At 64.3% G+C, this 57,098-nt stretch carries 50 protein-coding genes, 1 tRNA gene, 1 other RNA gene and 1 riboswitch (2 of these 53 only partly in view); of the genes, 24 read left to right on the top strand and 28 right to left on the bottom strand.

The window, feature by feature from the left end; genetic code table 11:
• The 4 genes from E7813_RS13015 to E7813_RS13000 form a co-directional block, all read left to right on the top strand.
• Positions 1-423 carry the 3' portion of an invasion associated locus B family protein gene (locus E7813_RS13015; protein ID WP_291574483.1) on the top strand. 111 nt of this gene lie to the left of the window's left edge, so the window shows 423 of its 534 coding nt (coding positions 112-534); its start codon lies beyond the left edge, outside the window; it ends in the stop codon at positions 421-423.
• A gap of 236 nt (positions 424-659) precedes the next feature.
• Complete coding sequence (gene tldD, locus E7813_RS13010; RefSeq protein WP_291574481.1) at positions 660-2,087, top strand: metalloprotease TldD; 1,428 nt, start codon at positions 660-662, stop codon at positions 2,085-2,087.
• Entirely contained in the window at positions 2,084-2,857 is a 774-nt protein-coding gene (gene lepB / locus E7813_RS13005) for a signal peptidase I (RefSeq protein WP_291574479.1), read from the top strand. Before tldD ends, lepB begins: the two co-directional genes overlap by 4 nt.
• A complete protein-coding gene (locus tag E7813_RS13000; protein WP_291574477.1) occupies positions 2,803-3,453 on the top strand; it encodes a nucleotidyltransferase family protein in 651 nt (216 codons plus the stop codon). Before lepB ends, E7813_RS13000 begins: the two co-directional genes overlap by 55 nt.
• On the opposite strand, the gene E7813_RS12995 is transcribed toward E7813_RS13000, so the two are convergent.
• The 3 genes from E7813_RS12995 to E7813_RS12985 form a co-directional block, all read right to left on the bottom strand.
• Positions 3,431-3,925: a PAN domain-containing protein gene (locus E7813_RS12995; RefSeq protein ID WP_291574476.1), complete on the bottom strand. Its 495-nt coding sequence runs from the start codon at positions 3,923-3,925 to the stop codon at positions 3,431-3,433. The genes E7813_RS13000 and E7813_RS12995 overlap by 23 nt on opposite strands.
• 196 nt (positions 3,926-4,121) lie before the next feature.
• Positions 4,122-5,492 (bottom strand): glutamate--cysteine ligase, encoded by a 1,371-nt coding sequence (locus E7813_RS12990; protein ID WP_291574474.1) that lies wholly within the window; start codon positions 5,490-5,492, stop codon positions 4,122-4,124.
• Between the two features lie 96 nt (positions 5,493-5,588).
• On the bottom strand, positions 5,589-6,077 hold the full coding sequence (locus tag E7813_RS12985) for a MarR family winged helix-turn-helix transcriptional regulator (RefSeq protein ID WP_291574472.1): 489 nt from the start codon (positions 6,075-6,077) through the stop codon (positions 5,589-5,591).
• 129 nt (positions 6,078-6,206) lie between these two features.
• On the opposite strand from E7813_RS12985, the gene gstA reads away from it, so the two are divergent.
• Entirely contained in the window at positions 6,207-6,821 is a 615-nt protein-coding gene (gstA, locus tag E7813_RS12980) for a glutathione transferase GstA (protein ID WP_291574470.1), read from the top strand.
• Positions 6,822-6,933: 112 nt separating this feature from the next.
• Here the strand turns inward: gstA and E7813_RS12975 are convergent, their stop codons facing one another.
• From E7813_RS12975 to E7813_RS12965, 3 genes are all read right to left on the bottom strand, one after another.
• Complete coding sequence (locus E7813_RS12975) at positions 6,934-9,150, bottom strand: 3-hydroxyacyl-CoA dehydrogenase NAD-binding domain-containing protein (protein WP_291574468.1); 2,217 nt, start codon at positions 9,148-9,150, stop codon at positions 6,934-6,936.
• 12 nt (positions 9,151-9,162) lie between these two features.
• Entirely contained in the window at positions 9,163-10,371 is a 1,209-nt protein-coding gene (locus tag E7813_RS12970) for an acetyl-CoA C-acetyltransferase (RefSeq protein WP_291574465.1), read from the bottom strand.
• Between the two features lie 64 nt (positions 10,372-10,435).
• Complete coding sequence (locus E7813_RS12965) at positions 10,436-12,226, bottom strand: acyl-CoA dehydrogenase C-terminal domain-containing protein (protein WP_291574463.1); 1,791 nt, start codon at positions 12,224-12,226, stop codon at positions 10,436-10,438.
• Positions 12,227-12,603: 377 nt separating this feature from the next.
• Here E7813_RS12965 and E7813_RS12960 point away from each other — a divergent pair, with 377 nt between their 5' ends.
• From E7813_RS12960 to E7813_RS12950, 3 genes are all read left to right on the top strand, one after another.
• Positions 12,604-15,864 carry a hypothetical protein gene (locus E7813_RS12960; RefSeq protein WP_291574461.1) on the top strand — a complete coding sequence of 1,087 codons (3,261 nt, stop codon included), beginning with the start codon at positions 12,604-12,606 and terminating at the stop codon, positions 15,862-15,864.
• Between the two features lie 209 nt (positions 15,865-16,073).
• Positions 16,074-17,000, top strand: a complete 927-nt coding sequence (locus tag E7813_RS12955; protein WP_291574459.1) for a sulfite exporter TauE/SafE family protein — start codon at positions 16,074-16,076, stop codon at positions 16,998-17,000.
• Positions 16,997-17,788 (top strand): TIGR02186 family protein, encoded by a 792-nt coding sequence (locus E7813_RS12950; RefSeq protein WP_291574457.1) that lies wholly within the window; start codon positions 16,997-16,999, stop codon positions 17,786-17,788. Before E7813_RS12955 ends, E7813_RS12950 begins: the two co-directional genes overlap by 4 nt.
• Positions 17,789-17,943: 155 nt before the next feature.
• Here E7813_RS12950 and E7813_RS12945 read toward each other — a convergent pair whose 3' ends face one another.
• The 4 genes from E7813_RS12945 to E7813_RS12930 form a co-directional block, all read right to left on the bottom strand.
• The gene (locus E7813_RS12945) at positions 17,944-19,311 is read right to left on the bottom strand and encodes a divalent metal cation transporter (RefSeq protein ID WP_291574455.1); all 1,368 of its coding nucleotides are present in this window, start codon (positions 19,309-19,311) and stop codon (positions 17,944-17,946) included.
• Between the two features lie 75 nt (positions 19,312-19,386).
• Positions 19,387-20,046, bottom strand: a complete 660-nt coding sequence (pdeM, locus tag E7813_RS12940; protein WP_291574530.1) for a ligase-associated DNA damage response endonuclease PdeM — start codon at positions 20,044-20,046, stop codon at positions 19,387-19,389.
• Between the two features lie 50 nt (positions 20,047-20,096).
• Positions 20,097-22,667, bottom strand: coding sequence for a ligase-associated DNA damage response DEXH box helicase (locus tag E7813_RS12935; RefSeq protein ID WP_291574453.1), 2,571 nt, complete (start codon positions 22,665-22,667; stop codon positions 20,097-20,099).
• A gap of 60 nt (positions 22,668-22,727) precedes the next feature.
• Entirely contained in the window at positions 22,728-23,654 is a 927-nt protein-coding gene (locus tag E7813_RS12930) for a methyltransferase domain-containing protein (RefSeq protein WP_291574451.1), read from the bottom strand.
• Between the two features lie 50 nt (positions 23,655-23,704).
• Between E7813_RS12930 and E7813_RS12925 the strand changes: the two genes are divergently transcribed.
• The 5 genes from E7813_RS12925 to E7813_RS12905 all read left to right on the top strand — a co-directional run bounded on the left by E7813_RS12925 (position 23,705) and on the right by E7813_RS12905 (position 29,148).
• Entirely contained in the window at positions 23,705-24,745 is a 1,041-nt protein-coding gene (locus tag E7813_RS12925) for a ligase-associated DNA damage response exonuclease (protein ID WP_291574449.1), read from the top strand.
• On the top strand, positions 24,742-26,601 hold the full coding sequence (locus E7813_RS12920; RefSeq protein ID WP_291574447.1) for an ATP-dependent DNA ligase: 1,860 nt from the start codon (positions 24,742-24,744) through the stop codon (positions 26,599-26,601). Before E7813_RS12925 ends, E7813_RS12920 begins: the two co-directional genes overlap by 4 nt.
• Positions 26,602-26,755: 154 nt before the next feature.
• Positions 26,756-27,058 (top strand): DUF6460 domain-containing protein, encoded by a 303-nt coding sequence (locus tag E7813_RS12915; protein ID WP_291574445.1) that lies wholly within the window; start codon positions 26,756-26,758, stop codon positions 27,056-27,058.
• 81 nt (positions 27,059-27,139) lie between these two features.
• Positions 27,140-28,396: an MATE family efflux transporter gene (locus tag E7813_RS12910; protein ID WP_291574443.1), complete on the top strand. Its 1,257-nt coding sequence runs from the start codon at positions 27,140-27,142 to the stop codon at positions 28,394-28,396.
• Positions 28,397-28,413: 17 nt separating this feature from the next.
• Positions 28,414-29,148 (top strand): MBL fold metallo-hydrolase, encoded by a 735-nt coding sequence (locus E7813_RS12905; RefSeq protein WP_291574441.1) that lies wholly within the window; start codon positions 28,414-28,416, stop codon positions 29,146-29,148.
• 63 nt (positions 29,149-29,211) lie between these two features.
• Here the strand turns inward: E7813_RS12905 and E7813_RS12900 are convergent, their stop codons facing one another.
• The 8 genes from E7813_RS12900 to E7813_RS12865 all read right to left on the bottom strand — a co-directional run bounded on the left by E7813_RS12900 (position 29,212) and on the right by E7813_RS12865 (position 36,164).
• A complete protein-coding gene (locus E7813_RS12900; protein ID WP_291574439.1) occupies positions 29,212-30,306 on the bottom strand; it encodes a quinone-dependent dihydroorotate dehydrogenase in 1,095 nt (364 codons plus the stop codon).
• Positions 30,303-30,647 carry a DUF952 domain-containing protein gene (locus tag E7813_RS12895; protein WP_291574437.1) on the bottom strand — a complete coding sequence of 115 codons (345 nt, stop codon included), beginning with the start codon at positions 30,645-30,647 and terminating at the stop codon, positions 30,303-30,305. The genes E7813_RS12900 and E7813_RS12895 overlap by 4 nt, the downstream gene beginning before the upstream one ends.
• A 309-nt stretch (positions 30,648-30,956) precedes the next feature.
• Positions 30,957-31,739 carry a class II aldolase/adducin family protein gene (locus E7813_RS12890; RefSeq protein ID WP_291574434.1) on the bottom strand — a complete coding sequence of 261 codons (783 nt, stop codon included), beginning with the start codon at positions 31,737-31,739 and terminating at the stop codon, positions 30,957-30,959.
• A gap of 295 nt (positions 31,740-32,034) precedes the next feature.
• The gene (locus E7813_RS12885) at positions 32,035-33,672 is read right to left on the bottom strand and encodes a lysine--tRNA ligase (RefSeq protein WP_291574431.1); all 1,638 of its coding nucleotides are present in this window, start codon (positions 33,670-33,672) and stop codon (positions 32,035-32,037) included.
• A gap of 85 nt (positions 33,673-33,757) precedes the next feature.
• Positions 33,758-34,687 (bottom strand): transporter substrate-binding domain-containing protein, encoded by a 930-nt coding sequence (locus E7813_RS12880; protein WP_291574429.1) that lies wholly within the window; start codon positions 34,685-34,687, stop codon positions 33,758-33,760.
• A gap of 109 nt (positions 34,688-34,796) precedes the next feature.
• A complete protein-coding gene (locus E7813_RS12875; RefSeq protein ID WP_291574427.1) occupies positions 34,797-35,387 on the bottom strand; it encodes an SCO family protein in 591 nt (196 codons plus the stop codon).
• A gap of 22 nt (positions 35,388-35,409) precedes the next feature.
• Positions 35,410-35,604 (bottom strand): hypothetical protein, encoded by a 195-nt coding sequence (locus tag E7813_RS12870; RefSeq protein ID WP_291574538.1) that lies wholly within the window; start codon positions 35,602-35,604, stop codon positions 35,410-35,412.
• An 86-nt stretch (positions 35,605-35,690) separates the two neighbouring features.
• Entirely contained in the window at positions 35,691-36,164 is a 474-nt protein-coding gene (locus tag E7813_RS12865; RefSeq protein ID WP_291574425.1) for a hypothetical protein, read from the bottom strand.
• 290 nt (positions 36,165-36,454) lie between these two features.
• Here E7813_RS12865 and E7813_RS12860 point away from each other — a divergent pair, with 290 nt between their 5' ends.
• Both E7813_RS12860 and E7813_RS12855 read left to right on the top strand, forming a co-directional pair.
• Positions 36,455-38,113: an FAD-binding dehydrogenase gene (locus tag E7813_RS12860; RefSeq protein WP_291574423.1), complete on the top strand. Its 1,659-nt coding sequence runs from the start codon at positions 36,455-36,457 to the stop codon at positions 38,111-38,113.
• A gap of 11 nt (positions 38,114-38,124) precedes the next feature.
• Positions 38,125-39,051 (top strand): PHB depolymerase family esterase, encoded by a 927-nt coding sequence (locus E7813_RS12855; RefSeq protein WP_291574420.1) that lies wholly within the window; start codon positions 38,125-38,127, stop codon positions 39,049-39,051.
• 4 nt (positions 39,052-39,055) lie between these two features.
• On the opposite strand, the gene E7813_RS12850 is transcribed toward E7813_RS12855, so the two are convergent.
• From E7813_RS12850 to E7813_RS12840, 3 genes are all read right to left on the bottom strand, one after another.
• Entirely contained in the window at positions 39,056-39,616 is a 561-nt protein-coding gene (locus E7813_RS12850) for a hypothetical protein (protein WP_291574419.1), read from the bottom strand.
• 118 nt (positions 39,617-39,734) lie between these two features.
• Positions 39,735-40,092, bottom strand: a transfer-messenger RNA (tmRNA) gene (gene ssrA, locus E7813_RS12845).
• 40 nt (positions 40,093-40,132) lie between these two features.
• Positions 40,133-40,206, bottom strand: a tRNA-Gly gene (locus E7813_RS12840).
• Between the two features lie 159 nt (positions 40,207-40,365).
• Here E7813_RS12840 and E7813_RS12835 point away from each other — a divergent pair.
• The 6 genes from E7813_RS12835 (at position 40,366) to E7813_RS12810 (ending at position 45,407) form a co-directional block, all read left to right on the top strand.
• Positions 40,366-42,306 (top strand): pyrroloquinoline quinone-dependent dehydrogenase, encoded by a 1,941-nt coding sequence (locus E7813_RS12835; RefSeq protein WP_291574416.1) that lies wholly within the window; start codon positions 40,366-40,368, stop codon positions 42,304-42,306.
• Between the two features lie 132 nt (positions 42,307-42,438).
• The gene (locus E7813_RS12830) at positions 42,439-43,014 is read left to right on the top strand and encodes a methylated-DNA--[protein]-cysteine S-methyltransferase (RefSeq protein WP_291574413.1); all 576 of its coding nucleotides are present in this window, start codon (positions 42,439-42,441) and stop codon (positions 43,012-43,014) included.
• 9 nt (positions 43,015-43,023) lie between these two features.
• Positions 43,024-43,863: an AraC family transcriptional regulator gene (locus E7813_RS12825; RefSeq protein WP_291574411.1), complete on the top strand. Its 840-nt coding sequence runs from the start codon at positions 43,024-43,026 to the stop codon at positions 43,861-43,863.
• Positions 43,864-43,919: 56 nt separating this feature from the next.
• Complete coding sequence (locus E7813_RS12820) at positions 43,920-44,279, top strand: VOC family protein (RefSeq protein WP_291574410.1); 360 nt, start codon at positions 43,920-43,922, stop codon at positions 44,277-44,279.
• A gap of 161 nt (positions 44,280-44,440) precedes the next feature.
• A complete protein-coding gene (locus E7813_RS12815; protein WP_291574408.1) occupies positions 44,441-44,851 on the top strand; it encodes an SRPBCC family protein in 411 nt (136 codons plus the stop codon).
• 97 nt (positions 44,852-44,948) lie between these two features.
• Positions 44,949-45,407, top strand: a complete 459-nt coding sequence (locus E7813_RS12810) for a hypothetical protein (RefSeq protein ID WP_291574406.1) — start codon at positions 44,949-44,951, stop codon at positions 45,405-45,407.
• 7 nt (positions 45,408-45,414) lie between these two features.
• Here the strand turns inward: E7813_RS12810 and E7813_RS12805 are convergent, their stop codons facing one another.
• The 3 genes from E7813_RS12805 to E7813_RS12795 all read right to left on the bottom strand — a co-directional run bounded on the left by E7813_RS12805 (position 45,415) and on the right by E7813_RS12795 (position 49,176).
• Positions 45,415-46,857 carry an MATE family efflux transporter gene (locus E7813_RS12805; RefSeq protein ID WP_291574404.1) on the bottom strand — a complete coding sequence of 481 codons (1,443 nt, stop codon included), beginning with the start codon at positions 46,855-46,857 and terminating at the stop codon, positions 45,415-45,417.
• A 130-nt stretch (positions 46,858-46,987) separates the two neighbouring features.
• The gene (locus E7813_RS12800) at positions 46,988-48,037 is read right to left on the bottom strand and encodes a hypothetical protein (protein WP_291574402.1); all 1,050 of its coding nucleotides are present in this window, start codon (positions 48,035-48,037) and stop codon (positions 46,988-46,990) included.
• A gap of 32 nt (positions 48,038-48,069) precedes the next feature.
• A complete protein-coding gene (locus tag E7813_RS12795) occupies positions 48,070-49,176 on the bottom strand; it encodes a 2'-deoxycytidine 5'-triphosphate deaminase (protein WP_291574399.1) in 1,107 nt (368 codons plus the stop codon).
• A gap of 107 nt (positions 49,177-49,283) precedes the next feature.
• Positions 49,284-49,363, top strand: a riboswitch (SAM riboswitch).
• 70 nt (positions 49,364-49,433) lie between these two features.
• Here E7813_RS12795 and E7813_RS12790 point away from each other — a divergent pair.
• Entirely contained in the window at positions 49,434-50,639 is a 1,206-nt protein-coding gene (locus E7813_RS12790; protein ID WP_291574395.1) for an O-succinylhomoserine sulfhydrylase, read from the top strand.
• A 55-nt stretch (positions 50,640-50,694) separates the two neighbouring features.
• On the opposite strand, the gene E7813_RS12785 is transcribed toward E7813_RS12790, so the two are convergent.
• From E7813_RS12785 to E7813_RS12775, 3 genes are read right to left on the bottom strand one after another with little or no spacing between them, the layout of a single operon-like run.
• On the bottom strand, positions 50,695-51,711 hold the full coding sequence (locus tag E7813_RS12785) for a GDSL-type esterase/lipase family protein (RefSeq protein ID WP_291574392.1): 1,017 nt from the start codon (positions 51,709-51,711) through the stop codon (positions 50,695-50,697).
• 14 nt (positions 51,712-51,725) lie between these two features.
• Positions 51,726-52,484: an SGNH/GDSL hydrolase family protein gene (locus E7813_RS12780; protein WP_291574390.1), complete on the bottom strand. Its 759-nt coding sequence runs from the start codon at positions 52,482-52,484 to the stop codon at positions 51,726-51,728.
• Positions 52,481-53,746: an OpgC domain-containing protein gene (locus tag E7813_RS12775; protein WP_291574388.1), complete on the bottom strand. Its 1,266-nt coding sequence runs from the start codon at positions 53,744-53,746 to the stop codon at positions 52,481-52,483. Before E7813_RS12775 ends, E7813_RS12780 begins: the two co-directional genes overlap by 4 nt.
• Before the next feature lie 229 nt (positions 53,747-53,975).
• Between E7813_RS12775 and apaG the strand changes: the two genes are divergently transcribed.
• Positions 53,976-54,368, top strand: coding sequence for a Co2+/Mg2+ efflux protein ApaG (gene apaG, locus E7813_RS12770; protein WP_291574387.1), 393 nt, complete (start codon positions 53,976-53,978; stop codon positions 54,366-54,368).
• Between the two features lie 467 nt (positions 54,369-54,835).
• Positions 54,836-56,860: a caspase family protein gene (locus E7813_RS12765; RefSeq protein WP_291574386.1), complete on the top strand. Its 2,025-nt coding sequence runs from the start codon at positions 54,836-54,838 to the stop codon at positions 56,858-56,860.
• Between the two features lie 38 nt (positions 56,861-56,898).
• On the opposite strand, the gene E7813_RS12760 is transcribed toward E7813_RS12765, so the two are convergent.
• Positions 56,899-57,098 carry the 3' portion of an Hsp33 family molecular chaperone gene (locus E7813_RS12760; protein ID WP_291574385.1) on the bottom strand. It continues 805 nt past the right edge of the window, so the window shows 200 of its 1,005 coding nt (coding positions 806-1,005); its start codon lies beyond the right edge, outside the window; the stop codon is at positions 56,899-56,901.

The following is a 57,098-nucleotide window of genomic DNA, read 5'->3' as shown; positions in this document are numbered from 1 at the left end:
GCGGTGCGCTCGGTCCATGGCGACTGGCAGATCCGCTGCGACACCCCGCCCGGCGCGCAGGCCGAGCAATGCGCCCTGATCCAGAGCGTGGTGGCGGAAGACCGCTCCAACGCCGGCCTTACCGTGATCGTGCTGAAAACCGCCGACCAGAAGAGTAAGCTGATGCGGGTGGTGGCGCCGCTCGGCGTGCTGCTGCCGTCCGGCCTCGGCCTGAAGCTCGACAACGTCGATGTCGGCCGCGCCGGCTTTGTGCGCTGCCTGCCCAACGGCTGCGTTGCCGAAGTCGTGATGGACGACAAGCTGCTCGGCCAGCTCCGCACCGCCAAGACCGCTACCTTCATCATCTTCGAGACCCCCGAAGAGGGCATCGGTTTCCCGCTCAGCCTGAACGGGCTCGGCGAAGGCTATGACAAGTTGCCGTGAGGCGCGCCTTTTCGTCCTCTCCCTTTTTGCCGCGACAGTGCCTATCTTTTGATATCGTTGCCCCGGCCGGGCGCGCACTTCGCGCGAGGTCGGCCCCATAACCACAGGTTACCGCATTGTAAGAAGACGTTTCCGCGAGTCTTTCTTAAAATGCGAGACCTGTGGCCATGGGTTCCCGCGTTGGCGGGGACGACGAGAACATCCGCCCAGAACGTTTGCATTGCATCGGAGCCTGCATGACCAATCCCGCCACAACTTCCCTGCTCGATCGCGCCAGCCTCGACCGCGATTCGGTGCGCCATCAGGTGGCGCGCGGCCTTGAAGGCGCCGACGACGGCGAGTTGTTCCTGGAATACAGCCAGACCGAGGCGCTGATGTTCGATAACGGCCGGCTCAAGCAGGCCACCTATGACACCTCGCAAGGTTTCGGCCTGCGCGCGGTCAAGGACGACGCGGTCGGCTATGCGCATTCGTCCGATGTCTCGCTGCCGGCGCTGATCCGCGCCGCGGACGCGGTGCATGCGGTTCGCGGCGGCTATAGCGGCAATTTCGCAGGCGCACCGGCGCACACCAACGTGCGGCTCTATGGCGACGACAATCCGCTGGACGCGCCGGGCTTCGAAGCCAAGATAAAGCTGCTGGCCGAAATCGACGCCTACGTTCGCGACAAGGATCCGCGGGTGCGGCAGGTGACGGTGAGCCTGGGGGCGACCTGGCAAGTCGTCGAAATCCTGCGGCCCGATGGCGAGAGCTATCGCGATATTCGCCCCCTGGTGCGCGTCAATATCTCGGTGGTCGCGGGCCAGGGCGATCGCCAGGAAAGCGGCAGCAAGGGCTATGGCGGCCGCGAAGGCTATGCGCGCTTCATCGAGACCAAGTCCTGGCGCGAGGCCGCCGATGGCGCGATCCGCGAAGCCATGGTCAATCTCGAATCGGTCCCGGCGCCGGCCGGCGAAATGGACGTGGTGCTCGGGGCCGGCTGGCCCGGCGTGATGCTGCATGAAGCGGTCGGCCACGGCCTCGAAGGCGATTTCAACCGAAAGCAGACCTCGGCGTTCGCCGGCTTGATGGGCCAGCAGGTCGCGGCCAAGGGCGTCACCGTGGTCGATGACGGCACCATGGCGTCGCGTCGCGGTTCCCTGTCCATCGACGATGAGGGCACGCCGACCAGCCGCACGGTCTTGATCGAGGACGGCATTCTGGTCGGCTACATGCAGGATCGCCAGAATGCGCGATTGATGAACATGAAGCCGACCGGCAACGGCCGCCGCCAGGGTTATGCGCATGTGCCGATGCCGCGCATGACCAACACCTACATGCTGGCGGGCAGCCGCGATCCGGCGGAGATTCTTGCTTCGGTCAAAAACGGAGTCTACGCCGCCAATTTCGGCGGCGGCCAGGTCGACATCACCTCGGGCAAATATGTGTTCCAGTGCACCGAGGCGTATAAAATCGAGAACGGCAAGATCGGCGCACCGCTGAAGGGCGCGATGCTGATCGGCAACGGGCCGACCGACCTGCATCGCATCACCATGATCGGCAACGATCTCGCGCTCGATACCGGCATCGGCACCTGCGGCAAGCACGGCCAGGGCGTGCCGGTCGGCGTCGGCCAGCCGACGCTTCGGATGGAACGCATCACGGTCGGAGGCACCGGCTCATGAGCATCAAGAAGCAAGCCACAGCCGTCCCGGCGACCAGCAGCTGGCGTGCGCTGTTCGTTCAGTTCGCGGCAGTCGTGCTGGCGGTTTTTATCGCCAAGGGCGCGCTCGCCGAACCGTTCTATGTGCCGTCGGGCTCGATGGAGCCGACGCTGTTGATCGGTGATGCCTTGCTGGCGTCGAAATATCCCTACGGCTACGGCACCGCCTCGCTGCCGATCCAGATCAGCCTGCCCGAGACCGGCCGCGTGTTCGGCGAAACGCCGAAGCGTGGCGATGTCGTGGTGTTCCGCTGGCCCGGTGACCGGTCGCAAGCCTGGGTCAAGCGCGTCGTCGGCCTGCCCGGCGACCGCATCCAGATGCGGCAGGGCCAGCTCTTCATCAACGACCGTGCCGCGTCGCTGAAGCCCGATGGCATCGGCGAAGCCGAAGACGACAATGGTGGCAGCGAAACCGCCTCTCGCTACATCGAGACCTTGCCGGGCGGCGTCAGCCACGAGATCTACAAGATGCGCGACAATGGCCCGCTCGACAACACGCCCGAAGTGACGGTGCCGCCGGGCCGGCTGTTCGTGATGGGCGACAATCGCGACAACTCCGCCGACAGCCGCGTTCCGCTCCGTGAAGGCGGGGTCGGATTGCTGCCGACGGACAATCTGATCGGCCGCGCCGACGCCGTCGTCGGCTCATGGGACCTTGGCATACGCAGCCGGCCGGTATGGACCTGGCTGTCCGGTTTCCGCGGCTCGCGGTTTTTCACGGCGGTGCGTTGAACGCCTCCGGTTTCCTCGCCACGGCATTTCGCAATCCGGTCAATGAAGCGATTGCCGATGAACTATCCCGCCTGGCGCTACCGGATGCCTGGATCGTCTCCGGATGCCTGGTGCAAACCGCCTGGAATGTGCTGACAACGCGCGCCGTCGATCATGGCATCAGCGATTACGATATCTTCTATTTCGATTCCGACACTTCATGGCAGGCCGAGGACGCGGTGATCCGGCAATTGCAGGGCCGGCTTGCCAAAACCGGCGCCAGGATCGAGGTCCGCAACCAGGCGCGGGTCCATCTCTGGTATCCGGAAAAGCATGGACTGCCCTACCCTGCGCTGCATTCCTCCACGCAAGGCATCGACCGCTTCCTGACCAAGAATACCCAGGTCGGAATCCGCCCCGCCCTGGACGGCCACGATGTTTACGCGCCGAACGGATTTGACGATATCGCCGGCATGATCGTGCGGCCGAATCCCGGACCGAATTTTTCGGCTGACAATTACAATGCGAAGGCAGCGCGCTGGAAAAAACTATGGCCGGAACTCACGGTGCTGCCCGCGGAGACCGCGATACCCGCTAGCGCACCACGCCCGAGATAAAACCGGGCTTGCGCCGCGGCGGCTTGATTTCCTTTTTCAGGAAACAATGCGCTTCTTTCCCGACATATCCCGGCCGGGCATAGGTCCAGGCCCGGCATTTGTTGTCGCCGGTGCAGGCCGCCTTGCAGGCTTCGTCGCCCTCGCTTTTTTTCAGTTCGAAACTGCGGTAGTCGCCGCCGGACCGGTCGATCGAGGTCTCGATCGCCCCGTTGCGCAGTTCGACCACGCCGGCGCCGCGCACGCCGGAAACACAGCAGCTGTCCTCGGTGCGCGGCGGCACGTTGCTCTTCAGCCAGCACACCGCGCCGCCAGCGGCGTCGGTCGGGTAGTTGAAGCTCCAGGCACGGCAGCGCTTGTCGCGCTCGCACACCAATGCGCAATCCGCCGGATCGCCCGAAGCGACCGGCGAACTCTGATAATCGCCCCCCGGACGATCGAAATTGGCCTGCGCCAACACCGGTTGCGTGGCCATAACGGCCGCCGAAAAAGCGAATAGCACCAAACACGCCCTGAGCAGGCGGCCTCTCCACATACGCGATTGCTTTCAACAATTGGCCGCGCCGCTGCGCGCGGGCTGCCATTTGATCGCCATCTACCTGTACGGCGGATGAACGGCGCAAGATCCGGCCGGCAAAAGCCCCGCCGGCAAGGACCTGCAACAGATTGATCTAAAATGCATATTCATCATAGGCCGGTTCCACCGAGCCGTGCCACGGGCCGTGGAATTTCTCCAGCATCTCCTCGGCGGGCACGCGCCCGGTGTCGATAATCCGCTCCAGCGGTTCAAGATGACGGCTCTCGTCACGGCCGGCATGATCGACGCGGGCGCGCCGCCTCAGGCCCGAATGCGCCAGCGCCACGCACTCCTTGGCGATTTCAAACAAATAGCGGTCCTTGATCCTGGCCTTGAAGCCCAGGCGCGGCACGTCGTCGCGCAACGCCTGACGCTCGTGCGCGCTCCAGTGCCTGGCGATGTCCCAGGCGGCGTCCAGGCTGGCGTCGTCGTAGAGCAATCCGACCCAGAACGCCGGCAGCGCCGGCAGCCGTCCCCACGGCACGCCGTCGGCGCCGCGCATTTCCAGATAGCGCTTCAGCCGCACCTCGGGGAAAATCGTCGAGAGGTGGTTGGCCCAGTCCGACAGCGTCGGGCGCTGGCCGGGAAGCGAGTTGTTCCGGCCCTCGAAGAAAGCCCGGAACGACGATCCGGCGACGTCGATATATTGATCGCCGCGCTTGACGAAGTACATGGGAACGTCGAGCGCGTAATCGACCCAGCGCTCGAACCCCATGCCGTCCTCGAACGCCCAGGGGATCATCCCCGCGCGGGCGTTGTCGGTGTCGCGCCAGATCTCGGAGCGAAATGACAGGAAGCCGTTGGGCTTGCCTTCGGTGAACGGCGAATTGGCGAACAAAGCGGTGGCCACCGGCTGCAGCGCCACCGATACCCGCAGCTTCTTGACCATGTCGGCTTCCGACGAGAAGTCGAGGTTGGTCTGCACCGTGCAGGTCCGGTACATCATGTCGAGGCCGTAGCGGCCGACCTTCGGCATGTAGTTGGTCATGATCTGGTAGCGGCCCTTGGGCATCATCGGAATCTGCGCCCGCGACCACGACGGCGTCATGCCGAGCCCGAGAAAACCGATTCCTAAGGGAGTCGCGATCTCGCGCACCTGCGCCAGATGCGCCATCAGTTCAGATTGGGTTTGATGCACGGTTTCCACCGGCGCACCGGACAGTTCGAACTGGCCGCCGGGCTCCAGCGAGATCGCGCCGCCGCCGGTGACGTCATAAAGGCCGATGATACTGCCGCGCTCCATGATCGGCTCCCAGCCGAGCAGGAGCTTCATGCCTTCCAGCAGCGCGCCGATGCCGCGCGCACCCTGGTAAGGCACGGGATGATGGTCTTGCAGCGTGAACGGCGTCTTCTCGTGTTCGGTCCCGATCCGGAATTCGGACCTTGGTTTCACGCCCGCTTCGAGCCACGCCACCAATTCGTCGCGCGACTGCAGCGGCGTCATATCGATCTGGTCACGCGCCATACTAGTTCCGGATCAAGAGCGCTTCGACCGAACGCGCGCGGTGTCGGGGATGTCCGCGGACCGACCGGCCCGAAGACGCTGAAGGGGACAACGGGTTCATCGCGCGGACGCGCCGTCCGCCATGGCGGGCGCCTGGACCTCGTCGCAGGAGCAGCCCAGCCGGTCGAGCAGGCCGCAAAGCTTCAACGCATCCGCATCGGACAGTTTCGAGCCGACATGCTTTTCGATCGCCGCGGAATACGCGCTCCACATCTTCTTCTGCAGTTCGCGTCCGGTTTCGGTGATCTCGACGAACTGGCCCCGCTTGTCGATCTTGCACTCGCGGCGCGCCGCCAGCCCTTCGTCCACCAGCCGGTCGATTAGGCGCGAGGTCGAATATTGCGGAATCAGCATCTGCTTTTCCAGTTCGACCGGACGCATTTCGCCGGACGGCGCGCGCGACAGTTCCAGCAGCGCGTCATACCAGGCGAGCGGCGGAAAGCCGGCCTTTTTCAAGTCCTGCTCGACGGCGTCAAGCACCCGGCTCTGCAGCCGCATCAGGCGGATCCAGGCGGCGGTGACCTCGGTCGATGGTTTGCGTTTCATGGCAGAGTCCATATGTCAGGCAGCAGTGTAGCTCACTAAATGCACCTGCATCAATCTTGACTATTGCATGCAGATGCATTTAGTCATCCGGCCGCCCATCGCCAATAATTCACAGGAAGGAAAATTCCGATGAAACTGTATTATTCGCCCGGAGCCTGTTCGCTTTCCCCCCACATCGCGCTGCTGGAAGCCGGTTTGCCCTACGACCTGGTCAAGGTCGACCTGCGAGCCAAGAAGCTGGAAAACGGCGACGACTTCCTGAAAGTAAATCCCAAGGGCCAGGTGCCCGCACTCGCCCTCGACAGCGGCGAGTTGGTGACCGAAGGGCCGGTCATCGTGCAGATGATCGCCGACAAGGCTGCCGACAAGCACCTTGCGCCGGCCCGCGACAGCGCCGAGCGCTACAAGCTGCAGGAGTGGCTCACCTACATAAACAGCGAATTGCACAAGAACATTGGCCCGATGTTCAGCCCGGTGCTGTCGGATGATGCCAAGGCCTTCTTCAAGGATCGGGCGATGGGCAAGTTCAAATATCTCGACGGCCAGCTGGCCGGCCGCAACTATCTGATGGGCAAGCAGTTCACCGTCGCCGACGGCTATCTGTTCACGATGCTGTCCTGGGCCGAGCGGATGAAATTCGATATGTCGGCACTACCGACCCTGCTCGCCTACCAGGCCCGCGTCGCCGCGCGCCCGAAGGTCAGGGAAGCGCTGGTCAAGGAAGGCCTGATAAAGGCGGCGTGAGTTGCTACGAATGACGCGATAAAGCAAAGGGCCGGATCGACGATCCGGCCCTTTTCAATTTATCGTCATGCCCGGCCTTGTGCCGGGCATGACGCAAAGAGAGAGTGGTTTCTTACGCCGCCGCCAGCTTCTTCGGCGGGAAGCGGCCGTAGAAGGTCTCTCCCTTGGCGGCCATGTCGATCAGGAGCTTCGGCGGCGTGAAGCGCGAGCCGTATTTGGCTTCCAGCTTGCGGCAAAGCTCGACGAAATTCTTGGTGCCCATGAAATCGATATAGGACAGCGTGCCGCCGGTGAACGGCGCGAAGCCAAAACCGAGGATCGAGCCGACGTCGGCCTCGCGCGGATCGGTGATGACGTGATCCTCCACGGTACGCGCGGCTTCCACCGCCTGCACCACCAGGAAGCGCTGCTTCATTTCCTCGATGTCGAGGGTATCCGGATCGAGATGCTTCGGCTGCAGCCCGGCCAGCGCCGGCCACAGGCTCTTCTGGCCCTTGCCTTTCTCGGGATAATCGTAAAAGCCCTTGCCGTTCTTGCGGCCGAAGCGGCCCTGCTTCTCGACCATCTCGACCAGGAGCTTCTTCTGGCTCTGGTCGATGGCGTTGGCGCCGAGATCGGCCTCGGTCGCCTTCATGATCTTGAGCACCAGGTCGAGCGCCACTTCGTCCGACAGCGACAGCGGCCCGACCGGCATGCCCGCCATCTTGGCGGTGTTCTCGATCATCGCCGGCGGCACGCCCTCCATCAGCATTTCGAGGCCTTCGGCGGTAAACCGCAACACGCAGCGATTGGCGAAGAAGCCCCTTGAGTCATTGACCACGATCGGGGTCTTGCCGATCACGCGCACGTAGTCGAGCGCGGTGGCGAGTGCGACATCGCCGGTGTTCTTGCCGACGATGATTTCGACCAGCATCATCTTCTCGACCGGCGAGAAGAAATGGATGCCGATGAACCTGCTTTGGTCCTTGAATTCTTCCGCCAAGGAGTTGATCGGCAGGGTCGAGGTGTTGGAGGCAAAGATCGCATCGGGCTTCAACAGCGGCTGCGCCTTGGCATAGGTTTCCGCTTTCACCTTGCGGTCCTCGAACACCGCCTCGATGACGAGATCGCAATCCTTCAACACGCTGTAGTCGGCGGTGGCGCTGATGCGCGACAGGACGGTATCGCGGTCGCTTTCCCTGGCCCGGCCCTTGGCGATCAAATCGTCGAACACGGATTTGGCGTGACCGTTGCCCTTGTCGGCGCTCTCCTGGTCGCGGTCGATCAGCACCACGTCGATGCCGGCGCGCGCCGAAACGTAGCCGACGCTGGCGCCCATGAAGCCGGCGCCGATAATCGCCAGCTTCCTGACCTTGGTCGGCGGCACGTTTTGCGGCCGCCGCGCGCCCTTGTTCAATTCCTGCATCGACAGGAACAAGCTGCGGATCATCGCGGCGGCTTCCTTGCTGCGCAGGACCTGGGTGAAGTAGCGCGATTCGACCCGCAATGCGGCGTCGATCGGCAACTGCAATCCTTCGTAGACGCACTGCATGATGGCGCGCGCGGCCGGATAATTGTCGTAGGTCTCGCGGCGGAAGATCGCGTTGCCCGCCGGAAACATCATCATGCCGGCCTTGGAATAGACCGGCCCGCCCGGCAGCTTGAACGCCTTGTCATCCCAGGGCGCGACCGCCTTGCCGCCGCCCTTGATCCAGTCTTTGGCCGACTTGATGAGATCGGCAGCCGGCACGACGGCGTCGATCAGCTTGAGCGACAAGGCCTTGGCCAGATTGATCGCCTCGCCCTTGAGCAGCAACTGCATCGCATCCTGCGGCGGCACGATGCGTGGCACGCGCTGGGTGCCCCCGGCGCCGGGAAACAGCCCGACCTTGACTTCGGGCAATCCAAGACGGGTCTTGGGATTGTCGGCGGCGACGCGGTAATGGCACGACAGCGTCAGTTCGAAGCCGCCACCGAGCGCCAGCCCGTTGATCGCGGCGGCCCACGGCTTGCCCGAGGTCTCGATGCCGCGAAACACCTGCGAGAATCGCCGACTCTGGTCGAACAGCATCTGGTTGGCGGCGACATCGCCCTTGGTTTTCAGCATCTCGGCATATTGCCGGCTCATGCCTTCGAGCATCGACAGATCGGCGCCGGCGCACAGGGCTTCCTTGCCCGAGGTGATGACGACGCCCTTTACCGCGCCGTCGGCGGAGGTCTGCTTCACGATCTCCTCGAGTTCGTTGATCGAGGTCTCGTCCAGCACGTTCATCGAACGGCCCGGTGTGTCCCATGTCACCAGCGCAATGCCGTCGGCGTCGGTCTCGAGCTTGAAATTCTTGAAGGCCATTGTCGTCGCTCCCTAAACCCGCTCGATGATGGTCGCAGTGCCCATGCCGCCGCCGATGCACAGCGTGACCAGCGCGGTCGATTTGTTGCTGCGCTCGAGTTCATCGAGCACGGTGCCGAGAATCATCGCACCGGTGGCACCGAGCGGATGACCGAGCGCGATGGCGCCGCCGTTGACGTTGATCTTGGCGTTGTCGATGTCGAAAGCCTGGATGTAGCGCAGCACCACCGAGGCGAAGGCCTCGTTCAATTCAAACAGGTCGATGTCCGACAGTTTCATGCCGGAGCGCTCCAGCACTTTCCTGGTCACGTCGACCGGCCCGGTCAGCATCATCGCCGGCTCCGAACCGATATTGGCGAAGGCGCGAATCTTCGCACGTGGCTTCAGGCCGGCCGCAGCACCCGCCTCCTTGTTGCCGACCAGCACCGCGGCGGCGCCATCGACGATGCCGGAGGAATTGCCGGCGTGGTGCACGTAGTTGATGCGCTCGATCTCGGGGTGCGACTGGATCGCCACCGCGTCGAAACCGCCCATCTGTCCGATGGTCGCAAACGACGGCTGCAACTGGCCGAGCGACTGCATCGTCGTGGTGGGCCGCATGTGCTCGTCCCTGGCCAGGATGGTGAGCCCGTTGACGTCCTTGACCGGGACCACCGAATTCTTGAAGCGGCCCTCGTCCCAGGCTTTGGCCGCGCGCTGCTGGCTCTGCACCGCATAGGCGTCGACATCGTCGCGCGAAAACCCGTACTTGGTGGCGATCAGGTCGGCCGACACGCCCTGCGGCATGAAATAGGCCGGCACCGCGATCGACGGATCCATCGGCCAGGCGCCGCCCGAAGCCCCGATGCCGACGCGACTCATCGATTCGGCGCCGCCGCCGATGGTCATCTTGTGCTGGCCCGACATCACTTGCGCCGCCGCGAAGTTCACCGCATCGAGGCCCGAGGCGCAGAAGCGGTTGATCTGGATGCCCGGCACATCGTTGCCGTAGCCCGCACTCAGCGCCGCCATCCGCGCGATATCGCCACCGGCCTCGCCGACCGGATCGACGCAACCCAGGACCACGTCGTCGATGGTGCCGGGCTTGAGGTTGTTGCGCTCCTTCAGCGCCTTCAACGGCGCCGTCGCCAGCGCCAGCGCGGTCACCTCATGCAGCGCGCCGTCGGTCTTGCCGCGGCCGCGCGGCGTGCGCACGTGATCGTAGATATATGCCTCGGGCATGGGGTCCCCCCTCGATCGGTGAAATTGGTTTCGCGCCGGGATCCGCCGCGAGTTCGAAAGACAATCAGAAAGCTTCCGCGGGCAACTCCATGGTGGTCGCGCTTCCGGTCTGGATGCGCGCCAGATGCAGCGTCGTTTCCGGCAGCATCCGCTCCATGAAGAATTTTCCGGTCACCAGCTTGGTGGTCAGATAGGGTGTGGCGCCGGTGCTTGCAATCTTGTCCTGGGCTACTTTCGCCATCTTCGCCCACATGTAGGCGAAGGTCACGAGGCCGAACAGCTGCATGTAATCGGTAGCACCCGCGCCGGCGTTGTCGGGCTTCATCATCGCGTTCTGCATCAGCCAGGTGGTGGCCTGCTGCAAATGGCCGAGGGCGGTGCTGAGCGGCGCGACATAGGGCTTCATCGCTTCATCGGCGCCGTGATCCTTGGCAAAACCCGCGACCTCGCCGAAGAACGCCATCACGGCGCGGCCGCCGTCGCGCGGCAATTTGCGTCCGACCAGGTCGAGCGCCTGAATGCTGTTGGCGCCCTCGTAGATCATCGCGATGCGTGCATCGCGCACGAACTGCTCCATGCCGTTCTCGGCGATATAGCCGTGGCCGCCGAACATCTGCTGCGCCAGCACCGCATTGGAAAACCCGACATCGGTGAGGACGCCTTTCAGCACCGGCGTCATCAGCCCCATGTGATCGTCGGCTTCCTGGCGATCCTTGGGGTCGCTGGAGCGATGCGCGACATCGCTTTTCAGCGAAGTCCACACCACCATCGCGCGCGCCGCCTCGTTGAAGGCGCGAATCGTCAGCAGCGTACGGCGCACGTCGGGGTGCACGATGATCGGATCGGCCGGCTTGTCCGGCGCCTGCGGCCCCGACAGCGCTCGGCCTTGCAGACGGTCGCGGGCGTAAGCGGCGGCGTTCTGATAGGCGACCTCGGATTGCGCCAGCCCCTGCACCGCAACGCCAAGCCGCGCCTCGTTCATCATCACGAACATGCCCTGCATGCCCCGGTTTTCCTCGCCGATCAGCCAGCCGGTAGCGCCGTCGTAGTTCATCACGCAGGTGGAATTGCCGTGAATGCCCATCTTGTGTTCGATCGACCCGCAGGACACGCCGTTGCGCGCGCCGAGCGATCCGTCGGCATTGACCAGGACCTTCGGCACCACGAACAGCGAGACGCCCTTGATGCCGCTGGGGGCGCCCTCGATTCGCGCCAGCACCAGATGGATGATGTTTTCAGCCAGATCATGCTCGCCGGCGGAGATGAAAATCTTGGTGCCGGTGATCTTGTAGCTGCCGTCGGCCTGCTTGGCGGCCTTGGTGCGCAGCAGCCCCAGATCGGTGCCGCATTGCGGCTCGGTGAGATTCATGGTGCCGGTCCATTGTCCGGCCACCATCTTCGGCACGAACATCGCCTTCTGCTCGGGCTTGCCGTGCACCATCAGGGCGGCGGTCGCGCCCATGGTCAGGCCGCTATACATCGAAAACGCCATATTGGCCGAGATCTGGAATTCGCCGACCGCCTGAGACAGCGTCACCGGCAGGCCCTGCCCGCCATATTCCGCCGGCGCCGACAGGCCGAGCCAGCCACCTTCGGCCACCTGTTTGAAGGCTTCCTTGAAGCCCTTCGGGGTGGTCACGGAGCCGTCACTGTTGTGGGTACAGCCTTCGAGATCGCCGACGCGGTTGAGCGGCTGCAGCACCTGTTCGGCGAGTTTGGCTGCTTCATTCAAGATCGCCTCCCGCACGTCGGCGGAGGCATCGCTGAACCCGGGAAGATTGTCGTAGCGGTCGATCTGAAAGACGTCGTTGAGCAGGAAACTGACATCTTCCAGGGGGGCTTTGTAGCTCGGCATGGCAATCCTCGCAGGGGTAGCTGGCGGCGCTTCGTTTAGGGGAGATTTTGCAGTGCAGCAATCGGCTAGTTCCAAAAGACCTTAGACAAAAGCGGCAGGCGGCGGCAGCCATCGCGACAACTTGACCGGGCCAGCGCCCGAAGCCGGCCCGACCCGGCCGATCTCGCCGCCAGGACAACCTCGGGACAGCTTCGAGCCAGCTTCAAGGCAACTTTCAGGGCCGGCCGTCCAATTCCTTAACCCGTTGTTTACCGTAACACGAAAAAGTCGGTCCCCGAGGCAGACGACCCGCGCGGAATTCGATTGACTCGTCTCAAGGGACGCGCGGGGCGGCTGATGGCGCAGGTGGAGCGCCGGGGTCGGAACCGGACGAAAACATGAATTCGCGCGTGCCGTGGAGTGTTGAGGGCATCGATCCATCCGTCCGCGAAAGGGCCGAGGCTGCCGCGCGACGCGCCGGCATGTCGCTCAGCGACTGGCTCAATGCCACCATCGGCGAATCCGCCCCTCCCAGCTTCCGCGCCGACCCGAATCAACGGCCGATGCCGCCGAGCCAGGAAAGCCGGGACGTCGCCGACATCCACCAGCGGCTGGATTCGATCACCCGCCAGATCGAGCAGATTTCGCGCCCGGCGCCTCGCCAGGACACATCTCGCCAAGACACATCTCGCCAGGATACGCCGCGCAGCGAGCCCGGTGTCGCCCGGCAATTGAACGACGCCATCTCGCGCCTCGATGCGCGGCTGTCGCAGATCTCGAACCCCGCTCCGGCAAGGCAAGCCCAGCTTCAGAGCGCGCAGCGCAAGACCGATCAGGTCGAGCGCGCCGCCGCCCAGGTCTATCGCCCTTCGCCGCCGCTCAATCCGGGGTCGCTGGACTTCGCGATCGCAGAAGTCGCTGCGCGCCAGAGCGAACTTGACTACACCGCCCCGCGGCCGATGCCTCCGCGCGCCACCCAGCCGATGGCGCCCGCAATGCCGGCGGGCCCGGATTTTTCCACGCTCGAACGCCATTTGTTCAAGATCACCAGCCAGATCGAAGCGCTGCAGCGTCCCGACGGAATCGAGCAATCGATCGCCGCATTCCGCGGCGAACTGTCGGAGATTCGTCACGCCATCACCGAGGCGATGCCGCGCCGGGCGATCGAATCGATCGAGAACGAAATCCGCTCGCTGTCCCGCCGTATCGACGACACCCGGCAGAGCGGCATCGACAGCCAGGCCCTGAGCGGCATCGAACGCGCCCTAAGTGAGATTCGCGAAGCGCTGCGCTCGCTGACCCCGGCGGAGCAATTGACCGGCTACGACGAGGCGATCCGCAGTCTCGGCGGCAAACTCGACCTGATCCTGCGCAACAGCAACGATCCCGCCACGGTGCACCAGCTCGAAGGCGCGATCGCCGCACTTCGCTCCATCGTTTCCAATGTCGCCTCCAACGACGCGCTGGCCCGGCTCAGCGACGACCTCCACACGCTGTCGTCCAAGGTCGATCTGCTTTCCCGCTCCGAAGGCCAGGGCAATTCGCTCGCGATGCTCGAACAGCGCATTGCCGCGCTGACCTCGACGCTGGAAAGCCGCGAGCAGCCGGCGGTCAGCCAGAACACCGAACAATACGAGGGCACGCTGCGGGCCCTGGCCGATCGCATCGACCGCATGCCGGTCGGCAACGACAGCGCCTCGGCGTTTGCGCATCTTGAACAGCGGGTGTCTTATCTGCTCGAGCGCCTCGAAGCCGCCAGCGATAGCCGCGGCGGCAATCTCGGGCGGGTCGAGGACGGACTGCAGGACATTCTGCGTCATCTCGAAACCCAGCATGCCAGCCTCGCCGCGCTGGCCGGCAACGGCCGCAGCGAAGCGGCACCGACCGACAGCGGCCTGGTCGATATCGTCAAGCGCGAATTGTCCGATATCCGCTTCAGCCAGTCGGAAATCGATCGCCGCACCCAGGATTCGCTCGAAACCGTCCAAAATACCCTCGGCCATGTGGTCGACCGTCTGGCGACGATCGAAGGCGATCTGCACAACGCGCGTTCCGCGCCGGCCTCGCAACCCGCTCCGCCGCAAGCCGCCGCGCCGCGCTTTGCGATGCCGCCGCAGCCGAAGCCCGAATTGCCGAATCCGGCCGCAGCCGAACAGTATTTTGCGGCCGCACCGCGCGAGTTTCACGTCGCGCAAACCCCGACCGCTCCCGCGCCGGCCGCCGCCGCGCCGCCGATGGCGATCAGCGAGATTCTGGTGCCGCATACCCCGTCGCGCGAGGTGATCGAGCCCGATCTGCCGCCCGACCACCCGCTTGAGCCGGGGACGCGGCCGTCCGGCCGCGCGGCTTCGCCATCCGAGCGCATTGCGGCTTCCGAAAACGCGATCAGCGAAATTCCGGCAACCGCGCGCGAACTCGACAACACCTCCAGCTTCATTGCCGCCGCGCGCCGTGCCGCCAAGGCCGCCGCGGCCGCGCCGGTCGGCGAAAAGGTTGCACGCCCGCTCAAGGATGCCGCCAACGCCAAGGAACCCTCGACGATCACCACCAAGATTCGCTCGCTGCTGGTCGGCGCGAGCGTGGTGGTGATCGTGCTCGGCACCTTCAAGATGGCGATGACGCTGCTCGACGGCGGCAATCCGCCGCCGATGCCTGCGATGGAGAATTCGAGCGAGCCACCGGCTCAAGCGCCCGCCGATGACGGCGCCAAACCCGCCGCACCGGCGCCCGCCGCGCCGTCGATGAACCCGCCGGCACCGATCGGCCGGCAATCGCTCAATCGTTCCGTCCCGAACATCCCCGACAGCACCGCGTCGGTGGCGATCCCGCAGGCCGCAGCGGCGCTCACGGGATCGCCAATATCCGCCAGCGACATTACCGGCGCCATTCCGGCGGCGCCCACAGTGCCCGGCAACCACAAGCTTGCCCAGGTGCAGATCCCGCCAACCGAGAGATTGCCGGATGCGATCGGCGGACCGGTGCTGCGCGCGGCCGCGCTCAAGGGCGATCCCACCGCCGCCTTTGAGATCGGCCTGCGTTTTGCCGAGGGCAAAGGCGTCACAGCGAATTTCGACGAAGCCGCGAAATGGTATGACCGCGCGGCGCAAGCCGGCGTGGTGCCGGCGATCTTCCGGCTCGGGACCCTCTACGAAAAGGGCTTGAGCGTGAAAAAGGACGTCGACATCGCGCGGCGCTACTACATCCAGGCCGCCGAGCGCGGCAACGCCAAGGCGATGCACAATCTGGCCGTGCTTGACGCCGACGGCGGCGGCAAGGGCGCCAACTACAAGAGCGCGGCGCAGTGGTTCCGCAAGGCCGCCGACCGCGGCGTCGCCGACAGCCAGTTCAATCTCGGTATCCTCTATGCCCGCGGTATCGGCGTCGAACAGAACCTCGCCGAATCCTTCAAATGGTTCAGCCTCGCCGCAGCCCAGGGCGACGCCGACTCGATCCGCAAACGCGACGATATCGCCAAGCGGCTCGACGCCCAGTCGCTGGCGGCGGCAAAGCTCGCGATCCAGACCTTCACCCCGGAACCGCAGCCCGACGACGCCATCAACGTCGCGAGCCCGGCCGGCGGATGGGACACCGCGCCGGTGCAGGCCACCACGGCAAAGCCCGCGGCGAAACCGGCTTTGACCAAGCGCGCCGCCCGTTAATCCTGATTATTCACCACATCGGAAATTGCGCGGCAGGCGGCGCGAGAAAAACCGCCCGTCCGCGGATTCTTTAGTCCCTCCCGGCGGCGATTTCGGTTATGCAGGGACGCAAGCGGTTGATCCGCGTTCGCGCGTATTCCGCGTCCAAAACCACCATGCCATGAGCGGTTTCGGCCAGCCTCAAGGCTAAATCTTAAAGCAAAGCGCGCGTGCAAATTTACCTCCCGATCGCCGACATCCCGGTCAATATTTTCCTCATCCTGGCGATGGGCGCGGCCGTGGGTTTCGTATCCGGCATGTTCGGCATCGGCGGCGGATTCCTGATGACGCCGCTGTTGATCTTTGTCGGCATCGCGCCGGCGGTCGCGGTCGCCTCCGTCGCCAGCCATATCGCGGCCTCGTCGTTTTCCGGTGCGCTGTCGTACTGGCGGCGGCGCGCGATCGATCCGGCACTGGCGCTGGTGCTGTTGAGCGGAGGCGTCGTCGGCACCACGCTCGGCGTGTGGACCTTCACGCTGCTGCGCTCGCTCGGCCAGCTCGATCTGTTGATTGCACTGTCCTACGTTGTCCTGCTGACCACGGTCGGCGGATTGATGTTCTGGGAGGGGCTGCGCGCGATCATGCGGGTGCGGCGCGGCGTGGCGGTACCGATGCGCCGCTCGGGCAGCCACGGCTGGATCCATGGACTGCCGCTAAAGATGCGCTTCAAACGATCCAAGATCTACCTGTCGGTGATCCCGGTCGTTATCGTCGGCGTGATCATCGGCTTCATCGGCGCGGTGATGGGCATCGGCGGCGGTTTTATCCTGGTCCCGATCATGATCTATTTGCTGCGGGTGCCGACCTCGACCGTGATCGGCACCTCGATGGTGCTGACGCTGATCACCATGCTGTTCGCCACCATGCTGCACGCGGCCACCAATCATCTGGTCGATGCGGTGCTGGCGCTGATCCTGATGGTCGGCGGCGTCACCGGCGCCCAGTTCGGCGCCCGCGCCGGCCAGAAGATCCGCGGCGAACATCTGCGATTGCTGCTCGGCCTGCTGATTCTCGCGGTCGGAATCCGTTTTGCGATTGAACTCGTGATCCGCCCCGACGATCTCTTCACGATACGGGAAACCGGAGGCGCCGGATGATCGCGCGCGCGCCATTCACGGCGGTTGGGCTGGCGCTGCTGCTGGGCGCGGTCTTCGCCACGCCGCCTGCGCGCGCCGAGCGGCTGATCGTGTCGGTCTCCAACCACCGCGTAACCGTGACGCCGAACTATTCCGGCGAGGAACTGGTGCTGTTCGGCTCGGTCGAAAAGGACGCGACCACGCCGGCCAGCCGCACTAGTTACGATCTCGCGGTGACCGTGAGCGGCCCGCACGCCGACATGGTGACGCGCCGCAAGGAACGCAGGTTCGGCATCTGGGTCAACACCGACTACCGGCAATTCCTCCAGGTGCCGACCTATCTGGCGCTGTTTTCCAACCGGCCATTCGACGAAATCGCTTCGCCGGAGGTGCAGCGGCGCCAGCAACTCGGTCTCAACAATGTGCAGCTGACCCAGCGCGTCGGACCCGATTATGCCGACGTGGTGCCGAACGATGCGTTCCGCAGCGCCTTTGTGCGGCTGCGCTCCGAGCACGGCCTTTATCGCGAGGCGACGTCCGCGGTGACGTTCCTGACGCCGACCTTGTTTCGCACCGGCATTCCGTTGCCGGGCGAGGTGCCGATCGGAACCTACGACGTCGAGATCAAGCTGTTTTCCGATGGCGTACTGGTGACACGCACCGAGACCGCATTCGAGATCGTCAAGGTCGGCTTCGAGCAGTTCGTCGCCACCAACGCCCGCCAGAACGGCTTTGTCTATGGATTGGTCACGGTCTTCATGGCGATGATGTCCGGATGGATGGCGTCGATCGTGTTCCGCAAGGATTGATGCGGTCGCCTCCCTCGCTCCGCCCTTGCGGGGAGAGGGTCGGGGTGAGGGGCTCGTTCAACAAGCGGACTCGTGGATAGTCCCCCTCCCCGGATTGCTTCGCAATCCGACCTCTCCCCGCAGGCGGGGAGAGGTAAGAGATGCCGCGCAACCGTCTAGAGAGACAACCCTGCCACCATCGCCACGACGCTGAGCAGCATCGCGCCGGTCGAGAGCCATCCCAGCCAGTACAACGGACCGCCGATGACGAAGCGGCCCATCACGTCCTTGCGGCGCGCCATGATCATCAGCAGCACCATCACCGGCACAGCGAGCACGCCGTTGACCACGGCACTCCAGTACAGCGCGGAAATCGGATTGATCGGGGTGAAGTTGAGCGCGATGCCGATTGCCGCCGACAGCGCCAGCACGGCATAGAACGCGACCGCCTCTTTCGGCTTGCGCGCGAGGCCGACCGGCCATCGACGGCCCTCGCCCACCGCATAGGCAGTGGCGCCGGCGAGCACCGGTATGGCCAACAGCCCGGTGCCGACGATGCCGAGCGCAAAGATGACTTCCGCGAACGCGCCCGCGAGCGGACGCAGCGCTTCGGCGGCCTGCGCCGAGGTCTGGATATCGGTCTTGCCGGCGGCGTGCAGCGTCGCCGCGGCGGTCCAGATGATCGACAGCGCGATCAGGTTCGAGAACGCCATGCCGACGACGGTGTCGGCGCGGATGCGATGGAATTCCTTTTGCGCGCCGTAATGCCTGTCGATCAGCGGCTGCTTGGTGACATCGACGCGCTGGTCTTCGGCTTCCTGCGAGGCCTGCCAGAAAAACAGGTAGGGCGAGATGGTGGTGCCGAAAATGGCGACGATGGTGGTGAAATAGTCGCTGCTCCAGGTGATGCGCGGCAGCAGCGTGCCGGCCAGCGCCTCGCGCCACGAAACATGCGCGAACGCCAGCGCGCCGACATAGGCGAACAGGCTGAGCGTCAGCCATTTCAGCACCGAGACGTAGCGCTTGTAGTCGAGGAAGACCTGCGCCACCACCGATGTCACCCCGAACACCAGCACGTAGACAATGCCGGGGCCCCCGATCAGCAGCCTGGTCGCATCCGCCATCGCACCCAGATCAGCGGCGATGTTGATGGTGTTGGCGATGAACAACAGCGCCACCACCACATTGAGCAGCAGGATCGAATAGTGCCGGCAGACGTTGCCGGCGATGCCCTGGCCGGTGACACGTCCCACCCGTGCGGAGATTTCCTGGATCGCCGCCATCAGCGGAAATGTCAGCAGCATGGTCCAGCCGACCCCGTAGCCAAGCTGCGCGCCGGCCTGGCTGTAGGTGCCGATGCCCGAGGGATCGTCGTCGGAAGCCCCGGTGATCAATCCGGGACCCAGCGCTTTCAGAAAAGACTGGCGGGGCAGCTTTTTCAGCGCCGGTTTTTGGTCAGCGGTCTTCCTGCCGTGGTTATGTTTGGTCTTGTTGCGATCCGCCATGCCCGGTCCCAGCCGCCGCGACAACGATCCGGACCGCATTCGGTTCCGGCCCGCAAAACTGCCCGAAGCAAGGCCCGGCGGCAAGCGAACTGCGCCGCGGCCGCACCATGAGGATCAATAACAGCGCGACGCGGCGATGGTATGCAGCCGGTTGTCGCCGAGCACATGCGCCATGAAACTGAGGGTCTGGAAGATCTTCGAGAAGGCCGCGTCGCGAATGCTCAGGCCGCCGGTATAGGCGCCGAATGCCGGCATCACCGCGCGCTCGCCGTCGCAGGCAAAGCATCGCCGCTCCATGGTGCGGCCGCGCGTCGTTACCCGGGCCTTGGGATGCAGATGTCCGGCGATCTCGCCCGATACCCCGGTCGGCTCATGGCGAAACGCGATCGGCCCGATCGCGACTTCATTGGCGACCACGCCGCCGAGATCATCCGGCAGCGCCGGGTCGTGATTGCCTGAAATCCAGATCCAGTCCCGCCGCGCCTGCAGCGCCGCGATGGCTTCGCGATCCGGCGCGGACAGCCGGTGATGGGCGGTGCGGTCGTGAAAACTGTCGCCGAGCGCGATCACCATGCGCGGGTCATGCCGCGCCACCACCGCAGCGAGACGGCCCAGCGTCGCCACCGTATCGTAAGGCGGCAGCAGCGTGCCGCGCGCCGCATAGCTGGAGCCTTTTTCCAGGTGAAGGTCCGAGACGACGAGCAGGCTCTCCTCCTCCCAGAACAACGCCCCCGAGAGATCGGCCTTCAAGCCCACGCCCGCGACATTGACGATGGCGGTACGCGCAGCCGGTAATTCGTCTTGCAGGGATTGCGGGCGCGCCGTCACGGTCCTGTCGCCTCCTTGACCAGTTCGTCGGCGGCCTCCGCCAACAACTCGTCGGACGCTTCGCCATAAACTGACTCGCGCCCGATTTCCAGCATCACCGGCACCGCCAGCGGCGAAACCCGGTCGAGTTCCTTGTGGGTAATCCGCCCCTTGATTCGCAGCAGCATATCACCGAGCCGGCGAATATCGAGCAGCCCGGTGGCGGCATCGGCCCGCGCCGCGCGCAGCAGCACGTGGTCCGGCTGGTGCTTGCGCAGCACGTCGTAGATCAGGTCGGTCGAAAACAGCACCTGGCGCCGGGTTTTTTCCTCGCCGGTAAACCGCCGCGCGATCAATCCGGAGATGATGGCGCAGGTTCGGAAGGTGCGTTTCATCAATGCCGATTCGGCGAGCCATGCTTCTAGATCGTCGCCCAGCATGTCCGGATCGAACAGCGCGTTGAGATCGAGCTTGCCCTGCCGGATCATCAACGACATGTCGCCGAGCCCCCACACCGCCAGCGCATATTCGTTGGCGACAAAGCCGAGCGGCCGCACCCGCGCGCGCTCCATCCGGCGCGTTAGCAGCATGCCGAGGGTCTGGTGCGCGAGCCGGCCTTCGAACGGATAGCACACCAGATAATGTTTATTGCCGCGCGGAAAGGTTTCCACCACCAGTTCGCGCGCGCCGGGCACGCGCGACAGATGCGCCTGCAGCGACAGCCAATCGCGGACCTGATCGGGCAAGCCGCGCCAGCCGCGTTTGTCGGCCAGCAGGTTCCGGACGCGTTCGGCGAGATAGGTCGAGAGCGGAAACTTGCCGCCCATATAGGACGGCACCTTGGCATCCCTGTCGTTGGCGCGGGAGACATAAACCTGGTCTTCGGCCAGCGCCTCGTAGCGCACCACCTCGCCGCCGAACACAAAGGTGTCGCCGACCACCAGCCCCTCGATGAAATATTCCTCGATTTCGCCCAGCATCCGGCCGCCGCGCCCGAGCGCACCGGTTGAACCCGAGCCGCCGCCGCGCGAGCGCACCAGGCGTACCTTGAGCATCGCTTCCTCGACGATGGTGCCGACATTGAGGCGATAGCTTTGCCGCACCCGCGGATTGGTGACGCGCCAGCGGCCGTTCTTGTCCTGCTTGATGCGCGCGAACCGTTCATAGGTTTTCAGCGCGTAGCCGCCGGTGGCGACGAAATCGACCACGTCGTCGAAATCGGTCCGCGAGAGACCAGAATAGGGCGCCGCAGTCAGCACCTCGCCATAAAGCTCGTCGGACAGAAACGGCTCGCCGCAGGCCCGGCCAAGTACATGCTGGGCCAGCACGTCGAGCGCGCCGGTGCGCAGCGGCGGGGTATCTTGCGCATTTTCCGCCACCGCATCGATCGCCACGGCGCATTCCAGCACCTCGAAGCGATTGGCCGGCACCAGCACCGCGCGCGAGGCTTCATCGATGCGGTGATTGGCGCGGCCGATTCTTTGCATCAGCCGCGAGGCGCCCTTCGGCGCGCCGATATTGATGACGAGATCGACGTCGCCCCAGTCGACGCCGAGATCGAGCGAGGAAGTGCAGACCACGCCGCGCAGTTTGCCGGCCGCCATCGCGTCCTCGACCTTGCGGCGCTGGGCGACGTCGAGCGAGCCGTGATGCAGCGCAATGGCAACGCCATCGTCGTTCATGCGCCACAGGTCCTGGAACAGCATCTCGGCCTGGCTGCGGGTGTTGACGAACACCAGCGTGGTCTTGTTGCGCTTGATCAGGTCGTAGACCTCATTGAGCGCGTGCCGCGCGCTGTGGCCGGCCCACGGCAAACGCTCTTTGGTGTCGAGCATCTCGACGATGGGCGCGGCAGCCCCGCCGGCGACCACCACGTCGGCAGCTTCGCTGGCGCCATTGCGCTGCGGCACCAGAAACCGCGCCAGCGATTCCGGCTCGGCAACGGTGGCCGACAGCCCGATCGCGCGCATTTGCGGGGCGAGGCGCCAGAGACGCGCGAGCCCCAGCGACAACAGGTCGCCGCGCTTGGAGATGACCAGCGCATGCAGTTCGTCGAGCACGACGCGCTTGAGTGACGAAAACAAGAACGGCGCGTCGTCGGACGACAGCAATAGCGCCAGTTGCTCCGGCGTGGTGAGCAGGATGTCCGGCGGATAGCGCCGCTGCCGCTGCCGCCGCGACACCGGGGTGTCGCCGGTGCGGGTCTCGACCTTGACGGCCAGCCCCATCTCCGCGATCGGCGTTTCCAGGTTGCGCGCGATATCCACTGCAAGGGCCTTCAGCGGCGAGATGTAGAGGGTGTGGAGGCCCTGGCTGCGCTGCACGCCACGGCCGGTGGAGATGACGCTGCTCCGCAACAAAGAGCGCAGCGGTGCCGGAGCCGACAGTTCCACCAGCGTCGGCAAAAATCCGGCCAGCGTCTTGCCGGCGCCGGTCGGGGCGATCAGCAGCGCCGAGCGGTCGTCGCGGGCTTTTTCCAGCAGCGCCAGTTGATGTTCGCGGGGCGACCAGCCGCGGCCTGCGAACCAGCGCAGAAACGTTTCGGGCAAGAGCGCAGAGGTAAAGAGGTCTGGTTCGGCGATGTTCACGGCAAGCAGGTTAAGCCGGTCCTGCCGGGCCGGTCGAGAGCCTAAAACCGGGCGGTTCCATCAGGGTTTTGCGGCCACCACGACCAGACCGGGCACCGGCGCATTGTCCTCATTGCGGGCCGACAGGTTTTCCAGTTTCGACAGCACCAGACCGGCGGCCTTGACCGACGCGCGCACGTAAGTCGCGCCATGGGCAAAGCGCAGGCCCTCGCCGAGGATGACGCCGTCGCCGCCATGGGTTTCGACCGTGAACGCCAGCAGGCCGCCCGGGGCCAGCACGCGTCTTGCCTCCTGCAACACCTGGGCCAGGTCGGACACGTACACCATCGCGTCGGCTGCAAGAATGAGATCGGCGCCGGCGTCCGGCCTGCCGCGCAGACCCTGCATCATGTCGGTGACCTCAAGCTCCGCATAAAGCCCGGTCAGGCGTGCCTGCTCGATCATGCGCGGCGATAGATCAATCCCGATGAAATAATCGACCTCTTTGGCAAACGCGGTGGCCGCCAGTCCGGTGCCGCAGCCAAGATCGATGGCGCGCCTGAAGAAGGCGGGCTTGCGGATAGCGGCGCGGGCCGACAGCACCGCCCTGAACAGCAGCGACGGCCCGCGGTAGCCGAGATCGTCCACCAATGCGGTCTCGAACCGCGGCGCGTATTGATCGAACAACGCGCGCACATAGGCCGGCGGCATCGCCGACAATTTGTCGGCGCCGAGCAGCATCAGCCGCAGGCTGGCGCCGTGCCGGTCCTGTGGATCGGCGGTGACGGCTTTGCGAAACGCCGCGACCGCCGCCTCGCGCTCGCCGAGTTGTTCGCGAATTTCGCCGAGCGTAAACCAGGCCGAGGCAAAGCCGGGCGCAAGATCGGTAGCCTGCAGCAACAGATCGGCGGCGGCGGCGAGATCGCCCTTCATCTGCAGATCGCGCGCGAAATCGAACCGCCGGTCGGCAATCATGTCGCCTGATGACAGGAACAATCGCGCGGCCATCGTCTTTATGTTCGCCTTAAAAATCACCGTGATACGCCTATATATCGAAGATGCGCCCGCAAGACATCCTGATGCCGGTCGCCGCCGGACTATGCTGCAAGCCCGGCGGCTTCCATATCGATCCGGTCCGCGCCGTGGAACGCGCCGTCATCACCCACGGCCATTCCGATCATGCGCGGCCAGGCCACGGCGCGGTGTTGGCCACCCGGGAGACGCTCGACATGATGCGGCTGCGCTACGGCGACAACTTTGCCGGCGCTACGCAGGCGATCGCCTACGGCGAAAAACTAAAGCTCGGCGACGTCACCATAGAATTTCACCCCGCGGGCCACGTGCTGGGCTCGGCGCAGATCGCAGTCTCCTGCAAGGACACCTGCATCGTCGCCTCCGGCGACTACAAGGACGCGCCCGATCCGACCTGCGCGCCGTTCGAAGCGGTTCCTTGCGATGTCTTCATCACCGAGGCGACGTTCGGCCTGCCGGTGTTTCGCCACGGCAACGCCGCCGACGAAATCAAAAAGCTGCTGGCCTCGGTCGCGCTGTTTCCGGAGCGTGCGCATCTGGTCGGCGCCTACTCGCTCGGCAAGGCGCAGCGCGTGATCGCGCTGCTTCGCGAAGCCGGTTACGACGCGCCGATCTACCTGCACGGCGCGATGGAAAAGATCACGCGCTATTATGAGAGCCGCGGCGTGGCGCTGGGCGAGCTGCGCGCCGTCAAGGGCATGAAGAAGGCCGATCTCGCCGGCACCATCACGCTGGCGCCGCCGTCGGCCACCTCGGATATCTGGACCAGGCGTTTCCCCGATCCGGTCACGGCGTTCGCCTCGGGCTGGATGCGGGTGCGCGCCCGCGCCCGCCAGCGCGGCGTCGAGTTGCCGCTGGTGATTTCGGACCACGCCGACTGGGATGGCCTGACTGCGACCATCGATGCCACCGGCGCTGGTGAAGTCTGGGTCACCCACGGCCAGGAAGACGCGCTGGTGCATTGGTGCACGGCCAAAGGCCTCACCGCGCGGCCGCTTGATCTGGTGGGTTATGGCGAGGAAGATGAAGGCGATGCGGCGACCGCGGCCGAGGACGCCGAGGCATGAACCGCTTTGCTGAACTGCTGGATCGCCTGGCCTATGAGCCCGGCCGCAACAACAAGCTGCGGCTGATCACGCAATATTTTCGCGAAGTCGAAGACCCCGATCGCGGCTACGCGCTGGCTGCTTTGACCGGCGCGCTGTCGTTCAAGCACGCCAAGCCCGGCCTGATCCGCGACCTGATCGCGGCGCGCACCGATCCAGTGCTGTTCGCTTTGTCCTATGATTATGTCGGCGATCTCTCGGAGACGGTGGCATTGATGTGGCCGAAGACGGCGGCCAATCGCACCGAGCCTTTGCTGAGCCACCCCTCTCCCCTGCCCTCCCCCACAAGGGGGGAGGGAGCCGAGTTGAGTCCTGGGCAATCTCCTCGCACAAAATCAAAAGCACCGATGGCAAAAACTCTTCCCGTTCCCTCCCCCCTTGTGGGGGAGGGTCAGGGAGAGGGGTGCAGCGACCATTCTGCCCAAGATGGTCACCGCCAACTCCACAACAACCCGCCCCCACCGACGCTGAGCGAAGTCGTCACTACGCTGCGCATGCTCGGCAAGACCGAACTGCCGCGACAACTAGCGCGCTGGCTCGATGAACTGGACGAGACCGGCCGCTGGGCGTTGCTCAAGCTCGTCACCGGCGCGATGCGGATCGGGGTTTCGGCGCGGCTCGCCAAGACTGCCGCCGCTGCGCTCGGCGAGAAGGACCCGCACGATATCGAGTTGATGTGGCCAGGCCTCGCGCCGCCCTATCTCGAATTGTTCGCGTGGCTGGAAGGCCGCAGCGACAAGCCGGTCAATCTCGATCCGGCGCCATTCCGCCCGGTAATGCTGGCGCACGCGCTCGAGGACACAGACTTCGCCAACCTCGACGCCAGGGACTTCATCGCGGAATGGAAATGGGACGGCATTCGCGTGCAGGCGGTGAGCGGTCCCCATGACAAAGGCCACCTGCTGGCGCGGCTTTATTCGCGCACCGGCGAAGACATCACCGGAAGCTTTCCGGATTTGCTGCCGTCTTTGCATCTGCCCGGCGCCATCGACGGCGAGTTGCTGGTGCTGCGCGAAGGCCGCGTGCAGACCTTCAACGTGCTGCAACAACGCCTCAACCGAAAAGTCGTCTCGCCGAAGCTGATCAAGGATTATCCGATACATCTGCGCGCCTATGACCTGCTCGGCGAAGGCGGCGCCGATCTGCGCACGCTGCCGTTCGAGCAACGCCGCGAGCGGCTCGAAACCTTTGTCAGGAAGCTCGGCGATCCGCGTGTCGACCTGTCGCCGACGATTCCGTTCAACTCCTGGGAGGCGCTGAGGTCGGCGCGTGCCGATCCCGCTGGCGCCGGCGCAGGCGACGATGCCGAGGCGGTCGAAGGCGTGATGCTCAAGCGCCGCGACGCGCCGTATCTGCCGGGCCGCCCCAAGGGCCAATGGTGGAAGTGGAAGCGCGACCCGCATCTCATCGACGCCGTGCTGATGTATGCGCAGCGCGGTCACGGCAAGCGCTCGTCGTATTATTCCGACTACACCTTCGGGGTCTGGACCGCGGGCGAGGACGGCGAACAGTTGGTGCCGGTCGGCAAGGCCTATTTCGGCTTCACGGATCAAGAATTGCTGCAGATCGATCGCTTCGTGCGCCGCAACACCACGGAAAAATTCGGCCCCGTGCGGCATGTGGTGCATGAGCCGGATCAGGGGCTGGTGCTGGAAGTCGCCTTCGAAGGCCTGCAGCGTTCGCCGCGGCATAAGTCCGGCGTGGCGATGCGGTTTCCGCGCATCCATCGCTTGCGCTGGGACAAGCCGCCGCGCGAGGCCGACCGACTGGAGACGCTGCAGCGGATGCTGAAAGCGGAAACAACACTTCAGGCCTAGTGTCTCCTGCTCCGTACCTGATGCGGGGTGAACATCCGTTCATGTCCAATGCAAACTTGCGGCAGCCGGCAGCCATTGACGGCGGAGGGCGGGTTCCCCATCTGCCTTGCACCGGGTACACTGTTTTTTTGGGTTCGCGCGCGGGAGACCATCGATGTCCAACGACACCAGGGAATTGCCGGCAAACCATGACGGCATCCACCGCTTTATCGGCGGCTCGCCGCTGGCGGTGGCGTTCCGGCTGATCCTGCTGTCGATTCTGGTCGGCGTCGTGCTCACGGTGTTCGGCTTCGATCCCTGGAATATCGTCAACAGCATCCGTCGATTGTTCCGATGGATTTGGGATTTCGGCTTTGACGCCATCAACTCGCTGTGGCGCTACTTCCTGCTCGGCGCCGTGATCGTGGTGCCGGTCTGGCTATTGTCGCGGATGTTCGGCGCGCCGCGCGGGCGATAGAGGCCAGGCGCGGGCGGCACTTCGTTGGCTTCCGTATCCAGGGTTACGACCGCGCAGGTCTTTGCCATCGCAGGCCCTGCGATGGTCGCGAACCTGACCACGCCGCTGATCGGCATTGTCTCGACGATCGCGATCGGACGGCTGGGCGATGCGACGCTGCTCGGTGGCGTGGCGATCGCGTCGGTTATTTTCGACTGCCTGTTCTGGTTGTTCGCATTCCTGCGCATGAGCACCGTTGCGTTCACGGCCCAGGCGCTTGGCGCCGGCGAGATGCAGGAATTGCGCGCGCTGCTGGTGCGCGGGCTGGCCGTGGCGGCCTTGATCGGCGCGGCGCTGATCCTGCTGCAAATCCCGCTCGCTGCAATCCTGCTCGGCGCGATCGGCGGCAGCGAAAACGTCACCCGCGCCGCAAAAACCTACTTCGTCATCCGGATCTGGTCCGCGCCGCTGGCGCTGGCCAATTATGTCGTGCTCGGCTGGCTGATCGGACAGGCGCGCGCCAGGCTCGCGCTTGCGGTGCAGGTTGCGATCAACGTCATCAACATGGCGGTAACGGTGCTGCTGGTGCTGGTGCTCGACAAAGGCATAGCTGGTGCTGCGATCGCCGCCGTCATTGCGGAAGCGGCCGGACTCGTGCTCGGCCTTGTCATCGCCCGCACGCTTGGCTCCGGGCAGGCTGCGATACCGCGCGCAGCTTTGCTCGACCGCGCCAAGCTCTTGCGCATGCTGGCGGTCAACCGCGACATCATGATCCGCACCGCCTGCCTGATCACGGTGTTTTTGTTCTTCACCGCGCAGGGCGCGCGCTCGGGCGATGTGACACTCGCCGCCAACGGTGTTTTGAACAATTTCCTTCTGATCAGTGCGTTCTTCCTCGACGGGCTCGCCAACGCCGCCGAGCAACTCTGCGGCCGCGCCTATGGCGCACGCGATCGCGAAGGCTTCTCGGGCGCGGTCCGGCTGGTGATCCTCTGGGGATTTGCCTTTGCGCTCGCGGTCACGGCCATTTATGCGCTGTTCGGCTCTCACCTGGTCGACATCATGACCGCAAGCGCGGATGTCCGGCACAGCGCGCGCGATTATTTGTGGCTGGTGGCGCTGGCCCCGATGCTCGGGGTGTTCGCCTTCGCCTTTGACGGTATCTATATCGGCGCGACCTGGGCCCGCGACATGCGCAACCTGATGATGCTGTCGCTGCTGATCTTTCTCGCCGCCTGGCTGGCGTTGCGGCCGTTCGGCAATACCGGCCTGTGGGGCGCTTTCCTGGTTCACTATGCCGCCCGCGGCGGGTTGCAGGCGCTGCGCTATCCGGCGATGCTGCGGGCTTCATTCCGCTAGATATCGGGGATCGGTCCATGCAATTGCAATTTGTCGGCTGCGGCGACGCGTTCGGTTCCGGCGGCCGGTTCAACACCTGCTTCCATGTCACCGGCGAGAGCGTCAATTTCCTGATCGATTGCGGCGCCTCGTCGCTGCCAGCGCTGAAGCGGCTGGCGATCGCGCGCGAGGATATCGACCTCGTCCTGATCACGCATTTCCACGGCGACCATTTCGGCGGGTTGCCGTTCTTGCTGCTCGACGCCCAGTTCACGCGCCGGGGCCGCCCGCTGGTCATTGCCGGGCCGCAAGGGATCGAGATGCGGCTGACACAGGTGATGGAAGCGCTGTTCGAACATTCATCCAACACCAAACAACGCTTCGATCTGTCGGTGGTCGCGCTCAGCCCCGAAGAGACGCGCACGTTCGGCGCGGTGAAAGTCACGCCATATCCGGTGGTGCATGGCGAATCCGGGGGTCCGTTTCTGGCCTACCGGATCGAGGCCGAAGGCCGGATTATCGCCTACAGCGCCGACACCGAATGGACCGAGACGCTGATTCCCGCGGGACGCAACGCCGACCTGTTCATTTCCGAAGCGTATTATTACGACAGGATCGTCAAGAACCATCTCAGCCTGAAAACGCTGGAAACGAACCTGCCGGAAATCAACCCGAAGCGGCTGGTGCTCACCCATATGAGCGAGGACATGCTGGGGCGGCTCGACACGCTCGGCCACACGGCGGCAAGCGACGGCATGATCGTGGAGCTTTAGAGAAGACGGCGAGCGCTTCTTCTCCCTCGCCCCGTTCTTCACGGGGAGAGGTGGTCGCGCAGCTCAAACCGGCCAGTCCTCGGCCGTAATGGCCGCCGCATCGGCGCCGACGATTTCGGCCAGCGAGTCGCGCCCCGTCCGCAGCAGCGTCGAGGCCAGATCGCTCTTGATGTCGTCGACGAGGCCAAGCCCCTTGTAGATCAGCGACGAGTAAAGCTGGATCAGGCTGGCGCCGGCGCGGATTTTGGTCAGCGCCGCACCACCGGAATCGATACCTCCGACGCCTACCAGCGGGAACGCGCCCTCGGCGCGCACATAAGTCTCCGCCACCATCCGCGTCGACAATCGAAACAGCGGCCTCCCCGACAGGCCGCCCTGCTCCTTGGCGCGGCTCTGTTCGCGCAAGGTCGAGGGGCGCGCCAGCGTAGTATTGGCGACGATCATGCCATCGACCCGGCGCGAGCGCGCGATGTGCACGACATCGTCAAGTTCGGCGAGACTGAGATCCGGCGCGATCTTGAGCAGCACCGGCGAGTCGCCGGCGTTTTTCCGCACCCGTTCGCGCGCATCGATCACTTTTGCCAAGAGATCGTCGAGCGCGGAAGCCTGCTGCAGATTGCGCAGGCCCGGCGTGTTCGGCGACGACACATTGACCGTGAAGTAACTCGCCACCGGCGCGAACGTCTCGATCAGCTTCACATAATCGGCGACGCGGTCGATCGAATCCTTGTTGGCGCCGACATTGACCCCGACAATGCCGCCGTGATGGGCGCGCCCAGCGAGCCGCCGCAGCACCACATCCGCCCCGTCATTGTTGAAGCCCATCCGATTGATCACCGCCTCGTCACGCTCAAGCCGGATCAGCCGTGGTCGTGGGTTGCCGGCTTGCGGTTTTGGCGTCACGGTTCCGATTTCGACAAAGCCGAAACCGAGCCGCAGCAGCGCGTCCGGCGCTTCGGCGCTTTTGTCGAAGCCGGCGCCCATGCCGATCGGATTGGAAAAATTCAGGCCGAACGCCCGCACCGCCAGCTTGGGATCGTCCGGCCGCGGCCAGATCGGCGGCAGCAGGCGCAAGCCCTGGATCGCCAGCCGATGCGCGTCTTCCGGGTCGAACCAGCGCAGCAGCGGCAGCGAGAAGGCGTCGAAGGCGCGGATCAAGGCTCCAGCTCCGGGATGTCGTGATAGCCGTCGGACTGCGCGCGCAGATCGAGCACGGCGGTGACCGCGCCGAGATCGAGTTCGGCATAGAGATGCGGGAACAAGTCATCGTCGCGCGACGGCTCCCAGCGCAGATCATCGCCCAACGCGTCGGCATCGACCGCGATCAGGAACAATCCGATCTGGCCGAAGAAATGTTTCCTCGCCGTCTCCGCCACTTGCGAAGCGGTTGAAAAATGAATGAAGCCGTCCCTGATGTCGTCGGCGCTGCCCCGGTACACGCCCTGCCGCTCGGCCTCGCGCCAGGCCGAAGCGGGACAGATTTTGTAGATGATGCGCACTCTTCTCGGAGCCCTGCTTGCCGCGTTTACCGGACCTGCTGCCGACCGTATCGGCGGCACCGCCGCACTTCAAGGGTCGCATTCCGGTGTTTGCCGCTCGTGGCCGGCGATGTCGAAGGGATCGCAGGGATTATTGGGTGAGGCAGCAACTTTTCCCTTCTCCCCTTGTGGGAGAAGGTTCCTTCGCGAAGCGAAGGCGGATGAGGGGTTACGTTCTATCAATAGACCGGAACCCCTCACCCGTCTCGAATTCGCTTTGCTCCTTCGAGCCACCCTCTCCCACAAGGGGAGAAGGAAGAAAGAATCTGCCTACGACGCGTAGTCCGGTTCCCTGCGGTCGAGCATGCGCTTCAAGGCATCGAAGTGCCGCTGCGCCGGCGTCGGCCCCTGGTACAGATTGTTGCCGCCGATATCGCGCTTGGTCCTTTCGACCACGGCGTCGGGGAGTTGCTTGAGCGGTTGCCCGGTCCACATCGCATAGATCTGAACCTGGGCGGCGCGTTCGATGTAATACAGCCGGTCATAGGCGTCGGCGACGGTTTCGCCGACCGTGGAGATGCCGTGATTGGCCATGAACAGTACCGTCTTGTCGCCGATCACCCGGGCAAGGCGCGCACCTTCGGCCGGATCGAGCGCCGGGCCGGTATATTCGTCGTCGTAGGCGATCTCGCCCGACATCCCGACCTCGGTCTGGCCGATCTCCTTGATGCGCGGGTCTTCGAGCCGCGTCAGCGCGCTGGCATAGGGCATGTGGGTATGAAACACCGCCTTGGCCTGCGGCAGTGCCTTGTGGATCGGCGCGTGAATGCAGTAGCAGGAGCGCTCCACCTCGCCGTCGCCGCGCTTGACCTCGCCGTCGTCGATGCCGACTTCCATGAAGGACGAGGCCGTGACTTCGGACCAATGCATTCCGAACGGAATCTGGTAGTAGCGATCGCTTCGGCCCGGCACCACGAAGGTCAGGTGGTTGAAGATGCCCTCGCTGAAACCCTGGTTGAAGGCCAGCCGGTGCGCCGCCGCAAGGTCGACCCGCGCCTGCCACTCCTCGGCGCTGCTGTTATCCAGCGTCTTCGGCGAAACCCTGAACTGCATGAGCATCCTCCTGATGTTGACAGCCTCCTGATCGGAGGCTTGAGTCGTTACTGTTGCGGAGTAGTGTAGCGTATTCCGCAACGGCTTTGGCTGAAATTGCAGCGGGCCTCCCATCTGAATTTGCAGCCTTTCTTCCCTCTCCCCTTGTGGGAGAGGGTGGCACGAACGTGCGAAGCATGTTCGTGACGGGTGAGGGGTCTGTCTCTGCGGCTTCAGTGCTCGCGGATCGAGACCCCTCATCCGGCGCGGACTTTGTCCGCGCCACCTTCTCCCACAAGGGGAGAAGGAAGAAAGTTCACCCCGACCGCGCCAGCGCGCCGTCGATCATGGTGACTGCATTCGGCAAGCCATAGACGGCGACGAACGAGCCGAACCGCGGGCCTTTTTCCTGACCGAGCAGCACCTGGTAGAGCATGTTGAACCAGTCGAGCGAGACGCCGGGCCGGCCGTCCTTGCCCTTCTTCACGGCATCGAGGAACGGCTCGCGCCGGCCGATCTCGTAGACCACGTTCTGGATTTCCTCCGCCGAGCACTCGGGGGGCAATTGCGACAGCGCATCGCGCAAATCCTGCAAGGCGGCGCGCTCGGTGTCGGTCGGCTCGCGGAATTTCTTGGTCGGCGCCACGAAGTCGCGATAGTAGTTGATGGCGTAGCCGACCATGGCGTCGAGCTTCGGATGGGTCTGCGGCGTCACCCCCGGACGATAGCGCCCGATGAAACCCCACAGCGTTGCGGCATTCTCCGCATTCGACGACGACACCAGCGTCAGCAGCAACTGGAACGTGACGGGCATGTCGGCCGCCGGCGGATGGCCGGCATGGATATGCCAGACCGGATTGGCGAGTTGCTGCCGCGCGTCCTGCCGCGGAAAGCCGTCGAGAAATTGCTGGTAGTCGTCGACGTTGCGCGGGATCACGTCGAAGTACAGGCGCTTGGCCGACTTCGGCTCGCGGTACATGAACAGCGACAGCGATTCCGGCGACGCATAGCGCAGCCATTCGTCGATCGTGAGTCCGTTGCCCTTTGACTTGGAGATCTTCTGACCCTGCTCGTCGAGGAACAGTTCGTAATTGAAGCCTTCCGGAGGCAGGCCGCCGAGCGCGGTGCAGATCTTGCCCGACAGCTTGACCGAATCGATCAGGTCCTTGCCGGCCATTTCATAATCGATGCCGAGCGCGAACCAGCGCATCGCCCAATCCGGCTTCCATTGCAGCTTGCAATGCCCGCCGGTGACCGGAAGCGTGACGCGCTCCTTGGTCTCGGGATCGTCATAGGAGATGGTGCCGGCCCTGGCGTCATGCGCCACCACGGGCACATACAGCACCACGCCGCTGCGCGGGCAAATGGGAAGGAACGGCGAATAGCTCGCCGCGCGCTCTTCCCGCAAAGAAGGCAGCATGATCGCCATCACCTGCTCGATCCGCTCCAGCACCCGCAATAGCGCCGCGTCGAATTTGCCCGACTTGTAATACTCGGTCGAACTGGCGAATTCGTAATCGAAGCCGAACGCATCGAGAAACGCGCGCAGCCGCGCATTGTTGTGCGCGCCAAAACTCGGATGGGTGCCGAACGGATCGGGCACGCTGGTCAGGGGCTTGCCGAGATACTCCGTCAGCATCTCCTTGTTCGGCACGTTGTCCGGCACCTTGCGCAGGCCGTCCATGTCGTCGGAGACCGCGATCAGCCGCGTCCTGATCTTGTCCTCGGTGAGCACGCGAAAGGCATGGCGCACCATGGTGGTGCGCGCGACTTCGCCGAAGGTGCCGATATGCGGCAGGCCGGACGGCCCGTAGCCGGTCGCAAACAGCACCTCGTCCTTGGGCTTCTTTTTCAGCCGCGCGACGATCGCCCTGGCCTGCTCGAACGGCCAGGCGTTGGATTGCTCGGCGAGCGCGCGCAGATCGTTTGGATTCGCAGGATCGAGCGTGGACATCAAGGGGGTCTCCGGGCCGCGGAAACTAGCGCTTCCGCGGATAAATGCAAAGAATCGCAAGGTGAGAAAAGGCGCGCTGCGCCTGCTAGAACGGGCTCACCGAAAAATAGCGCAGCCACAAATCCGTGTAGCGGCCTTTTTCCCAGAGCCGGAACAGCGCCCAGTTCAGCGCCTGCCGCAGCACGTCGTTGCCCTTTCGCACGGCGATGCCGATGCCTTCGCCGAAATAGCGGCTCTCCACAAACGGTCCGCCGCTGAAGGCGCAGCATTCGCCGGAGTCGGTGCCGTTGATCCAGAACGCCAGCGAGATCGCGTCGCCGAAAATGAAATCGACCTCGCCGCGCCGCAGCGCCAGCCGCAGCGCCTCGTCACTGGGATAGGAATGCAACTCGGCATCGGTGAACATCGCCTTGAGATAGGCTTCATGCGAGGAGCCGGCGATGACGCCGACTTTCCTGCCCTCGAGATATTCCGGGCGAACCTCCGCCATCACGCCGTCGCGCCGCGAGACGAACCGCGCTGGCGCCCGGTAATACGGATCGGTGAAATCGAGGCGGGCGCGCATTTGCGGCGTCACCGCCAGCGAGGCGATGATGGCGTCGCCGCGGTTGCTGGCGATCGCATCGAGCAGCGTCTCGAACCGCCGCATCTGGATGGTGCAGCTGACCTTGATCTCCTCGCAAAGCAGCCTGGCCAGATCGACGTTGAAGCCGGCGGGATTGCCGTCGGGGCCGGTGAAGTTGAACGGTGGATAATCGGTTTCGGTCAGAAACCGGATCACGGTCAAACGCGACAGGTCGGGCCGGTCTGGACGCCGCCGCGGATCCCAGAAGCCCGGCACCGCCTGAGGGGCGGCTTCGGCGGCGGGTTTGGGCGGGTTTTGCGCCTGCGCCGCGCCGCCGGACACCAGCGCCACGGCGAACAGCGCCGCGGCCGCCCATCCCACAACCGACAGGATGGCGCTGATCGCCTGAAACGAACTTTCGCTGCGGATTGAGGCTATCTTTGACTGCATTGCCGACGGGTTTCTTGGGGAGATTTTCTTGGGAATTCGACGGCCTTATAGACCATCCGGCGGATAACGCGAATGCGGTTTGAACGATGGGAAGCGCGCAGCCGGTGGGTCAGAGGTACCGCTTCAAATCTTCAGCGGCCGCCTCCGGCGTCCGGTTGAGATTGAAGGGTGCGACGAAATGGCCGTCGCGATCCATCAGGTAGATCAGCGCGGTGTGATCCATGGTGTAATCGCCATCCTTCAGCGGAACTTTCCGTGCATAGACCCGGTAGTCCGCAAGCACCTTGGCCACCGCGGCGGGCGTGCCGGTCAAACCCCTCAGGTGCGGATCGAAGCTCGACAGATAATCCTTCATCGCCGCACTGGTGTCGCGGTCGGGATCGACGGAGACGAAATAGGCGTTGACGCGATCGGCATCCTTGCCCATCGCCCGCAGCACCTCGGAAATCTCGAACAGCGAGGTCGGACACACGTCGGGGCAATGGGTGAAGCCGAAGAAGATCAGCGTCGGCTTTCCCTGCAGGTCCTTCTCGGTCACGGTCTGGCCGCTCTGGTCGGTCAACTGAAACGGGCCGCCGATCGCGGCCGGCGCGGTCATGCCCCGCAAGCCGCCCAGCGCCCACAGCATCAGCAACAGGCCAACCGCCAGGCTTCCGGCGAAGGCCGCGACGATGACCAGCGGGCGGGTGGTCCGGTCCATCATGAAATTCCCTTGGGCAGGATCAGAAGCAGGCTGCGAAGCCGGACGCGATCATCTCGAAAAAGACCGCCGTCCCGTAATGGAGCCACAGCACCAGCGCGCCGGCCAACAAGACGGCGCCAAGGCCCGCACCAGCCACCGCGATCACCGGCGCGAGCCTGCGCGCCGGCCGCGGTCCGGCGAGCATGTCCTGTTGCGTGGAGATTGGCTGAACCATCAGCCATCCAGATAGGGCCAGTCGCGCTGCCGGGCAAGCACCCCGAGGGTGCCGCCGATCACGTCATACTGAAGCGAAAAGCGCCCTCAGTGCGAGGTCGAGACCTTGGGCGAGGAGGCCTGGGCGTCGAGATAGCAGGGGCGGTACATGCCCATCAATTGCTTGCCGTGCAGGAAAATCATGTGCGGCGTCAACCCGCCCCGCTGGGCGATCCAGCGCTTCACCGGCGATGGATACATCGAGTACAGCATCTGGGTGGCTTCCGGGTTGGTCACCGCGCGGCCATTGGCGCCGAAATCCCATGCGGCATGAAACCCGAGAGTGGCGTGCGACGTCACGCAGATCTTGTCGTGATCGACCGCGCCCAGAACGATGGTGCAGGCCGAGGCGCACAGGCCGTCGATGATGACCGTCTCGCCGGAATTGCGCAGGCCCTGATATTTGTCGACGTAAGTTCCGATCCGGCCGCCGCGATCCTCGCCGATCCGAACCACCGCATGGCTCGCCCCCACGCCTGCCAGCAGAAGCACCGCCGCGAGCAATCCCGTCACAAATCGCATGTCCCAGCCCCAGTCCAAACCTGTCGAACCCGAATCTGACCGTCTTCGGTGTGATGCAAGACGCTCCGCCAGCGTGTTGCCAGATCGCGTTTTTGTCCAGATGCCGGAGGTGGCTCAAAACAAATTCAAATTGAGTGTTGCATGCGGGCTGCACCCGCCCCGCCGAACGGTCCCAAAGTGGAACACCTTGACGATTTCCGGCAGCGTCCAGGTCGCTCAAAGCCGTTGACCCCGGTTCAAGCCGCGGGTTTCACTCGCTGAAGATTGGGGCAAAGAGTTGGGGCGATGCGATGGCAGCGGACGCAGACGTAATCGTGATCGGCGGGGGCCTCGCCGGGCTGGTCGCCGCCACCGAAATCGCCGACGCCGGCAAACGCGTGATTGTGGTCGACCAGGAGGGCGAGCAGAGCATCGGCGGCCAGGCTTTCTGGTCGTTCGGCGGATTGTTCCTGGTAGATTCGCCCGAACAGCGCCGGCTCGGCATCAAGGACAGCTACGACCTGGCGCTGCAGGACTGGATGGGTTCCGCAGGCTTCGACCGCGACGAGGATCTGTGGCCGAAACGCTGGGCCGAAGCCTATGTGGCGTTTGCGGCGGGCGAAAAACGCGGATGGCTGCGGGCGATGGGCCATCGAATTTTCCCCGTCGTCGGCTGGGCCGAGCGCGGCGGCTATGACGCAATGAGCCATGGCAATTCGGTACCGCGATTTCATGTCAGCTGGGGCACCGGCCCCGGCATCGTCGAGCCGTTCGAGCGACGCGCGCGCGAAGCCCAGGCGAGCGGCCGGCTGACATTCAGGTTCCGTCACCGGGTCGATGCACTTAGCATCACCAACGGCACCGTCGATGGCGTCAGCGGCGCAATCCTCGAGCCTGACAGCATCGAGCGCGGCCAGAGCAGTTCGCGGAAGATCATCGGCGACTTCACGCTGCGCGCGCAGGCCGTGATCGTCGCCTCCGGCGGCATCGGCGGCAATCACGATCTGGTCCGGCAGAACTGGCCGAAGCGGCTTGGCGAGCCGCCAAGGCACATGATCTCCGGCGTGCCTGAACATGTCGACGGCCGGATGATCGGCATCACCGAAGCCGCCGGCGCGCGGCTGATCAACCGCGACCGGATGTGGCATTATGTCGAGGGCATCCGGAACTGGAACCCGATCTGGCCGCGCCACGGCATCCGCATCCTGCCCGGACCGTCGTCGATGTGGTTCGACGCCACGGGAAAACGCCTGCCCTCGCCGCTGTTTCCCGGCTCCGATACGCTCGGCCAGCTGCAATACATCATGTCGACCGGCTACGATTATTCATGGTTCGTGCTGACGCAAAGCATCATCAAGAAGGAATTCGCGCTGTCGGGTTCGGAGCAGAACCCGGACCTTACCGGCAAGAGCTGGCTAATGACCGCCAGACGCGCCACCAACAAGGGCGCGCCGGCGCCTGTCGAGGCGTTCAAGAACCATGGCGCCGATTTCATCGTGCGCGACAACTTGAGCGATCTCGTCACCGCCATGAATGCGCTCAGCGGCGACAATTTGCTCAAGCTCGAACACCTGAAATCCCAGATCGAGGCGCGCGACCGCGAGATATCCAACGCTTACGTCAAGGACACCCAGGTGATGAACATCCACAATGCGCGCCGCTATATCGGCGACCGCCTGATCCGCACCGCCAGGCCGCACCGGATTCTCGATCCCGCGCATGGTCCGCTGATTGCGGTCAAGCTCAACATCCTGACCCGCAAGACCCTGGGCGGTTTTGAGACCGACCTCGACGCCCGCGTGTTCGGCAGCGACGGCCGGATCATGCCGGGGCTATACGCCGCCGGCGAAGCGGCCGGCTTCGGCGGTGGCGGCATGCACGGCTATCGGTCGCTGGAGGGCACTTTCCTCGGCGGCTGCCTGTTCACGGGGCGCAATGCCGGCCGCGCGGCGGCGAAAGCGGCCGGATGAGAGACGCGCCGATGCGCGTATCGGGACTTGCGCTGGTCTTGGTTCTGGTCCTGGCCGTCACCTGTGGGGGAAATCCGGCGTTGTCCGATACCATCGATATCAACGGCATTGCCCGCAGCTACATCCTTCAGCGCGCCGATGCCAGGGCGGCGCCGCTGGTGATCGTCCTGCATGGCAATACCCAAACCGGCAGCGCCATGATGGCGCGAAGCTCGTGGCCGGCGGTGGCCAGGCGCGAGCATTTCAGCGTGGTGTTTCCCGATGGGCTCAATCGCGCCTGGGCCGACCTGCGGCCGGACACCACACGCGCCGGACGGGCGCCGCCAAAGGGCACCGACGATGTCGGCTTCATCGTCGGGCTGGTCGAGAAATTCATTGCTGACGGCACCGCCGATTCCAAGCGGATTTACCTCACCGGAATCTCAAACGGCGGAGCAATGACCATGACCATGATCGGCGCGCGCGCCGATCTGTTCGCCGCGGCCGCCGCCGTCATCTTCAACCTCACCGACGACATCGCCAATGCCATCCATCCGTCGCGCCCGGTTCCGATGCTGATGATCAACGGAACCGCCGATCCCCTGATCCCCTATCAAGGCGGTCGCGGCACCAGCCGCTTTGCGCAGCCGGGTTTCTGGTCGACCGAAAAGACCTTTGCGTTCTGGCGCCGCATCAACGGCTGCGAAGCGCAGGATGCCACGAGCGTCGATCTCGAGCACCGCGACCGAAACGACCCCACCACGGTGACGCGGATCGAGTCGCACTGTCCGCCGGGCCGCGATGTCGTGCTCTACCGCATCAACAATGGCGGCCACCGCATGCCCGGCAGCTTCCCCGACGCGCGCTTTCCCCGGCTGGTCAACGCCTTTCTCGGCCCGCAAAACCGCGACATCGACGGCGCCGAGACCATCTGGGATTTTTTCCGAAGGTTTCCGTGAAGGTTCAAGGAAACTTGTTCCGCCGCAGCGCCATCGCAAGCCCGGCCGCGACGCCGGCCTGCCATACCGGATAGAGGAACGAGATCCGGTCGAGTTCGAACGCGCCGTCAAGCGCCAGCAGCGCCCCGGCAACGGTGCCGATCGCGACCATCGGCAACCATGCCGCGACGTCGCGCGGGCTCGACGGCAGCCAGCATATCCCGAGCGCCATGACAGCCGCGCCGGTAAAGCCTCCGGCAATGCCGGCTGCGATATTTCTCACGGCCTTGCCGACGTCGCCGACCTGACCGTCGACCCAGATCGCAGCGTTCACCGCAACGACGAAAGCAATCATGGTGACGATGGCGGCCGCCAGCGCCGCCCACCACGGATTGGCGCTCGCCCGAACCAGGATGAGAACGAGGACCGCGAACGGCACCGCCACCAGCGCCAGCCGGAAATCGCCGGGCGAGCCGTTGATCATGTCGATCAACGGCGGCAGCAAAGGAGTGAGGATGCCGGTCAGCACGCCGCCGGCCGCGACTTTGAGCAAGCGCCTGCGCGACGTGTCATTGGAAGCGGTCAACGCCCACTCCTTTTATTTGCGCTCGCTGATAGCATGCTGAAGATCGAAATTGAAGTCAGCGCGCAATCGCCGGACCGGCCACAAATAAAAGCCGCGCCAACCCGAAGGCTGACGCGGCAATGGCCGTTCTGGTGCTAGGTGGACCGACCCCGAACGGTTACGCCGCGAGGCGCACTTCGTTCAATGCAACGTTATCGTTTGCATTTAGGTTTTTGACCCGATAACGGCGGTATCATGCCGGGAACAATTCAGAGCTTCTTCGCGACCATCGATCCTAGTTCGCCCCCGCCATAGCAGCCGAGGGATTCGGCCTTCCGGCAAAATCGATCTCACCGAAATGAGACCTTTAAGCTCAAGCTGCTAGGGTGGAGGCGCCGGGTACTGCCCCCGGGTCTGCCCGCAGTCCGCTCTAAGTTTCAGCGCCATCGTCTTGCGACGCAAAGACCGTACGCGCGATCGATGGCGAAAGATAGGCTGCTGGTTGTCGCAGGCGAGCGATTAGGCCAAAGCAAATTCTGGAGCGGGCGAAGGGAATCGAACCCTCGTATGCAGCTTGGGAAGCTGCCGTTCTACCATTGAACTACGCCCGCGAAATCAAGTGCTTAATAAAGCGGAGAACCTTGACCGATGCAATTCATATCGGGTTCATTCCGATCAGACAATCATGCGCCGGGGTTGATTTTCCGGCCGCGCGATGCGGATGACTGATAGATTATCCGGACCGCCCGAAGCCGATGGGATCGACCCTCATGCGCCATATTGCTGTCGCCGGCATCGTCCTGATCGCGTCCGTTGCGGGAAGCTCGTTTGCGAGCGCACAGACTGCGGACAACTCCCCCGTTGAGTGGCCGGTTTATGGCGGCGATGCCGGCGGCAGCCGCTATTCGCCGCTCACCGAGATCAACAAGGGCAACGTCGCCCAATTGAAAGTCGCCTGGGAGCTTCACACCGGCGACGTTTCCGACGGCAGCGACGGCCGCCCCAAAAGCGAATTCGAGGCAACCCCGATCGTGGCCGGTGGAACGATGTTCGTGACCACCCCGTTCAATCGCGTGCTCGCGCTCGATCCCGAAACCGGCAAGGAAAAATGGCGCTTCGATCCGAGGATCGATCTGCATGTGCGTTATTCCGAGGGCCTGGTGAACCGCGGCGTGACTTTTTGGTCCGCCCCCGGCGATGTTCAAACCGGAACATGCCATCAGCGGATTTTCCTCGCCACGATCGATGCCCGGCTGTTTGCGCTCGACGCCGCGACCGGCAATCCCTGCGGCGATTTCGGCAGCGGGGGAGAGATCGACCTCAAGCAAGGCGTCGCCAACATCACCCGCCCCGGCGAATATGAAGAGACTTCCGCGCCCGCGGTGATCGACGATCTCGTGATCGTCGGCTCCTCGATTGCCGACAACGATCGCGTCGCTATTCCGGATGGCCGGGTGCGGGCGTTCGATGCGCGAACCGGCGCACTGCGCTGGAGCTGGAATCCGCTCCAGGGCGACCTTGCCCCGACAGCCCCGACAGGGGCCGGCAATGTCTGGTCGACGATTTCCGTCGATACCAGGCGCAAGCTGGTGTTCCTGCCGACCGGCAGCGCCAGCCCCGACTATCACGGCTTCAAGCGGCCGGGCGACAACAAATGGGCGAATTCCGTCGTAGCGCTGTCGGCCGGCACCGGCGAACTGGTCTGGGGCTTTCAGCTCGTTCATCACGATCTGTGGGATTACGATACCGCGGCGCAGCCGGTGCTCGGCACCTTGCGCCGCGACGGCGGCGAGACGCCCGTGGTCATTCAGGGCAACAAGACCGGCAATCTGTTCGTGCTCGATCGCGAGACCGGCAAGCCGGTGTTCGGGGTGGAGGAACGCCCGGTTCCCACCAGCGACGCGGACGGCGAAACCGCGTCGCCGACGCAACCGTTCCCGCTGGCCCCTCCGCCGCTGGTGTCGCAGCATCTTTCCGCAGCCGACGCCTGGGGCATCACGCCCGAGGAGCGCGATGCCTGCCGCAACCAGATGGAGAAACTGAGATCGGAGGGGATTTTCACGCCGCCCAGCGTGCAGGGCATTATCGCCTTTCCCGGCAATGTCGGCGGCATGAACTGGAGCAGCGGCGCGTTCGATTCCGGCCGCCAGATCTTCGTGACCAACGTCAACAATCTTCCGATGGAAGTGCACTTGATTCCCCGCAATCAGTATCAGCCGGTCGAAAAAGCCGCTCAGCAAGGCGCCTTGCGCGCCGAGGTTTCGCCTCAGCACGGAACGCCCTACGGCATGAGCCGTCAGGTGCTTCATTCGCCGCTCGGGCTGCCCTGCAACCCGCCGCCTTGGGGCGAGTTGGTCGCGGTCAATCTGTCGACGGGATCGATCGCATGGAAAGTGCCGCTGGGCACCACAGCCGACATGACCGCCAATGCCGCGGCGATCGTTCAGGGGACGCCTAACCTCGGCGGTCCGATCATGACCGCCGCGGGGCTTACCTTTGTCGCTTCGGCGATGGACAACTATCTGCGCGCTTTCGATACCGAGACCGGCGCGGAGCTCTGGAAGGGACGTCTGCCGGCCGGCGGACAGGCGATGCCGATGACCTATCGGGCCGGCCGCGACGGCAAGCAGTTCGTGGTGATCGCCGCCGGCGGTCACGGCAAGCTCGGCACCCGGCTCGGGGATTCGCTGGTCGCGTTTGCGTTGCCGTAACCGACGCGGCAACAGACAGCCGTTGGGTTGCAAAATCCCTGTACCGGTGGGCCGCCCGCCGATCTTAACCCACTCCGCATTTTCCAGGTGCAGCCGTTTATGACAATGCTATGATCCGTTCCGGGGACGGCAATGGCGGGGCGTGCGTACACCATTTTCGACACGATGATCGGCCGATGCGGCATCGCATGGGGCGATAATGGCGTTGTCGGCGTGCAGCTTCCGGAGGCGCGCGAGATCGAAACCCGTGGCCGGATGCTGCGCCAGCATCCCGACGCCCGCGAACTGCGTCCGCCGCTCAATGTCGAGATCGCGATCGACGGTATTACGGCGCTGCTGCGCGGCCAGCCTTGCGATCTCTCCGATGTAGCGATCGACATGGACGGCGTGCTGCCGTTCAATCGCCGCGTCTACGAGTTCACGCGCACCATTCCACGCGGCGAAACCCGGACCTATGGCGAGGTCGCCGCCAGCCTGCGGGCCTCGGGCGCCGCGCACTCGGTCGCGCAGGCGATTTCGCACAACCCCTTCATGATCATCGTGCCATGCCATCGCGTGCTCGAGGCCGGCAACTATGCCGACAAGATTTCTCCCAATGGCGGCAGCATCTCCAAGCGCCGGCTGCTGTCGATCGAGGGCCGCAACACCGTCAGCAAGACCCTGTTCGACGTGCTGCTCCCGGTTGCCCCGCCACGCCCGCAGGGTTAAAAGCGCGGGATGACCGCAACGACCCTGCTTCAGCGCCCCTCCATCACCGTATCCGACTTCCGCTGCAGCGCCGCGCCCGGCGATGCGCCGTTCGTGGAGCGGCATCGCTGCCACTCGATCTCCTTTGTACGCAAGGGCAGTTTCGGCTGTCGCGCCCAGGGCAAGTCGCACGAACTGGTGGCGGGATCGGTTCTGGTCGGCCATCCCGGCGACGAATATGTCTGCACCCACGACCACGTCTGCGGCGACGAATGCCTGTCGTTTTTCCTAGATCCGGAACTGGTGGAAACGATCGGCGGCCGAAAGGACGTCTGGCGGATCGGCTGCGCGCCGCCGCTGCCGGAATTGATGGTGCTGGGCGAATTGGCCCAAGCGGCAGCCGACGGCCGCAGCGACGTCGGCCTCGACGAGGTCGGGCACGCCTTCGCCAGCCGTTTTGTCAACGTGGTCTCCGGGCAGCAGCAGAAGCCGGCTCCGGCCAGCGCCCGGGATCGCCGCCGCGCGGTGGAAACGGCGCTGTGGATCGACGCGCATTCGCACCGGGCCATCGATCTGGAGGACGCCGCCGCGGAGGCCAACATCAGCCCGTTCCACTTTTTGCGGCTGTTCTCCAGCGTCCTCGGCGTCACCCCGCACCAGTACCTGGTGCGCTCCCGGCTGCGCCACGCGGCGCGACTGCTGACCGGCGATAGCCGCGCGATCACCGCAATCGCCTACGATGTCGGCTTCGGCGACCTCTCCAACTTCGTGCGCACCTTCCATCGCGCCGCCGGGGTTTCGCCGCGCAGGTTCCGCGAAGCCTCGCGCGGGATGCGCAAGATTTTCCAAGATCGCATCGCCCTGCACTGACTAGGGTGATTTCCGAAACCGCGCCTCCTCAAGGCGCGCACTTTTTGGAGATCATCATGTACGACCATATCGGACTGAAAGTCGGCAATCTCGACGCCAGCGTGCGCTTCTACACGGCCGCCCTGGCGCCGCTTGGATATGCCCTGTGTTCGCGCGACGAGACCGGCGCAGGCTTCGGGCCCAGGGGCGAGCCGGCGCTGTGGCTCTATCTGCACAAGGGCCTGTCCGGCGCAGGCGCCCATGTCGCCTTCCGGGCGCCCGACCACGCCGCGATCGGGAAATTTCACGCCGAGGGGATGAAGGCGGGAGGCCGCGACAATGGTGGCGCGGGCCCGCGCGCGGACTACAGCCCGAGCTATTTCGCCGCTTTCCTGATCGATCCCGACGGCAACAATGTCGAGGCTGTCTGTAGCTAGCTCAAATCGTTCCGCACAGACAGCCGTCATCCTGAGGAGCGCGCCCTTGGCGCGCGTCTCGAAGGATCGGCCGCAAGCACTCCGCCGCATCCTTCGAGGCTCGCAAGAGCTCGCACCTCAGGATGACGGTCCACTTCACCCCGCCCGAGAGACCCACAACCATGGCTTCCATTTGCAAAGACATCCCGATCGACGCCGACCCCGACGATGTCTGGGACGCGCTTCGCGATTTCGGCGCCCTGCATAAACGGCTGGTGCCGGGATTCGTGATCGACGCGCGGCTGGAGGGCGATGCGCGGATCGTCACCTTCGCCAACGGCATGGTGGCGCGCGAGCTATTGGTCGACTACGACGACGCACGGCAACGGCTGGCCTACGCCATCATTGGCGAACGGGTGAAGCACTACAACGCGTCGGCGCAGGTGTTTGCCGACGGCGACAAAGCCAGCCGGCTGGTCTGGATCGTCGACGTGCTGCCGAATGACATCGCGCCCTATATCGATAGCCAGATGGATCTGGGGGTGCTGGCGATGCAGAAGACCCTGGGGCGGCATGCCGCCCCGCCAGTGTGACTTTTCTCACAGAAGCCGCGCCCAGCCTGTTCTAGCTTCGCACGGTGCGTCCGGTTAGCATCGCTTTCGCGGCGCTGCGCACGCAAGGAGCAGAACCATGACTGGAGCTGACAAGGTGGTGTGCCAGGCGGCCACGCTGCTGCTGCTGTTTACCCTGACCTCAGCACCGGCGAAGGCCCAATTCGCCGGCTTGGGCGGCGGAGGCGGCGGCGGTGACATGATGACCCAGATGGCGCCGATGCTCGAAATGATGAAGGCCAAGATGGGCAAGCGCCGTTTCGGCATGATGATGCAGACCATGGGCCCGATGATGGGCCAGATGATGGAAGGCGGCGGTGGCGGCCTTGGCGGCATGATGGGTGGCGGCGGCCTTGGCAACCTTGGCGGCATGACGGGCGGCGGCGGCTTTGCCCCGCAAAGCTACGGGATGGGCATGGGCGGCGGAGACATCACGAGCATGATGGGCGGCGCTGGCGGCGGCGAGATGATGAGCATGATCCCGCAGTTGATGCGGATGGCCAATTTCGGCGGCGGCCGTCGGCGTCATCGGCGTTAACATCCAATCAAGACAGCGCGGGGCGAACTCCTGAAAGGACGCCCTGCGGTCGCCAGCGTGTCAGCATCACGCTCGTCGAGGACAGCACGCCGAGCACCACCATCGACGCTGCAGCCAGCGTAAAGAAGTTTGCGGCGGTCGCACCGTGCAACGACAGCCACCAGCCGCCGCCGGCGACAAACAACAGCCGCGCGGTTTGCGCCAGCACCGGTCCCAGGACCTTTGCCGCGCCTTGCGAGGAGAAATACATCGCGGTCGCTAGTCCGATGAACGCATAACAAGGCGCTGCCGTCGACAGGTATTGCTGGCTCGCGTCGCGCACGCCGGGATTGTGGGTGAAGATATTGACCCAGAGATCGGGAAAGATCGCGACCAGGGTTCCCAATCCGCCGACCGAGATGAATGCGACCGAGCCCGAAATCAACGCAATCCGTCGCGCCCGCGCGATCCGGCCCGCGCCGATCGCCATTCCGACCATCGGCACCGACGCAATGCCGACCGCGAATGCGATCGAGGTCAGCATGAATTCCAGCCGGGCGCCGATGCCGTATCCGGCCAGGATTTCGGTTCCGAACTGCGCCAGCATGTGGGTGAAGATGGTGATCGTCAGCACCCCCTGCAGCGGCGAGAAACACGCGACGGCGCCGACCTTGAGAATATCGAAGAACATGGCGCGCTGGATCCGGAATCCCGCGAGTTTCGGCTTGACGCGCGCCCGGCCGGAAAAAATATACCACGCCATGATGGCGCCGTTGATCGAGTAGGCGGTCAGCGAGCCCGCGGCCACACCGGGCATGCCGAATTGCGGCACCGGCCCGAGCCCGAGGCCGAGGATGCCGCCAAGAATGATCTGGCAGACTGCGGAGTTAAGAACGATCAGCGAAGGCAGCTTCATGTTGCCGGTGCCGCGCAGGATCGCGGCCAGCGTATTCATCAGCCACGGAATCACGCCGCCACCGAAGAAAATCTGGATATAGCCGATGGCGCGCGCGAGCACGTCGCCGCGGCCACCGAGCATTTCCAATAGCGCCGGCCCGAAGATCAGCATGATCAGCGTGAAGCCGAGCCCGAAACAGGCGCCGATCATCAGCGCATGCACCGCCAGCGCCGAGGCGCGCTCCCTGTCGCCGGCGCCAAGCGCGCGTGCGATCGCCGACGAGACGCCGCCGCCCATGGCGCCGCCCGACATCGTCATCGACAGGATCACGAACGGAAACACCAGCGCCATCGCCGCCAGCGACTCCACGCCGAGCCTGCCGATATAGGACGTCTCGGCGATCACCACGCAGGTGCCAGCGCTGAGCGCGACGACGTTCGGCCAGGCAAGCCAGAGCAAGGTGTGCAGAATCGGACCGTCGGTCAGCAAATTCCGCGCCGGTGAAGCGATCGGAGCAAGCGACGGCTCGTTGCCATCGGCTACGGGAATGTCGGCAACGCCGAGATCGGACATTTCTTCTCCCTTGGGCCCGATCTAGCTGCCGTGCCGGGCGCTTCCTAGCACCGGATTCTGCCCGATGCCATGTGCATCGGGCGCAATGGCGGTCTGCCGGATTGCGGGTGCGCAGATCAAGGAGCCGGGTCTATTCGATCGACCACACAAACGGCGGGGCACCGCCGGCGGCCGGTTTCATGTCGACGGCGATGTGGCGGCCGCAGCCGGCCGCGAGGCCCTCGAACAATCCTTCAAGAACTTTGGCGCAAGCGGGGTGATAATCGCCGACATCGGCCATCAGCTTCCAGGTCTGTTGCCGGATTTCGCAAACTCCGGACTCGCTAGCATCGGCGACATCGTCCTGCGCGCCGAACAACGCGCGCAGGAACACGGCAAAATCTTTTGCCGTCCCGCGAGCCATGCCGAAGCCGCGCGCGACTTCATCGAAATACTGCATACCGATCAGTTTCCCGGTCAGATGCAAGAGATAGCCGGCGTCTTCGGGACCGAATAGTTGCACCATCACCGGTGCGGCGGTCCGCACATATTCCATCGCGTAATTCCGGTAGGCTTTTTCCAGCCGTGGCCTGGGCCAGCTTTCGACCGGCAAAGCCGGCGCGGTCGCGGGATCGAACAACGGCGCTTCGAGATGGCGCGCGAACACCAGGCGCTGGTCGACCTCCAGCGCGTAGTCGTATTCGCAGTAATAGCCTTCCAGGCCATCCTGTCCGTCGACGCTCTGCTTGGTGCAGGCAAAGCCGAGTTTTGGGTTGCCCAGCGCGACGCCGTTGTTGGCGTGCCATCCCCGCAGCATCGCGCGCGATACTTCGCCGGGGATGCCGCAGATCGCGGTGCCTTTCCAGATCCAGCGCGGCGGCGGATAGCGGATCCAGGCCTTGCGGTCGGTCTCGTACATGTATTCGACGCAAACGCCGCCGATCCAGTTGGAGAGATAGTGATACTGTGCCGCCGCCACCGCCGGCGGCAGCTTGCTCAAGCCCAGTTTCTCCAGCCCGGGCAGGAAACGCTCCTGCTGCTGGCGGCGAAAGACCCGGAACACGAATTCGGCGGCTTCGGCCGTGCCGCGCCGCGTCACCACCGTGAGAATGAGGCCGGTGAAGCAGGCGTGATAAAGCTCGGCGAGGCTGCGCCATCTCTGCCACTGCGCCGCTTGCGCGCTATCTTGCCCTGCCGTCATTGTCGCTCCCGGGCCGGCTGTGATCGGCTGCGTCACGCCCGAAAATGCTTGCTCAGCTTCAGGCCCTGCGCCTGATAGTTCGAGCCGATGCGCTGCCCGTATAGAGCGTCCGGCCGCGCCAGCATTCTTTCATACACCAGCCGGCCGACGATCTGGCCGTGCTCGAGAATGAACGGCACTTCGCGCGAGCGCACCTCGAGCACCGCGCGCGAGCCCTGCCCGCCGGCGCCGGCATAGCCGAAGCCGGGATCGAAGAAGCCGGCATAATGCACCCGGAACTCGCCGACCAGCGGATCGAACGGCACCATCTCTGCGGCATAATCCGGCGGCACCTGGACCGCTTCCTTCGACGCCAGGATGTAGAACTCGCCGGGGTCGAGAATGAGGCTGCCGTCGGGCCGCGCCGGGATCGGTTCCCAGAATTCACCAGCCGCATAGCCGCCGCGGCGATCGATATCGACCACGCCGGTGTGGCGCTTGGCGCGGTAGCCGACGAATCCGCCGGCGCTTTCGCCGGAAAGGTCGACGCTCAGCGCCACGCCGTTGACCAGATCGGCATCGTCGCAATCGACCAGCCGCTCCAGCACGTGCAGCGCTTCGAGTTCGTCGGCGCTGAGGATGGCGTCGCCGGTGCGGAAGCGGACCTGAGAAAGCCGCGATCCCTCGCGCAGCAGCACCGGAAAGGTCTTGGGACTGATCTCCGCATAGAGCGGGCCGTGATAGCCGGCGCCGATCATGTCGAAGCGCCTGGTGCCGTCCGCGATCACGCGGGTGAACACGTCGAGCCGCCCGGTCGAACTCTTTGGATTGGCGGCGGCGACGATTTGCGGCGGCAGCGCCAGGCTCTCCAGCAGCGGCACGATGTAGACGCAATTGGTTTCCAGCACCGCGCCGTCGGCAAGGTCGATCTCGTGCAGCTTCAACTCGTCGATGCGTTCCGCAACCGTGGCCCCCGGCCCCGGCAAAAAGCTGGCGCGCACCCGGTAGGCGACGTCGGCGAGACGCAGATCGAGGCTCGCCGGCTGGATCTGGCTCTCGACAAAGGGATAGGCCGGCAGGATCAGGCCGGCATCGGCCATCGCCGCGATCATGCGGTCGGGCAGGATGCCGTTGGCGTCGGGTTGAAGCGTGAACGACACTGGGTGGTCCCCGGGATGACTTCCGCCATCCAGACGCTGAAAATGTGGACTTTTACCGGTTATCCGATGGTTGCCTTGACGGAAAGGGCGCGACGGAATATGAGCATGACTTATCCCGTGGTGATTTGAGCCGGCCGGCTTGCAGCCACGTTAAAGAAATCGCTAAACAGGCCGGGGACACGTGTGATCCCGGCCTGTGGAATTTTTCCAGGCCGGTTTTTTGTGACCATTTTCTGGGTGGTCACGATGGAGGTCACATGACTGAGACTAACGCCGCCACATCGCCCACCGCCCGATACCGCCCCGAAACCCGGCTGGTCCATTCCGGAAACCTGCGCTCGCAATTCGGCGAAACATCCGAGGCGCTGTTCCTGACCCAGGGTTTTGTCTACGACACCGCCGAACAATGCGAGGCGCGGTTCAAGGGTGAGGAGCCTGGCTTTCTCTATTCGCGCTTTTCCAATCCCAACATTTCGATGTTCGAGCGCCGCATGATCGAGCTCGAAGGCGCTGAGGCCGCGCGCGCCACCGCCACCGGCATGGCCGCGGTGACCACGGCCATTCTCGCGCCGCTGAAGGCCGGCGATCACGTGGTAGCGTCGAAGCAGATGTTCGGCTCCTGCCGTTACGTGGTGGAAGACCTGCTGCCGCGCTACGGCATCGCCTCCACCCTGGTCGACGGCCTCGATCTCGATCAGTGGAAGAAAGCGATGCGGCCGAACACCAGGAGCTGCTTTCTGGAGAGCCCGACCAACCCGACGCTCGACGTGCTCGACATCGGCGCCATCGCCGGGATCGCGCACCAGGGCGGCGCGCGGCTGATCGTCGACAACGTGTTCGCGACGCCGCTCTGGCAAAGCCCGCTGACGCTCGGCGCCGATGTCGTGGTGTATTCCGCCACCAAGCATATCGACGGCCAGGGCCGCTGCCTCGGCGGCATCATCCTGTCGTCGGAAGCGTTCATCGCCGAACACATCCACAATTTCATGCGCCAGACCGGGCCGTCGATGTCGCCGTTCAACGCCTGGATCCTGCTCAAGGGACTGGAGACGCTGGCGGTCCGCGTTCGCGCGCAGACCGAAACCGCCGCCGCCGTCGCCGATGCTCTGGCGCCGCATCCGAAAATCTCGCGGCTGATCTATCCCGGCCGCGCCGATCATCCGCAGGCCGCCTTGGTCAAGAAACAGATGCGCGCCGGATCGACCCTGATCGGCTTCGAGGTCAAGGGCGGCAAGGCGACGGCCTTCCGTTGCCTCAACGCGCTGAAGCTTTCGCGGATTTCCAACAATCTCGGGGATGCCAAGAGCCTCGTCACCCATCCCGCCACCACGACGCATCAGCGGCTGACGCCGGAAGCCCGCGCCGAGCTTGGCATCAGCGAAGGTTTCATCCGATTCTCGGCCGGCCTCGAGCATCGCGACGACCTGATCGAGGATTTGCAATCCGCGCTGGAGAAGGCGTGAGGTCAACCAAGAACACCATCGTCGTCCCCCGGCGTTCGCAGGGACAACGGCGACTTCACATCGGCCGATAGGTCTGCACGTTGACGCCGAGCTTGAGCTGGCCGACCGACCGGATGATGTCGTCACCGAGCAGTTGCGCAAAGCAGGCGTAACCCCAGTCGTTCATGTGCAGGCCGTCGGCGATCACGAAGGTATCGATCGGGAGCGCCTGCTGCTCGTGCCATTGGCGCATCACCTCGAAGCGCGGAAAAAATCCGACATTGCGGATCTCGGCGACCCTGTCGAGCACCTTCACCATCCGGCTGGCGCTTTCGCCGTGTTCATAAACCCTCGGAGAATACTGCGGGTCGATCAGCACGATATCGGAGTTCGCCGCCTGAATCCGCGCAATGCCTTCCTCGACCAGCCTGGCAGTCTCGGCAGGATCGAGGTCGCGCAGCACGGCGTTGGTGCCGACCTGCCAGATCACCAGATCCGGCTTCATGTCGAGCACCGCCGTCTGCAGCCGTTTCATCATTTCGGGCGCATCTTCGCCGCCGACGCCGCGATTGAGCATGGTGATGTTGGCCGTCGGATACTGCCGTTGCAACTGCTTCGCCAGCCGGTTGGGATAGTTGAATTCGGGCGACGTCGTGCCCCAGCCCGTGGTCGAGGACGAGCCGAATGCGACGATCACCACCGGCTCGCCGGCGGCGAGCTTGCCGGCCACGTGCGGCAGCGATCCCAGCGGCCTGACGCCGCCCTTCGGCGGCAGGCAGGGAACGCGGCTGAAAATGTCGCCGGCCGATTTCGCGACCTGCTTCACCTTTTCGATCGCCCTGCTGGCGAGAGTCTTCTGCTGCGACGGGTCGGGCTGGTCGGCGGCACCCACGTTGCCGGTAGTTGGTGCGCCCGCGGCCTGCATCGCCGGCGGACCAGCGCTGTCGGGTTTGGGACTGTCAGCGTTCGCTTGTGTAATCCGGGCGTCTTGCGCGCGCGCCGGCGCCGTCGATGCCGGCATCAGCAGCACAAGGGCGGCGATGGAAATGGCGGCCAACGATGTCGTTCGGCAAAAAGGGCTGACAAAACTCATTTAACGCGAAATCCCTAGTTCTGCTGGACCGGACCGACATGCGCCGCGTCGATCACGAATTTCGACAGCGCGCGGCCGAGGCAATCATGGACTCGCTTGGCGAGTTCGATCCCATGCGTGGCGGTGAACAGGTCGAAATCGCCGGAGTCGTTCCATTGGCGCATGATGGCAAACCGGTCGAACAGCGGGACATCGTGCTGCTGCGCCACCACGCGCATATTGTCCAAATAGGGCGGTGCCGAAATCATCGTTTCCGTTCGCGGGCTGTATTGCAGATTCATCAAAATCACATCGGCTCCCGCAGTTTGCAGCGCAGCAACGCCTTCATCGACCGCGCCGCGAAAATCATCGGGATCGGCAGATCGCATAGCATCAACCGTGCCGGTCTGCCAGATAACCAAAGTAGGTTTTTTGCCCTCCATCAGCTTAACCATACCGGCGGCGACTTCCTCGGCGGTTTTCTTGGTTTGCAATTCCACCGAAACGTTGACGGCGACCGCCGGCAGCTTCTCCTTCAGCATGGCCTGCAACCGGCCCGGATAGGCGCTCGCTTCCGCGGAAGGGATGGTCGAGGAACGGCTGCCGATCACCAGAATATCCAGCGGATGGCCGCCTTTTACGGCGTCCATGACCTTGGGGAGCGCGCTCTCGGTTGAAAGCAGGTAGTCCGGAACTTCGCAGCTCTGCACGGCATCCTCGGCGCGCACCGAAGCCGCGGTCAGACAACCGGCCAACACCATCAGGCCCAGGATGGCCCCCGCGTTGAACTTCATGCCCCGCCTCCCGCCATATCAGCGTTGCCGCTGGTGCCCTTTCGCGAGGCATTCTTATCGGCATTGGATTTATACCACGAAAACAGCCACGCTGCGGCAGACATGATCAGAATTCCGGAAATACTGATGATGCCATGCAGCATCGCGCCGCCGTTTACCTCGGCCAGGATGAAATGCCCCGCAAACGCCAGGAACACGCCGAGGCAGAAGATCTCGAGCGAATGCTGCCCGCACAGGATCAGCGGCCGCAGCCAGGGCGACTTCAATCCGGACCAGTCCCTCGGCAGGAACCGGACGGTGATGGCCGCCAGCGCCAGGAAGTGCGCGAACCGGAGCACGTCGAGATCGGTCTTGTCGATCGGGTACATCCACTGCTCGAGCCAGCGCGGCATCAGGGGGCTCAGCTGCGGCAGATACCAGGTCATGGTGACGCAGAACGCCGCGAACAAATACGCGATCGAAATCCACAGCGTGACCGGCGAAGCGAGAACCCGCGACATCCGCCGGGCGCCGCCGAGCGCGCACCATGCCCCGAACACGAACAACAATTGCCAGGCAAACGGGTTGAAGGCCCAGTAGCCGTTCGGATAGGCCGACAGATACAGGTCATAGTGCCAGGTCAGGGCATAGAGCAGGACCGACAGCGCCAGCGTGACGTCGGCCCGCCATTTCATCAGCCACAGGATCGCGGGCAGAAAGAACATCAGCACGATATAGAGCGGCAGCACGTCCATGTTGACGGGGCGGAATCTCAGCAGCAGCGCCTGGACGATGGTGACGTCCGGCTGCTTGAGAAAATCCATGATCCCCATTTCTTCCGTATACAGCGGATTCTCGAAACTGGTGGCGACGTAGGAAATCTCCGCCAGGAAGATCGTGAACAGGAACACGTGCGCGACATAAATCTGCCAGACCCGCCGCATGATGCGCGCGGTCGCCACCACGAAACCGGACTCCAGCATCGCGCGGCCGTAAACGAACGCCGCGGTATAGCCCGAGATGAAGATGAAAATCTCGGTGGCGTCGCTGAACCCGTAATTGCGGATGGTGAGCCAGGTAAAAAGATTGGACGGCAGATGATCGATGTAGATCAGCCACAGCGCGAGGCCGCGAAACAGATCGAGCCGCAATTCGCGCTCGTTTCCCAGTTGCAACGACATCACCTGCACCAGGGAAGCCGGCGCCGGTGCGGCGTCCTGCGCGGCGTCGTTCGCTGTACCCGCCAGCGGCGGCGCGGCAATTCGATCGGCAATGGAGGTCATATGGGCACCGGTCTGGAACAGGTCGATTGACGCGCCTGTTTGCTTCGAGAGAGTGTATCGTCTCGAAAATTGCAAGCAAGTCACGAGGGGTTAGGGGCCGCGCCGGCGGGCTTTGGGCCGGAACTATGTTAAAACCACGGTCAATCGAGCCGGATGATGCCGGCCCGGCGATTGGTTTCCCAGGGATTATTTCGATAGGATACGCCGCCAATTCGAGAAGATCCCCCGGATGTACCGCACCGTTACCCGCCAGATCGAAGTCACCGTCGAGCCGAACTTCCTGCCGGAACGCTCGTCGGCGGAACGGAGCCAGTATTTCTGGTCCTACACCATCGTCATCACCAATTCCGGCAGGGAAACAGTGCAGCTCAAGACGCGGCACTGGATCATCACCGACGCCTCCGGCCGCAAGCAGGAAGTCCGCGGCGAGGGTGTGATCGGCAAGCAGCCGGTGCTCGCGCCCGGCGAGCGCTTCGAATACACCAGTTTCGTCCCGCTCCCGACCACCTCAGGCTTCATGACCGGCCGCTACCAGATGGTGAGCAAAAGCGGCGAACGGTTCGAGATCGACGTGCCGACATTTTCGCTCGATAGTCCGGATAACAAGCGGGTGTTGAATTAGGGTTTTCTTCCGCGCCCGCTGGCGGCCGTCGTCCCTGCGAACGCAGGGACCCATGCGCCGCGGCGCTTGCTGTGAGAGATGCTGTTCGACGAATTTCGCAAAACCCCACTTCCTGTGGTTATGGGTCCCTGCGTTCGCAAGGACGACGCCGCGCGTGATGCATGGTGCTGCTCCAAATGAAGCCGTCATGCTCCGCGCAAGCGGGGCATCCAGTACGCCGCGCCTCTCGACTCTATCGCTGACGCCTCTGGAATACTGGATCACCCGCTTTCGCGGGAGGGCTTGACAGGAAATTGCTGATTTGCCCGTCGGGCGAAATCGATCGCGGAGCCTGACATCACCGAATAAATTCAATGCGCTAAGGAGGGATTGTGAGCAGCCTCACATAGGGGGCCTCTCACCAGGCTGGATGTTGCGGCCAAAAGCCGACATGGATAGGGTCGGTGTATTGCGGTTTGAGGTTTTCCATGAGCGGTCTCAGGATCTTTGCTCTGGTGGCCATTTTTTTCAACCTGCTTGGTCAACCGGCTTTTGCCGAGAAGCGGGTCGCGCTCGTTATTGGTAACTCCGACTATCAGAACGTGGCGCGGCTGAGCAATCCGCTCAACGATGCCGCCGCCATGACCGCGACATTCAAGGATGCCCGCTTCGATCTGGTGTTATCTCGCCACGACCTTAAAGCGTCGGAGATGCGCCGTGTGTTGCGCGATTTCGCCGACCAGGTGCGCGATGCCGACGTCGCCGTGGTTTATTACGCGGGACATGGCATCGAGGTGGACGGCGTCAACTATCTGATCCCGGTCGACGCGGCGCTGGAACGCGACACCGACGTCTACGACGAGGCGTTTCCGCTCGACCGAATCCTGGTCACAGTCGAGCCGGCCAGGAAGTTGCGGCTGATCATCCTCGACGCTTGCCGCGACAATCCGTTCGCCAGGACCATGAGGCGAACGATCGGACAGCGCGGCATTGGGCGAGGCCTCGCCAAGGTCGAGCCGGCCAGTTCCAACACCATGATCGCATTCGCGGCGAAAGCCGGTTTCACGGCCTTCGACGGCGACGGCGAGTACAGTCCGTTCGCAACCGCTCTGGCCGAACACCTGACCAAGCCGGGACTCGATCTGCGCAAGGCCTTCGGCTTCGTACGCGACGACGTCCTGAAGGCGACCAAAAACAGGCAGGAGCCGTTCGTCTACGGCTCGCTCGGTGGCGACGATATCGCGCTTGTGCCGGCGCCCGTCTTGAGCGCGCCGGTCAGTCCCGCGCCCGATCCCTCCGACGCGATCCGGCGCGACTATGAATTTGTCGAGCGCATCGCAACCAAGGAGGCCTGGGACTTCTTCCTGGCGACCCATCCCGACGGCTATTACGCGAAGCTCGCGCAGGCCCAACGCAACAAGCTGGCAGCCGAGGAAGCTCGCGTTGCGGCCACCGAAAAGGCCCGCTCGGCGGAGGAAGAAAAGGCAAGGCTCGCGGCGGAGGGCGCAAAAGCCGCCGAACAGGCCAAGGCCGCAGCAGACGCCAAGGCAGCCGAGCAGGCGCGCCTTGCCGCGGAAAAGAAGAAGGCCGAACAGGAAGCGAAGCTCGCCGAAGCTCAGCGCGCCGCGGCGGTCGCAGAAGAGGCCAGGATAGCCGCTGAAAATCTCAGAAAGATCGAGGAAGAAAAGGCCGCGGAGGCCCGTCTCGTTCGAATAGCGGAAGAGGCCAAGGCTGCCGCCGCCAAAGCGAAGGCCGACGAGGAAGCGCGCGCCGCGGAGGCGCGCGCCGCAGCGTTACAAAAGGCGCTTGAGGATGCGAGGATCGCTGAAGCCCAGCGCACCGAAGCCGCCGCCAGGATCAAGGCCGAAGCGGATCACCCGATCGGCCCGCTCGCCTCGCTTTCGCCGGCGGACAAGCCCGACGAAACCAGGCCGACCGACGAGCAGATACCTCGCCTGCTGCAAACCGAGTTACACCGGCTCGGCTGCTATACCGGCTCGGTCGACGGCAACTGGAACGATACCACCCAACACTCGCTTGCCTTGTTCAACAAGAATGCCGGCACCACGCTCGATACCAGGGTCGCCAGCTTCGATACGCTTGACGTGTTGCGGCACCGGAACGAGCGGGTCTGTCCATTGATCTGCGGGCACGGCTACAAGGCTGACGGCGACACCTGCAGCAGGATCGTTTGCAAGGCGGGCTACGAGGTCGGCGACGACAACACCTGCGAGCGGCTCCGGGAGAAAAAGCCAACGGCCAAGCGCGAACGGGCGCCGGAAGAGACGCAGCCCAGCGCGAAGCGCGCGCCGGCTGGCGAGCCGTCCTATAGCGGCGCCGGCGGCGCAGCCTGCGGGGCGAGATCCTGTTCGGCGGCATATGCCGGCTGCAAGCGCCACGCCGCCGAGATCGGCAGGCAGGGCTACCATTGCGACTCCGAATATTCCAGCTGCCTGTCGACCGGCGAGTTCATCGGCCGCAGATGTCAGCGTCACGGCCTGGCGAAGAACTAGCCCGCTTCAACGCGGCGTTAGCGGCACGACCCCGATGCCTACTCCACGCCAGCTTCCTGCGGCGTGAATTCATAGACCGAGCTGCAGAACTCGCAGGTCACCACCACCTTGCCGTCCTTGACCATGCCGGCGCGATCATCGGGCGCGAAGCTTGCAAGCATCGCCGACACCGCATCGCGCGAGCAGGAGCATTGCGCGCGCAACGGCAGCGGCGAAAACACCCGCACGCCGCGTTCGT

The sequence above is a fragment of the Bradyrhizobium sp. genome (assembly GCF_004799405.1).
Lineage (GTDB): Bacteria > Pseudomonadota > Alphaproteobacteria > Rhizobiales > Xanthobacteraceae > Bradyrhizobium.
This window is presented reverse-complemented; position numbering and strand designations above follow the sequence as displayed.

Excerpts from the sequence above, each read along its gene's own strand:
- tldD (WP_291574481.1), top strand. The coding sequence starts at position 660 with ATGACCAATCCCGCCACAACTTCCCTGCTCGATCGCGCCAGCCTCGAC.
- lepB (WP_291574479.1), top strand. The coding sequence starts at position 2,084 with ATGAGCATCAAGAAGCAAGCCACAGCCGTCCCGGCGACCAGCAGCTGG.
- E7813_RS13000 (WP_291574477.1), top strand. The coding sequence starts at position 2,803 with ATGGACCTGGCTGTCCGGTTTCCGCGGCTCGCGGTTTTTCACGGCGGT.
- E7813_RS12995 (WP_291574476.1), bottom strand. The coding sequence starts at position 3,925 with ATGGCCACGCAACCGGTGTTGGCGCAGGCCAATTTCGATCGTCCGGGG.
- E7813_RS12990 (WP_291574474.1), bottom strand. The coding sequence starts at position 5,492 with ATGGCGCGTGACCAGATCGATATGACGCCGCTGCAGTCGCGCGACGAA.
- E7813_RS12985 (WP_291574472.1), bottom strand. The coding sequence starts at position 6,077 with ATGAAACGCAAACCATCGACCGAGGTCACCGCCGCCTGGATCCGCCTG.
- gstA (WP_291574470.1), top strand. The coding sequence starts at position 6,207 with ATGAAACTGTATTATTCGCCCGGAGCCTGTTCGCTTTCCCCCCACATC.
- E7813_RS12975 (WP_291574468.1), bottom strand. The coding sequence starts at position 9,150 with ATGGCCTTCAAGAATTTCAAGCTCGAGACCGACGCCGACGGCATTGCG.
- E7813_RS12970 (WP_291574465.1), bottom strand. The coding sequence starts at position 10,371 with ATGCCCGAGGCATATATCTACGATCACGTGCGCACGCCGCGCGGCCGC.
- E7813_RS12965 (WP_291574463.1), bottom strand. The coding sequence starts at position 12,226 with ATGCCGAGCTACAAAGCCCCCCTGGAAGATGTCAGTTTCCTGCTCAAC.
- E7813_RS12960 (WP_291574461.1), top strand. The coding sequence starts at position 12,604 with ATGAATTCGCGCGTGCCGTGGAGTGTTGAGGGCATCGATCCATCCGTC.
- E7813_RS12950 (WP_291574457.1), top strand. The coding sequence starts at position 16,997 with ATGATCGCGCGCGCGCCATTCACGGCGGTTGGGCTGGCGCTGCTGCTG.
- E7813_RS12945 (WP_291574455.1), bottom strand. The coding sequence starts at position 19,311 with ATGCGGTCCGGATCGTTGTCGCGGCGGCTGGGACCGGGCATGGCGGAT.
- E7813_RS12930 (WP_291574451.1), bottom strand. The coding sequence starts at position 23,654 with ATGGCCGCGCGATTGTTCCTGTCATCAGGCGACATGATTGCCGACCGG.
- E7813_RS12925 (WP_291574449.1), top strand. The coding sequence starts at position 23,705 with ATGCGCCCGCAAGACATCCTGATGCCGGTCGCCGCCGGACTATGCTGC.
- E7813_RS12920 (WP_291574447.1), top strand. The coding sequence starts at position 24,742 with ATGAACCGCTTTGCTGAACTGCTGGATCGCCTGGCCTATGAGCCCGGC.
- E7813_RS12915 (WP_291574445.1), top strand. The coding sequence starts at position 26,756 with ATGTCCAACGACACCAGGGAATTGCCGGCAAACCATGACGGCATCCAC.
- E7813_RS12910 (WP_291574443.1), top strand. The coding sequence starts at position 27,140 with ATGGTCGCGAACCTGACCACGCCGCTGATCGGCATTGTCTCGACGATC.
- E7813_RS12905 (WP_291574441.1), top strand. The coding sequence starts at position 28,414 with ATGCAATTGCAATTTGTCGGCTGCGGCGACGCGTTCGGTTCCGGCGGC.
- E7813_RS12890 (WP_291574434.1), bottom strand. The coding sequence starts at position 31,739 with ATGCAGTTCAGGGTTTCGCCGAAGACGCTGGATAACAGCAGCGCCGAG.
- E7813_RS12885 (WP_291574431.1), bottom strand. The coding sequence starts at position 33,672 with ATGTCCACGCTCGATCCTGCGAATCCAAACGATCTGCGCGCGCTCGCC.
- E7813_RS12880 (WP_291574429.1), bottom strand. The coding sequence starts at position 34,687 with ATGCAGTCAAAGATAGCCTCAATCCGCAGCGAAAGTTCGTTTCAGGCG.
- E7813_RS12875 (WP_291574427.1), bottom strand. The coding sequence starts at position 35,387 with ATGGACCGGACCACCCGCCCGCTGGTCATCGTCGCGGCCTTCGCCGGA.
- E7813_RS12870 (WP_291574538.1), bottom strand. The coding sequence starts at position 35,604 with ATGGTTCAGCCAATCTCCACGCAACAGGACATGCTCGCCGGACCGCGG.
- E7813_RS12865 (WP_291574425.1), bottom strand. The coding sequence starts at position 36,164 with ATGCGATTTGTGACGGGATTGCTCGCGGCGGTGCTTCTGCTGGCAGGC.
- E7813_RS12860 (WP_291574423.1), top strand. The coding sequence starts at position 36,455 with ATGGCAGCGGACGCAGACGTAATCGTGATCGGCGGGGGCCTCGCCGGG.
- E7813_RS12855 (WP_291574420.1), top strand. The coding sequence starts at position 38,125 with ATGCGCGTATCGGGACTTGCGCTGGTCTTGGTTCTGGTCCTGGCCGTC.
- E7813_RS12835 (WP_291574416.1), top strand. The coding sequence starts at position 40,366 with ATGCGCCATATTGCTGTCGCCGGCATCGTCCTGATCGCGTCCGTTGCG.
- E7813_RS12830 (WP_291574413.1), top strand. The coding sequence starts at position 42,439 with ATGGCGGGGCGTGCGTACACCATTTTCGACACGATGATCGGCCGATGC.
- E7813_RS12825 (WP_291574411.1), top strand. The coding sequence starts at position 43,024 with ATGACCGCAACGACCCTGCTTCAGCGCCCCTCCATCACCGTATCCGAC.
- E7813_RS12820 (WP_291574410.1), top strand. The coding sequence starts at position 43,920 with ATGTACGACCATATCGGACTGAAAGTCGGCAATCTCGACGCCAGCGTG.
- E7813_RS12815 (WP_291574408.1), top strand. The coding sequence starts at position 44,441 with ATGGCTTCCATTTGCAAAGACATCCCGATCGACGCCGACCCCGACGAT.
- E7813_RS12810 (WP_291574406.1), top strand. The coding sequence starts at position 44,949 with ATGACTGGAGCTGACAAGGTGGTGTGCCAGGCGGCCACGCTGCTGCTG.
- E7813_RS12805 (WP_291574404.1), bottom strand. The coding sequence starts at position 46,857 with ATGTCCGATCTCGGCGTTGCCGACATTCCCGTAGCCGATGGCAACGAG.
- E7813_RS12800 (WP_291574402.1), bottom strand. The coding sequence starts at position 48,037 with ATGACGGCAGGGCAAGATAGCGCGCAAGCGGCGCAGTGGCAGAGATGG.
- E7813_RS12790 (WP_291574395.1), top strand. The coding sequence starts at position 49,434 with ATGACTGAGACTAACGCCGCCACATCGCCCACCGCCCGATACCGCCCC.
- E7813_RS12785 (WP_291574392.1), bottom strand. The coding sequence starts at position 51,711 with ATGAGTTTTGTCAGCCCTTTTTGCCGAACGACATCGTTGGCCGCCATT.
- E7813_RS12780 (WP_291574390.1), bottom strand. The coding sequence starts at position 52,484 with ATGAAGTTCAACGCGGGGGCCATCCTGGGCCTGATGGTGTTGGCCGGT.
- E7813_RS12775 (WP_291574388.1), bottom strand. The coding sequence starts at position 53,746 with ATGACCTCCATTGCCGATCGAATTGCCGCGCCGCCGCTGGCGGGTACA.
- apaG (WP_291574387.1), top strand. The coding sequence starts at position 53,976 with ATGTACCGCACCGTTACCCGCCAGATCGAAGTCACCGTCGAGCCGAAC.
- E7813_RS12765 (WP_291574386.1), top strand. The coding sequence starts at position 54,836 with ATGAGCGGTCTCAGGATCTTTGCTCTGGTGGCCATTTTTTTCAACCTG.